52 protein-coding genes (2 of these 52 running past the window's edge) are annotated in these 57,671 nt (G+C 60.1%); 3 read left to right on the top strand and 49 right to left on the bottom strand.

What is annotated here, in order from left to right; genetic code table 11:
* From hflX to pyrR, 42 genes are all read right to left on the bottom strand, one after another.
* On the bottom strand, positions 1–1,164 hold the 5' portion of the coding sequence (hflX, locus tag DW732_RS03610) for a GTPase HflX (RefSeq protein WP_118098793.1). Its footprint begins 126 nt before the window's first position; only the first 1,164 of its 1,290 coding nucleotides appear in the window; the start codon lies at positions 1,162–1,164; its stop codon lies off the left edge, out of view.
* Complete coding sequence (gene miaA, locus DW732_RS03605; RefSeq protein WP_118098791.1) at positions 1,164–2,102, bottom strand: tRNA (adenosine(37)-N6)-dimethylallyltransferase MiaA; 939 nt, start codon at positions 2,100–2,102, stop codon at positions 1,164–1,166. The genes hflX and miaA overlap by 1 nt, the downstream gene beginning before the upstream one ends.
* Positions 2,102–3,472 carry a tRNA (N6-isopentenyl adenosine(37)-C2)-methylthiotransferase MiaB gene (gene miaB / locus DW732_RS03600; protein WP_118098789.1) on the bottom strand — a complete coding sequence of 457 codons (1,371 nt, stop codon included), beginning with the start codon at positions 3,470–3,472 and terminating at the stop codon, positions 2,102–2,104. Before miaB ends, miaA begins: the two co-directional genes overlap by 1 nt.
* Positions 3,473–3,517: 45 nt before the next feature.
* Positions 3,518–3,835: a stage V sporulation protein S gene (locus DW732_RS03595; protein WP_006235982.1), complete on the bottom strand. Its 318-nt coding sequence runs from the start codon at positions 3,833–3,835 to the stop codon at positions 3,518–3,520.
* 74 nt (positions 3,836–3,909) lie between these two features.
* The gene (locus DW732_RS03590) at positions 3,910–4,995 is read right to left on the bottom strand and encodes an ATP-binding protein (protein WP_118098788.1); all 1,086 of its coding nucleotides are present in this window, start codon (positions 4,993–4,995) and stop codon (positions 3,910–3,912) included.
* Between the two features lies 1 nt (position 4,996).
* A complete protein-coding gene (gene rny, locus DW732_RS03585; protein WP_089573375.1) occupies positions 4,997–6,547 on the bottom strand; it encodes a ribonuclease Y in 1,551 nt (516 codons plus the stop codon).
* 278 nt (positions 6,548–6,825) lie between these two features.
* The gene (locus DW732_RS03580; RefSeq protein ID WP_118098786.1) at positions 6,826–7,497 is read right to left on the bottom strand and encodes a regulatory protein RecX; all 672 of its coding nucleotides are present in this window, start codon (positions 7,495–7,497) and stop codon (positions 6,826–6,828) included.
* Between the two features lie 11 nt (positions 7,498–7,508).
* Positions 7,509–8,672, bottom strand: coding sequence for a recombinase RecA (gene recA, locus DW732_RS03575; protein WP_304485477.1), 1,164 nt, complete (start codon positions 8,670–8,672; stop codon positions 7,509–7,511).
* A 257-nt stretch (positions 8,673–8,929) separates the two neighbouring features.
* Positions 8,930–9,460: a CinA family protein gene (locus DW732_RS03570; RefSeq protein ID WP_118098784.1), complete on the bottom strand. Its 531-nt coding sequence runs from the start codon at positions 9,458–9,460 to the stop codon at positions 8,930–8,932.
* A 12-nt stretch (positions 9,461–9,472) separates the two neighbouring features.
* Entirely contained in the window at positions 9,473–10,021 is a 549-nt protein-coding gene (gene pgsA / locus DW732_RS03565) for a CDP-diacylglycerol--glycerol-3-phosphate 3-phosphatidyltransferase (RefSeq protein WP_233505045.1), read from the bottom strand.
* A gap of 99 nt (positions 10,022–10,120) precedes the next feature.
* A complete protein-coding gene (gene rimO, locus DW732_RS03560; protein WP_118098782.1) occupies positions 10,121–11,470 on the bottom strand; it encodes a 30S ribosomal protein S12 methylthiotransferase RimO in 1,350 nt (449 codons plus the stop codon).
* A gap of 27 nt (positions 11,471–11,497) precedes the next feature.
* Entirely contained in the window at positions 11,498–11,995 is a 498-nt protein-coding gene (locus DW732_RS03555) for a YajQ family cyclic di-GMP-binding protein (protein ID WP_118098780.1), read from the bottom strand.
* A gap of 26 nt (positions 11,996–12,021) precedes the next feature.
* Positions 12,022–13,515 (bottom strand): RodZ family helix-turn-helix domain-containing protein, encoded by a 1,494-nt coding sequence (locus DW732_RS03550; RefSeq protein WP_118098778.1) that lies wholly within the window; start codon positions 13,513–13,515, stop codon positions 12,022–12,024.
* Positions 13,515–16,295, bottom strand: coding sequence for a DNA translocase FtsK (locus DW732_RS03545; protein WP_233539348.1), 2,781 nt, complete (start codon positions 16,293–16,295; stop codon positions 13,515–13,517). Before DW732_RS03545 ends, DW732_RS03550 begins: the two co-directional genes overlap by 1 nt.
* A gap of 1 nt (position 16,296) precedes the next feature.
* Positions 16,297–17,967: a ribonuclease J gene (locus DW732_RS03540; RefSeq protein ID WP_089573381.1), complete on the bottom strand. Its 1,671-nt coding sequence runs from the start codon at positions 17,965–17,967 to the stop codon at positions 16,297–16,299.
* A gap of 640 nt (positions 17,968–18,607) precedes the next feature.
* On the bottom strand, positions 18,608–20,854 hold the full coding sequence (locus DW732_RS03535) for a polyribonucleotide nucleotidyltransferase (RefSeq protein WP_117779073.1): 2,247 nt from the start codon (positions 20,852–20,854) through the stop codon (positions 18,608–18,610).
* A 149-nt stretch (positions 20,855–21,003) separates the two neighbouring features.
* Positions 21,004–21,282, bottom strand: coding sequence for a 30S ribosomal protein S15 (gene rpsO, locus DW732_RS03530; protein WP_035138510.1), 279 nt, complete (start codon positions 21,280–21,282; stop codon positions 21,004–21,006).
* Between the two features lie 138 nt (positions 21,283–21,420).
* The gene (gene recO, locus DW732_RS03525; RefSeq protein ID WP_118098776.1) at positions 21,421–22,170 is read right to left on the bottom strand and encodes a DNA repair protein RecO; all 750 of its coding nucleotides are present in this window, start codon (positions 22,168–22,170) and stop codon (positions 21,421–21,423) included.
* 15 nt (positions 22,171–22,185) lie between these two features.
* Entirely contained in the window at positions 22,186–23,253 is a 1,068-nt protein-coding gene (gene era / locus DW732_RS03520) for a GTPase Era (protein WP_199569731.1), read from the bottom strand.
* 12 nt (positions 23,254–23,265) lie between these two features.
* Positions 23,266–23,643: a diacylglycerol kinase family protein gene (locus tag DW732_RS03515; RefSeq protein WP_118098775.1), complete on the bottom strand. Its 378-nt coding sequence runs from the start codon at positions 23,641–23,643 to the stop codon at positions 23,266–23,268.
* A 9-nt stretch (positions 23,644–23,652) separates the two neighbouring features.
* The gene (gene ybeY / locus DW732_RS03510; protein WP_118098773.1) at positions 23,653–24,162 is read right to left on the bottom strand and encodes an rRNA maturation RNase YbeY; all 510 of its coding nucleotides are present in this window, start codon (positions 24,160–24,162) and stop codon (positions 23,653–23,655) included.
* Positions 24,159–25,145 carry a PhoH family protein gene (locus DW732_RS03505; protein WP_118098771.1) on the bottom strand — a complete coding sequence of 329 codons (987 nt, stop codon included), beginning with the start codon at positions 25,143–25,145 and terminating at the stop codon, positions 24,159–24,161. Before DW732_RS03505 ends, ybeY begins: the two co-directional genes overlap by 4 nt.
* Positions 25,126–26,418, bottom strand: coding sequence for a MiaB/RimO family radical SAM methylthiotransferase (locus DW732_RS03500; protein WP_117794438.1), 1,293 nt, complete (start codon positions 26,416–26,418; stop codon positions 25,126–25,128). Before DW732_RS03500 ends, DW732_RS03505 begins: the two co-directional genes overlap by 20 nt.
* Before the next feature lie 9 nt (positions 26,419–26,427).
* Positions 26,428–27,576 (bottom strand): molecular chaperone DnaJ, encoded by a 1,149-nt coding sequence (gene dnaJ / locus DW732_RS03495; protein WP_117735180.1) that lies wholly within the window; start codon positions 27,574–27,576, stop codon positions 26,428–26,430.
* A gap of 81 nt (positions 27,577–27,657) precedes the next feature.
* Entirely contained in the window at positions 27,658–28,761 is a 1,104-nt protein-coding gene (locus tag DW732_RS03490; protein WP_199569728.1) for a DnaJ domain-containing protein, read from the bottom strand.
* A 58-nt stretch (positions 28,762–28,819) separates the two neighbouring features.
* On the bottom strand, positions 28,820–30,052 hold the full coding sequence (gene hemW, locus DW732_RS03485; RefSeq protein WP_118098769.1) for a radical SAM family heme chaperone HemW: 1,233 nt from the start codon (positions 30,050–30,052) through the stop codon (positions 28,820–28,822).
* 2 nt (positions 30,053–30,054) lie between these two features.
* Positions 30,055–31,098 (bottom strand): tRNA dihydrouridine synthase DusB, encoded by a 1,044-nt coding sequence (gene dusB / locus DW732_RS03480; protein ID WP_117735178.1) that lies wholly within the window; start codon positions 31,096–31,098, stop codon positions 30,055–30,057.
* Positions 31,099–31,102: 4 nt separating this feature from the next.
* A complete protein-coding gene (gene lepA, locus DW732_RS03475) occupies positions 31,103–32,914 on the bottom strand; it encodes a translation elongation factor 4 (protein ID WP_117735177.1) in 1,812 nt (603 codons plus the stop codon).
* 96 nt (positions 32,915–33,010) lie between these two features.
* Positions 33,011–33,277 carry a 30S ribosomal protein S20 gene (gene rpsT / locus DW732_RS03470; protein ID WP_022094714.1) on the bottom strand — a complete coding sequence of 89 codons (267 nt, stop codon included), beginning with the start codon at positions 33,275–33,277 and terminating at the stop codon, positions 33,011–33,013.
* A gap of 133 nt (positions 33,278–33,410) precedes the next feature.
* A complete protein-coding gene (holA, locus tag DW732_RS03465) occupies positions 33,411–34,373 on the bottom strand; it encodes a DNA polymerase III subunit delta (RefSeq protein ID WP_117735176.1) in 963 nt (320 codons plus the stop codon).
* A 78-nt stretch (positions 34,374–34,451) separates the two neighbouring features.
* The gene (locus DW732_RS03460) at positions 34,452–36,755 is read right to left on the bottom strand and encodes a DNA internalization-related competence protein ComEC/Rec2 (protein WP_118098768.1); all 2,304 of its coding nucleotides are present in this window, start codon (positions 36,753–36,755) and stop codon (positions 34,452–34,454) included.
* Complete coding sequence (locus DW732_RS03455; RefSeq protein ID WP_117735174.1) at positions 36,752–37,465, bottom strand: helix-hairpin-helix domain-containing protein; 714 nt, start codon at positions 37,463–37,465, stop codon at positions 36,752–36,754. The genes DW732_RS03460 and DW732_RS03455 overlap by 4 nt, the downstream gene beginning before the upstream one ends.
* Positions 37,466–37,678: 213 nt before the next feature.
* Positions 37,679–38,923 (bottom strand): tRNA uracil 4-sulfurtransferase ThiI, encoded by a 1,245-nt coding sequence (gene thiI, locus DW732_RS03450; protein WP_117763008.1) that lies wholly within the window; start codon positions 38,921–38,923, stop codon positions 37,679–37,681.
* Positions 38,924–39,205 (bottom strand): DNA-directed RNA polymerase subunit omega, encoded by a 282-nt coding sequence (locus tag DW732_RS03445; protein ID WP_035138532.1) that lies wholly within the window; start codon positions 39,203–39,205, stop codon positions 38,924–38,926.
* Positions 39,206–39,210: 5 nt separating this feature from the next.
* Positions 39,211–39,780 carry a guanylate kinase gene (gene gmk / locus DW732_RS03440; RefSeq protein WP_117763009.1) on the bottom strand — a complete coding sequence of 190 codons (570 nt, stop codon included), beginning with the start codon at positions 39,778–39,780 and terminating at the stop codon, positions 39,211–39,213.
* Positions 39,781–40,089, bottom strand: coding sequence for an integration host factor, actinobacterial type (gene mihF, locus DW732_RS03435; RefSeq protein WP_006236130.1), 309 nt, complete (start codon positions 40,087–40,089; stop codon positions 39,781–39,783).
* Between the two features lie 240 nt (positions 40,090–40,329).
* Positions 40,330–41,046: an orotidine-5'-phosphate decarboxylase gene (gene pyrF, locus DW732_RS03430; protein ID WP_118098766.1), complete on the bottom strand. Its 717-nt coding sequence runs from the start codon at positions 41,044–41,046 to the stop codon at positions 40,330–40,332.
* A complete protein-coding gene (locus DW732_RS03425; RefSeq protein WP_006236128.1) occupies positions 41,040–41,948 on the bottom strand; it encodes a dihydroorotate dehydrogenase in 909 nt (302 codons plus the stop codon). Before DW732_RS03425 ends, pyrF begins: the two co-directional genes overlap by 7 nt.
* 14 nt (positions 41,949–41,962) lie before the next feature.
* Complete coding sequence (locus DW732_RS03420; RefSeq protein WP_118098764.1) at positions 41,963–42,730, bottom strand: dihydroorotate dehydrogenase electron transfer subunit; 768 nt, start codon at positions 42,728–42,730, stop codon at positions 41,963–41,965.
* 116 nt (positions 42,731–42,846) lie between these two features.
* Complete coding sequence (locus DW732_RS03415; protein WP_118098762.1) at positions 42,847–44,136, bottom strand: dihydroorotase; 1,290 nt, start codon at positions 44,134–44,136, stop codon at positions 42,847–42,849.
* A complete protein-coding gene (locus tag DW732_RS03410) occupies positions 44,120–45,064 on the bottom strand; it encodes an aspartate carbamoyltransferase catalytic subunit (RefSeq protein ID WP_118098760.1) in 945 nt (314 codons plus the stop codon). The genes DW732_RS03415 and DW732_RS03410 overlap by 17 nt, the downstream gene beginning before the upstream one ends.
* Positions 45,065–45,068: 4 nt before the next feature.
* The gene (gene pyrR / locus DW732_RS03405) at positions 45,069–45,653 is read right to left on the bottom strand and encodes a bifunctional pyr operon transcriptional regulator/uracil phosphoribosyltransferase PyrR (RefSeq protein WP_117742736.1); all 585 of its coding nucleotides are present in this window, start codon (positions 45,651–45,653) and stop codon (positions 45,069–45,071) included.
* Between the two features lie 452 nt (positions 45,654–46,105).
* Here pyrR and rpmB point away from each other — a divergent pair, with 452 nt between their 5' ends.
* Complete coding sequence (rpmB, locus tag DW732_RS03400; RefSeq protein WP_022094725.1) at positions 46,106–46,294, top strand: 50S ribosomal protein L28; 189 nt, start codon at positions 46,106–46,108, stop codon at positions 46,292–46,294.
* A gap of 226 nt (positions 46,295–46,520) precedes the next feature.
* Here rpmB and DW732_RS03395 read toward each other — a convergent pair whose 3' ends face one another.
* On the bottom strand, positions 46,521–47,297 hold the full coding sequence (locus DW732_RS03395; RefSeq protein WP_118098758.1) for a transposase: 777 nt from the start codon (positions 47,295–47,297) through the stop codon (positions 46,521–46,523).
* Between the two features lie 332 nt (positions 47,298–47,629).
* Between DW732_RS03395 and adhE the strand changes: the two genes are divergently transcribed.
* Positions 47,630–50,278, top strand: a complete 2,649-nt coding sequence (gene adhE, locus DW732_RS03390; RefSeq protein ID WP_118098756.1) for a bifunctional acetaldehyde-CoA/alcohol dehydrogenase — start codon at positions 47,630–47,632, stop codon at positions 50,276–50,278.
* An 88-nt stretch (positions 50,279–50,366) separates the two neighbouring features.
* Positions 50,367–51,131 carry an aminoglycoside phosphotransferase family protein gene (locus tag DW732_RS03385; RefSeq protein ID WP_117735165.1) on the top strand — a complete coding sequence of 255 codons (765 nt, stop codon included), beginning with the start codon at positions 50,367–50,369 and terminating at the stop codon, positions 51,129–51,131.
* Positions 51,132–51,311: 180 nt separating this feature from the next.
* Here DW732_RS03385 and DW732_RS03380 read toward each other — a convergent pair whose 3' ends face one another.
* The 6 genes in view from DW732_RS03380 to DW732_RS03355 are tightly spaced (at most 25 nt apart) and all read right to left on the bottom strand, a layout consistent with a single transcriptional unit that may run on beyond the window.
* The gene (locus DW732_RS03380; protein WP_233505239.1) at positions 51,312–53,033 is read right to left on the bottom strand and encodes a proline--tRNA ligase; all 1,722 of its coding nucleotides are present in this window, start codon (positions 53,031–53,033) and stop codon (positions 51,312–51,314) included.
* Positions 53,034–54,116 carry a flavodoxin-dependent (E)-4-hydroxy-3-methylbut-2-enyl-diphosphate synthase gene (gene ispG / locus DW732_RS03375; protein ID WP_117799090.1) on the bottom strand — a complete coding sequence of 361 codons (1,083 nt, stop codon included), beginning with the start codon at positions 54,114–54,116 and terminating at the stop codon, positions 53,034–53,036. It lies immediately after the preceding gene.
* 13 nt (positions 54,117–54,129) lie between these two features.
* Positions 54,130–55,491, bottom strand: a complete 1,362-nt coding sequence (locus DW732_RS03370; RefSeq protein ID WP_118098754.1) for an RIP metalloprotease — start codon at positions 55,489–55,491, stop codon at positions 54,130–54,132.
* A 25-nt stretch (positions 55,492–55,516) separates the two neighbouring features.
* Positions 55,517–56,704, bottom strand: coding sequence for a 1-deoxy-D-xylulose-5-phosphate reductoisomerase (gene dxr, locus DW732_RS03365; protein WP_118098752.1), 1,188 nt, complete (start codon positions 56,702–56,704; stop codon positions 55,517–55,519).
* The gene (locus DW732_RS03360; protein ID WP_233539347.1) at positions 56,704–57,603 is read right to left on the bottom strand and encodes a phosphatidate cytidylyltransferase; all 900 of its coding nucleotides are present in this window, start codon (positions 57,601–57,603) and stop codon (positions 56,704–56,706) included. The genes dxr and DW732_RS03360 overlap by 1 nt, the downstream gene beginning before the upstream one ends.
* A 2-nt stretch (positions 57,604–57,605) precedes the next feature.
* Positions 57,606–57,671 carry the end of an isoprenyl transferase gene (locus DW732_RS03355; RefSeq protein WP_117803152.1) on the bottom strand. 729 nt of this gene lie beyond the right edge of the window, so only the last 66 of its 795 coding nucleotides appear in the window; its start codon lies beyond the right edge, outside the window; its stop codon occupies positions 57,606–57,608.

Here is a 57,671-nt window from a genome sequence, read left to right as displayed (position 1 = left end):
GGCGCCCTCGCGATACGGGATATCAGCGGAAAGCAGCACATCGGTGGCTGCCGCCTCGCGGGCAATGCGATCGACGAGATCGTCGAGCCCCTCGCCCGTTTGAGCCGAAAACAGAACGGCCTCGGGATAACGACGACGGAAACTCAATCGATCAACGCTGTCGAGAAGATCGATTTTATTGAATACGGTCAACGTTAAACGCTCTCCGGCGCCGATCTCATCAAGCACGCGGTCGACAGCCTCAAGCTGCCGCTCATAGTCCTCGTCAGACGCATCTACGACTTTGAGAATTAGATCGGCACCCAATACCTCGGACAGCGTCGATTTAAAGGCATCGACCAGACCATGCGGCAGCTTTTGAATAAAACCGACGGTATCGGTGATCGTCATGCCGCGACCGCCGGGCAGACGATACGAACGCGTCGTCGGGTCGAGCGTAGCAAACAGCTTGTCCTGCGAAAGTACCGTAGAGCCGGTCAGACGATTGAGTAACGTCGATTTACCGGCATTGGTATAACCGGCTAACGCGACGCGAAACGCCGGGGACTCAATGCGACTCTTGGATTGAACATCGCGACGCTGTTCAACCTGCTTGAGCTCACGACGAAGCGCAGCGATCTTATTACGAATGAGGCGACGGTCGACCTCGAGCTGACTTTCGCCCTGACCAAAACGTGAGCCGATGCCGCCGCGCGTCTGCTCCTTAGCGAGATGGCTCCACATGCCACGCAGGCGAGGCAACAAATATTGAAGCTGTGCCAGCTGTACCTGCAGGCGTCCCTCACGCGTCTGAGCATGCAGGCCAAAGATATCCAGGATCAGTGCAGTACGATCGATAATCTTTACCGGCTCGCCCACGGCTTTCTCCAAATAGGATTGCTGCGAGGGGGTCAGGTCGTCGTCAAAAATAACGACATCGGCATCCATGCGATGCACCAGGCCGCACAGCTCTTCAACCTTACCGGAACCGATAAACGATTTAGGATACGGCTTTACCAAACGCTGCGACAAGCGTGCCACGCACTGGGCACCAGCTGTGTGGGCAAGACGCTCCAGCTCATCAAGCGAGCGATTGAGCGGCCATGCATTGTCGCGCCACTCAACACCAACTAAAATGGCACGCTCGGGCTCGGGTGCCGTGGGAACAAGGGGGAAACGGGGCATTAGGCAGCCTCAATACGATGCAAGATATCCTCAACGACCTCATCGATCGTACATTCATCCATATCAAACCACACGATACGGTCATCGCGCTTAAACCACGAAAGCTGACGCTTGGCATAACGACGCGAACGCATCTTAATGAGTTCGCGAGCCTCATCCATGCTCATCACGCCATTGAAAGCATCAATGATCTCTTTATAGCCAATTGCCTGCATCGACGTCAGGGCATCTCCCAGCCCCTGGCCCATAAGACCACGGACCTCATCGACAAGACCCTGCTCAAACATCAGATCGACGCGCTGGTTAATGCGCTCGTAGAGCACCTCGCGATTACGCGTCAGACCAAACCATAGGGCATGATAATGCTCGTGCGGAACACTAAACTGCGACTTTTGCTGCGCATAGGAGACGCCATCATCATGCATCTCGAGCGCACGAATCACACGGCGCACGTTATGGGGATGAATAACAGCAGCCGATTCTGGATCGCGCTCGGCAAGCAAGGCATGCAGTTCTTCCTCGCCAATACGCTCGGCAAGCTCCTGATAGCCCGCACGACGATCGTCCTCAAGTTCACCCGAGGGAAAGTCCATCTCATCGAGGGCGGCCTTGAGATACAGCCCCGTACCTCCGCAAAAAACCGGCAGGCAACCCGAACCAAGGAGACGTTCAACATGCGCGCGAGCGTCGGCCTGATAAAGCGCAGCAGAATATGCCACACCCGGCTCTACAATGTCGACGAGACGCAGCGGCGCCGTGCACTCATCGGGCACCATCTTTGCGGTACCGATGTCCATGCCGCGATAGATTTGCATCGCATCGCACGACAGCACTTCGGACGAAAGACGGGCTGCCAAACGGTCGGCAACATCACTCTTACCAACCGCCGTCGGACCGACGATCGCAACGGCGGAAAGACCTGCCCCGGGAGCAACCATTAGCGCGGCTCGCCCACAACGGAGCCGGACAAATACCAGGTCTTGGCAACGTCAACGTCAACATCAACGATCTTACCAACAAGCTGATCGATGCTGTAACCCTCGGGGATAGGCGCATGCACGGTCTGATTCTTGGGACTCTTGCCCAGCAGGACCGCGTCGTTCTTTTTACTCGTTCCCTCAATGAGCGCCGGAACCACAGTATGAAGCTCACCCTGGTTATACTCGTGTGCCGTGGTCTCGATAACCTTAACCAGACGGTTGAAACGCTCGAGAATAACCTCATGCGGCGTAGGATCGTCAATCTCGGCGGCCGGGGTACCGGCGCGCTTGGAATAGATGAAGGTATAGGCCTGAGCATAGCGGACCGTCTCGGCAAGTGAGAGCGTCTGCTCAAAGTCTTCTTCAGTCTCACCCGGGAAGCCAACGATAATGTCGGTCGAGAGCGCGATATCGGGCATGCGGTTGCGAATGCGATCGACAAGGCCCAGATAGTCCTCGCGTGTATAACGGCGATTCATCTCTTTGAGGATCCGCGTCGAACCTGACTGGACGGCCAAGTGCAGCTGCGGCATAACGGCAGGCGTCTCGGCCATGGCGTCGATGGTCTCGGGCAGCAGGTCCTTGGGATGTGAAGACGTAAAGAAGATGCGCTCCACACCCGAATCGCCCACGGCACGCAGCAGATCGGCAAAACGCGGCTTACCAAACAGATCGCGACCATATGAGTTAACGTTTTGGCCCAGCAGCGTAATCTCACGCACGCCTTGGCGTACCAAACCGGTCACCTCGTCGACAATCTCCTCGAAGGGGCGGCTCTTTTCGCGACCGCGCACGTACGGCACGATACAATAGGTGCAGAAATTATTGCAGCCCGTCATGATGGGCACCCAGGCGTGATACTGGGTCTCGCGATGCCACGGCATGCTCATGGCATCCGTATCCTCATGCTCATTGGTGCGGATATGACGCTTGCCGTCAAGGAACGCCTCGGCAATGAGCTCGGCCACATGAGCGATGGAATGTGTACCGAAGATGACGTTGACGTTATCGACGTTGGTAAGCAGACCCTCGCCATCGCGCTGTGCGATGCAACCACCAACGGCAACAACACGTTTGCCCGAAGGCGAAGGCGGCAGGCTTTTGCAAGAGTTGCACTGGCCGTACAGGCGAGTATCGGCGGCCTCGCGCACGCAGCATGTCATGAAGACAACGATATCGGCATGCGCAGGATCGAGCGCCATGAGGCAGCCATATGAATCAAGCAGACCGCTCACACGCTCGGAGTCGTGCTGATTCATCTGGCAGCCAAAGGTGCGGATAAAGTAGGTTTTACCGGCAAGAATATCGCGTTCGGAACGCTGGTCCATGTGCATAAGTCCTAACGATGGGAAGCTAAACAAGGCAATCAGAAGCTATGCCACAGGCTTAACATCATCCATGACGACGTTATCCATAGCAGCTCGATTGATCTGGTGAACGTAGATAGAAAGGCGGATGGCCGTGCGCGACTCACCGTTAATGAGGATGTCGGAGAACACGGGCGCGCAGGAAATATCAAAACCGGTTGGGATCAAAAAACCGCGCGCGATAGCCACTGCCTTAATGGCCTGGTTGACCGCACCGGCGCCGACACACTGAATGTTGACGGGTACACCATCCTTGACCATGCCGGCGATGGCGCCGGCAACGGACGCGGGCGATGATTTGCTTGATACCTTCAGGCAATCCATGAAGAAACTCCTGCGTTTAAAAGTACGTTTTAACTGCAATAACTGTATCGTACCGAGTGGACTCGGTAAAGGCACTATTCCTCTTTGGCAAGATCGAAGGTCACAGTGATTCGATCACGCGAAACGCGAATCTTTGGATCGCCGCAAAGGTTGAGATAGTACCGGGCGGCAAGGCCATTAAAGTCGCGCTCCACAGCACGCGAAAACTGTGCCATATCATCCTTGGCAATACGTAGCCCGCGACGATCCTTTGCGAGATCGACAGGAGCCGGCGCATGCGAGGACGAATCACGCTCGCGCAGCAGACGCGCGGTCACACCGCGAACGGGCTTAATCTGCCCTGCCAAAATGCGATGAGCCGTGCGCTCGGACATCTCAAGACCCAAACCCGCACAGATACGGATAAAGTCCTCGGCATCAGAAGCAAGGCCTAAACGATCGATAACCGGAAGCTCGCTCTCGTCATCAATGAACAAGAGACGAGACGTATCAAGCCGACCTGACGCCTGAGCATAAAGGGTCGCGGCAATCTCAGACGGAGAGCCCAGATAGACATCGCAACCACGCAACTCCTCGAGCGCAAACTCACAAGCAGCGCGAATAATATTATGCGGACCGCGAGCACAGACGTAACGCCCGTCCTCATCCTTGACGGCCTGGGGCCAGCTGGACTGATCGGCACGCTCACTGAGGCGGTCGGCAGCAACGCTCACCTTGAAGGCTGAACCAAGATCGACGCCGGACGTGACCACACGGGCCTCGTCGGTGTTCTGCTTGATCGAAAACAATGCCATGCCACGACCGTGAACGCCCCAACGGTCCATCTTCATGCTCTCGAGCTTGGAGGTAACGCGGGCATCGAAGATTCGCTCTTGCATATCCTGCGGAACGCCCGAACCGTTATCCAGAAAGACAAGCGTGCGGACGCCATCTTCCTTGGTAGTGGCGAGATAGACCTTGTCGGCGCCGGCATCGCGAGCATTGCGGAGCATTTCTATGACGATATCCTCGACATGCTGAATGTCGTGCTTTGCCTGGCGCCGCTCAGCCTCCGAAACGCGGAGGCGGACATACCCCTCGCCAAGGTTCTCCTCGACGCGAAGGTTGCCCTCCCCCGACATCGACGCGATAAATGAGATGAGCTCGTTCGCGTCGCTCATGTTATTTAGCGATATCGACAGCGCGGCTCTCGCGAATCACGACGACGCGCACCTGACCGGGATACTCCATCTCTTCCTCGATCTGATGGGCGATATCGTGAGCCAGAACCGTGGACTGGGCATCGGAGATCTTGTCCGGCTGAACCATGACGTGGACCTCACGACCAGCCTGCATGGCATAGGTACGCTCGACGCCGTCATGGGAGTTGGCGATCTCCTCGAGCTTCTCAAGACGCTTGATGTAGTTCTCGGCAGACTCGCGACGGGCACCGGGGCGAGAGGCAGAGACGGCATCGGCGGCCTGTACCAGGACATCGAGCACCGTGTTGGGGTCGACATCGGCATGGTGAGCCTCGATAGCGTGGACGATAACGGGCTTCTCGCCATAACGGCGAGCAAGCTCGGCGCCGATGACGGCATGCGGGCCCTCGACGTCGTGGTCGATTGCCTTGCCCAGGTCATGCAGCAGGCCGGCGCGCTTAGCGGTCACAACGTCCAGGCCAAGCTCGGAAGCCATCACGCCGCACAGATCAGAGACCTCGAGGGAGTGCTGAAGCACGTTCTGACCAAACGAGGTACGGTAACGCAGGGCACCAAGGGTCTTGACGATTTCAGGGTGTAGGTCGTGGATGCCGGTATCGAAGGCAGCCTGCTCGCCAGCCTCACGCACGCGCTGCTGAACCAGGTCGGCAGCCTTGTGATACATCTCCTCGATGCGAGCGGGGTGAATGCGGCCGTCGGCGATGAGGTTCTCGAGGGCGACACGGGCGGTCTCACGACGGACCGGGTCGAAGCTCGAAAGAACGACGGTCTCGGGCGTGTCGTCGATCACGAGGTTGACGCCGGAAACCTGCTCAAAGGTCCGGATGTTGCGACCCTCGCGACCAATGATGCGGCCCTTGAGGTCATCAGAGGGAATATGCACGGAGGTAACGGTAACCTCGGCAGTGTGGTCGGCAGCGCAGCGCTGAATCGCCAGGGACAAGATCTCCTGGGCAGTCTTGTGGCACTCGGCGCGAACCTGCTGCTCGGACTCGCGAATGATCGTGGCGGCCTCGTGGGTGACCTCGCCGCGAACCTTATCGAGAAGCTCCTTGTGGGCGTCCTCGCGGGTAAGGTCGGCGATTCGCTCGAGCTCGGAGGTCTGCTTTGCGCAGAGCTCCTCGAGCTCACGGGAGCGTTTCTCGACCTGACCGGCCTGGCTGGACAGCTGATGCTCGCGCTTGTCGAGAGCGTCGTTGCGGCGGTCGAGGGATTCCTCGCGCTGCATCACGCGGTTCTCGAGCGTACGAATCTCGTTCTTACGCTGCTTGTCCTCGGCCTCGGCAGCTTGCTTGTTCTTGATGATCTCTTCCTTGGCCTCAAGCAGAGCCTCTTTTTTGAGGGTCTCGGCCTGACGCTTTGCATCACCGATCAAGGATTCAGCCTGTGCATGTGCCGACTGGATCTTTTCGTCGGCCTCGTGAAGACTACCCTGCTTGGCGGTGCGCATGTAGGCAATGGCGGCGATGGCACCCAAAACGATGCCAACGAGCGCTGCGATGATAGGCATGCTCACTCCTTTGTATGGATTCGTTACACAACAAAGCGAACCGTCCTTACGAACGGCTCGCGACATTTGAGTAATATGGGCGCAGCTTATGCGGGTCGGATACAGATAAACATATAAACAAACTCATCACAGATGAGCACATATCACAAAGCAAATGACAGTGTTTATCGTACGTTGAACCACAACAACTGTCAAATATATGGCCCCAGTACGGCGGCTAAAACGAGGTGAACGGCAGGGCTATAAAACGCATACGTCTAAAGCGCACATTCCTCGCATTAAGCATCGAGGCGCGCCTTAACGGCATCGGCGGCGATGTGATACGAGAAGCCCTTGCCCATCAAAAACCGAACCAGTTTTTCGAATCCGCGCGTCTCTGGAACACGCCGCTTGGCGAGCAGGGCTGACGCACGCGCCAAATCGTCTTCGACGGCAAAATAATCCTCGGGATAACCGGGAATGTCATCGAGCACAACATGACGGCGCTTGAGCTCGGTCTCGATTTTGCGCTGTCCCCAACCGCGCCGCTTGCGTTCCTCGATAAAGTACGAGCAAAAGCGGTTCTCGTCTAAAAAGCGATACTCGGTGGCGCGCTCGACGGCGAAATCGATCGCGGGATGGCGAAAGCCGTAGCAAGCCAACTTGTCACGGACCTCACCCGTCGTATGGTCGCGTCGCGACAACATCTCGGTCACCATGGTGAGAGCACATTTACGCTCGATGAGCTGAACCGCCTCACGAAAGTTATCCCAATCACAGGGAAAATCGGGGCGGTTTTTGACATACAGGCGCGCGACCCGCACGGGAATCCAAATGGACCGCTTAAAACCGCCCTCAAGCTCACAATCGATATGTGCGCAAGGCTTTTTGGACGCATATCCGCTCGAGAACGAGGTGGCCGCCTTCTTATCGGGAAAGACGACCGTGGCCTCGGTCACCGTATACGACATGAGCGCATCCGCTACTCGTCGTCATCATCGAGCATGGCGGACCCATCGATGGCGTAAAGCTCGTCGAACTCCTCGCCGGAAGGCTGATCCGCAGCCGGCTGATCGGTCAGCTCGACCTCGGACGGAGCATCGTCATCAAACTCAAGCCCGCAGGCAAGGCGAACCTTATGCTCAATCTCGTCGGCGCAATCGGGGTGTTCGCGCAGGAACGCCTTGGCGGCCTCGCGACCGTTGCCGAGCTTGTCCTCGCCATAGGCAAACCAGGAGCCCATCTTCTTGCAAATGCCGCACTCGACAGCCATGTCCAAGATCGAGCCCTCCTTAGAGATGCCTGTGCCGTACATGATGTCGAACTCAGCAGAACGGAACGGAGCTGCCACCTTGTTCTTAACGACCTTGGCGCGCACGCGGTTACCGATAACCTCGTCCTTAAGCTTAATGCTGTCGATGCGGCGAATGTCGATACGCACCGAGGAGAAGAACTTAAGGGCGCGGCCGCCCGTCGTGGTCTCGGGGTTGCCGAACATGACGCCGATCTTCTCACGCAGCTGGTTAATGAAGATGCACGTCGTGTTGGACTTGGACAGCGAGCCGGCGAGCTTTCGGAGCGCCTGGCTCATCAGGCGAGCTTGCAAGCCGACCGTGGTATCGCCGATCTCTCCCTCGATCTCGGCACGCGGAGTCAGCGCGGCGACAGAGTCGACGACGATGGCATCGATGGCGCCGGAACGCACGAGCATGTCAACAATCTCGAGCGCCTGCTCACCCGTATCGGGCTGGGAAATGAGCACCTCGTCGATATCCACGCCAATGCGCGCGGCATACGTGGGATCGAGCGCGTGCTCGGCATCGATAAATGCCACAACGCCACCCATTGCCTGGGCCTCGGCCAGGATCTCGAGCGAAAGCGTCGTCTTACCGGAGGACTCGGGACCGTAGATCTCGACGATACGACCGCGCGGCACACCGCCGATACCCAGAGCGGCGTCAAGTGCCAGAGCGCCCGTGGGAATGGCCTCGACCTCGAGCTCGGGGCCGCCGTCACCATACCTCATGATGGAACCTTGACCGAACTTCTTCTCGATCTCGGCCTTGGTGGTGGCGATCATCTCTTCGCGCTCTTTACCCGTCGTGGGTGCATGGACGGTACGTACGGGACCTGAATTCTTGGCCATGAATAGCCCTCCTCTTAACAACCTGCATCGATAATAAACGAACGGCTGTTCGTGGTCAACCGTTCAGACCAATCATATGCAGACAGTCTTTCCAAAACCCAACCAAACGCCGACCAAACACTGGCCAAATGCTTGACCACATAGGGCCAAATAAAAACAAGGAAGGAGAAAATACGCCTATGACCAGCACAAACGCCAAATGAGCCTAAGGTCCCTATCTCCACAATTAAGGGGCCCGAAGGCCCCTTAAAACACGTCTATTCCATAGAGTTAAGCACAAGGGCAATGCGTCCCAATGCCTCCGCGACCGCATGGGCACGAACACACGAACGGTCGCCCTCATGGTGGCAGCGCACAGAGTCCACGAACGGCACTTCCCCATCAGCCGCGCGATACGTCCAGCCAATATAGAAAGTGCCAGCCGGATCGTCCTCAGTGCCGCCGCCGGGGCCGGCATAACCCGTTGCGCTCACTGCAATATCGCTCTGGTACAGCTCCAGCGAACCAGCCGCCATCTCGCGCGCGGTCTGATGCGACACCGCGGTATAGCGGTCGAGCGTCTCCTGCTCAACATCCAGAACGCGATGCTTGATCTCATCGCAGTAGGTCACCGCACCGCCACGCAGCACCGCCGAGGCACCCGGGATATCGGCGATCGTCGAGGAGATCATACCTGCCGTCAGCGACTCAGCCGTCGAAACCGTCACGCCCCGAGCGCTCGCGCGCTCGACAATATCGCGCGCCAGCTCCTCGTTATGAGCGGAAATCTGCTCAAAAGAGTCCGTCATACCCACCAGGACCTAGACCGAAAAGACGATCTTGCGGCAGTTCCAGAAGTACTGGGCACCCGAGATAACGGTCAGGACAACGGCAACGGCGTACAGGAAGCGCGATAAAGAGTAGATGCCGAGCGTCAGCGCCACCGGGCCAAGGTGCAAGCCGGCCATCGCAAAGACGCACAGGTAACCGCAGATGGAGACCATCGTGGTCGCCGTCTTGTACTTGCCGAGCTTATCGGCGGCAACGACCACACCGGCCGCACTCGCGACCATGCGCAGGGCGCTCACCAGCAGCTCGCGGAACAGGATGATGAACACCGACCACACGGTTACGGCACCAAAGTCCAAGAACAGCAGCAGGGCCGAGAACACGAGCAGCTTATCGGCGATGGGATCCAAGAACTTACCGAAGTCGGTAATCTCGTTGCGCGAACGAGCCAAGTAGCCATCAACCTTATCGGTGCACGACAGGATGACGTACAGAATAAAGGCGGCGGCGGCGAGCGGGCCGTCGAAGGTGCTCCAATCCGTACCGGCAACGCTCGTGTGAGACAGCGCCGACACGATCATGAACACCGGGATAAAGACGATGCGCACGCACGTCACGATATTGGCGGGCGTCCAGACACTCGTCAGTTCCTTATTGCTCTCGTTAGCCACAACGCGCTCCTACTCCACAACATGACCGATAAGCTCATAGCAGAAGCTATCGGTAAACTCGACGGTCAGAATATCGCCCACAGATGCCTCGCTGGCATCCAGATGCACCGCGCCATCGGAATCGGGCGCCTGGAACCAAGCATGGCCAATCAGCTCGGCACCGTCCTCGGTCTCTTCGATACCGTCGACGATCACCTGGGCGCGCTCGCCCACATGTGCGGCGGTGGCGGCAAAACCGAGCGACTCGGCCAGGTCCATGGCCTCCTGGGCGCGCTCGAGCTTGACCTCTTCGTCGAGCTGACCCTCCATCTTGGCGGCCAGGCTGCCCTCCTCACGCGAGTAGGCAAAGACGCTCGTGTAGTCAAAGCCGACGGTGTCCATAAAGTCGATAAGGTCGCGGAACTCGTCGTCAGTCTCAGTCGGGAAGCCGACCATGGCCGTGGAACGGATCACGATGCCGGGGATGCGCTCACGCAGATCGCGGAACAGGTCCTCGAGCTCCTGGCGCGAACCGGAGCGACGCATGGCCTTGAGTATGCGAGCATCGCAGTGCTGCACGGGGATATCAATATAGGGCAACACCTCGGGCGTATCGCGAATGGTCTCAATGAGCTCATCGGTCATGCCCTCGGGCTGCAGGTAGAGCACACGGACCCAGACGTTCTGCGGGCGCACGGCCTCGGCGACTGCGCGCAGCAGCTGCGCCAGATTGCGCGGCGAACCCTCGACGACGTCCTCGTCGGCAAAGTCGGTGCCCCAGATGCCCGTGTCCTGACCGATCAGCACGATCTCTCGCACACCGCCGGCAACCAAGTCGCGCACCTCGGAAATAATGCTCTCGGCATTGCGCGAGTGATAACGACCGCGGATATATGGGATCATGCAGAAGCTACAGAAACGGTTGCAGCCATCGGAAATCTTGACGTAGGCGACAGCGCCCTCGACAGTGCGCTTGACCTGCGGAATATAGGCGGCGGTCTCACGCTCGACACCCAGCACGCCATCGATGACCGCCACGATGCCGTCCTCCTCGTCAGCCTTCACAAAGGCAGCGACCTCGGGCAGCTCGTCAGGCAGGTCGTCGCCATAGCGCGACGGCACGCAACCGCACATGACGATGGAACAGGAGCGAACGCCGTCCTGCACCTCGTTGGCGAGCTCGAGCGTGGTCTCGATGCTCTCAGACGTTGCGGAGGCGAGGAACGAGCATGTATTGACAATGGCGATATCGGCTTCCTGCGGGTCGAATGCCTCCTCGTAGCCTGCGGCGGTCAAAAGAGAACGCATGCGGTCGGTGTCAACCTCGTTCTTAGCGCACCCGAGGGTGATGTAGAGCACGGAGCCCAACGGTGTATCCATGTTGGAGAGCGGTCCTTTCGAATGATATTAGCGGTAGTTGGTGAACTGCAGCGGCTGGCCGTAGTCCTGGTCGCGCAGGAACTGAATCACGGTCTGCAACGCGTCCTTCGAAGCAGAGGAAACACGCAGCTTGTCGGCCTCGATGGTCACCTTGACCTTGAGCTTTTGGTCCTTGATGTCCTTGTTGATCTTCTTGGCGGTCACCTGGTCGATACCCTCGACGATATGGCCGAGCACGCGCACGGTGCCGCCCGATGCCGCCTGCGGAGCATCCCACGAGACAGCCTTGAGGTCGATGCCGCGCTTGATGAGCTTGGAGCTCAGCACGTCGATAATCTGCTTGGAGACAAAGTCGGCCGGGGCGTTGATCGTAAAGAGCTTGTCGCCCTTCGAAAGCTCGATCGTGGCGCCAGAATCCTTCAGGTCATAGCGCTGGGAAATCTCGCGCGTGGTCTGCTGGAAGGCGTTGTCGACCTCTTGCATGTTGACCTCGGACACGACGTCGAAGCTGGAATCTTTAGCCATAATGTTTCCTTTCGCGTACGAGCGGCTTAGTAGCTATCGTACGAATAGTCGGTAGAATCGGTGGGCGTCTGACCGTCAGTTGCGGTATCGGCGCCATCCGTGGACTGGGCATCGATGCCGTCGGTGGTGTCGGCACCATCAGAACTTTCACCATTCTCGGAATCAGTCGTCTCCTTCTTGGGAACGGTGATCGTCACACGCGCCACGCCCGAAGTCTTGGTATCGTAACGGACCTTTTCGCCGTTCTTGGTAACGGTGACATCGGAAGGCTTGGACGTGGTGATCTCGATCGAGGACTCGGGCGTGTACTCCTGCTCAAAGGGGCCAGTCGCCTGGGCGCCATAGACCGACTTTCCATCGACCTTGACCTCAATCCACGCGGTCTTTCCCTTGGCAACGGAGACCTTGACCTTCGTTACCTCGTTCTCTTCCTTTTTAGCCGTCGTCTTGGTGGCGTCCGAATCGGTCGACTCATCCGTCGCCTCATCGGTGTCTTCGTCCTCGTCGACCGTTTCGGTCTTCTTAGAAGACTTCTTGGTCGTCGTCTTGGTAGCAGTGGGCGTCTCGGGCGTGGTCTCGGGCGTCGAAGATGCGCAGCCGCGCAGAAGTACCACGATGAGCACGATCAGCAGCAGCGTCACGGCACCGATGCCAGCGTAGACGATACGCGGATCGAGCCCGTTGTTTTGAGGAGTACGAGATCCGCCGCGTCCACGACTGGAACTGCTGCGGCCGCCTCCCTGAGGCATACGACCACGATTGCTATCGGAACGACCACGATAGCCACCCTGGCCCTGAAGGCCGCGCTGACCCGAGCGGGGCGCAAGTTCACCGCGGCCTTGATAGCCACGCTGGCCCGAACGCGGAGCCGAAGGGCGCTGGCCACACGGCTGAGACTGAGAGCGAAGGCGCGGCGTCACCTGCGTGGTATCGGCATCCGCATAGCCAACGCGAGAGCGTCCGGTGGAGACACCACGGTAACCGCGATCGGAATAGCCGCCGTCGCCGTAGCCGGCACGAGGGTCGCGCGCCACGCCGCGGGCAGCGGGGAGTGCACGGTCCTCGGGCATCGGCGCACTGCGGAACCGGTCACGCTGTGAGCGAATCTCCTCGCCCGAACCCGTCTCGGTAATATAACCGGCCTGCTGAGGACGCTGTCCATAGCGAGTCGAACGACCGCCCTGAACCATCAGAAAGCGCCCGTTATCAACCGAGGAACGCGAATTGACGTAGCCGGCGGCGTCCTGAAAACGACCGCCCTGCTGCGACGTCTCGCGTTCGTATGCCATCAGGTCGTCAAAGTAGGCATTGACGACCTCGCGCGGATTGAGGCCCAAAAAGCGAGCATAGCTCGAAATCATGCCCTGCGCATAGCCGCGCGGCGGCATCGAAGCAAAGTTACCGGTCTCGAAAAACTCGATGATCTGCGGCCTGATTTTGATGGTGTTGGCGACTTGCTGAATGGAAAGGCCCATTCGGCGACGCTGCTCGAGCAGCATGTCACCAAAGCGTGCAGCCATCAGAATCCTCCAAACTCACGATCTTCACGTGCCATCTCGGCGTCGACAGATTCCAGTGCGGCAAGCCCCTCCTCGTCCAACAGGACCTCGCGCGGCTTAGAACCGTCGGGCGGGCCGACGACACCCTTTTCTTCCAGCATGTCCATAATACGCCCGGCGCGCGCATAGCCAACCTTCAGACGACGCTGCAGGCCAGATGTGGAGCCAAGCTGCGAATCCACCACAATATGGGCGGCTTCCCAGATGAGCGGATCATCGTCTTGCGGCTCGGCGACTCCGGTGCGGACAATGCCGCCGCCACCCGCCATGGACATGGAAGCGGGCGCCACGGCAGACAGGATCTCCTCGTGGTAGTCGGGCTCGCTCTGCGACTTGACGAACTCGACAATCTCGTTGATTTCGTCGTCCGAAACAAAGCAGCCCTGGATACGGCGAGGCTTGCCCCAGTCGACCTTGGAGAACAGCATGTCGCCCAAACCGGTGAGCTTTTCGGCACCCATCTGGTCGATGATGACGCGCGAGTCGATGCCCGTGGCGACGTTAAAGGCGATGCGGTTGGTGATGTTGGCCTTGATGAGACCTGTCACCACGTTGGAGCTGGGGCGCTGCGTGGCCACGATAAGATGAATACCGGCGGCACGGCCCAGCTGAGCGATACGAACGATCGACGCCTCGACATCCTTGCCGGCGACCATCATCAGGTCCGAAAGCTCGTCGATGATGATGACCAAGTAGGGCATCTTTTGCGGCGGGTTGTCGTAATGTTCAAACTCGCCGGCGGCCTGCTTTTCGTTGTAGTTCGAGATCTTACGCACGTTGAGACGCTCGAAGACCTTCAGGCGACGCTCCATCTCGGACACGGCCCATTGCAGAGCGCTCGCGGCTTGCTTGGGCTCGGTCACCACGGGCACATAGAGATGCGGCAGACCGTTATAGCCCGCAAGCTCGACGCGCTTGGGGTCGACCATGATCAGGCGAACGTCCTCGGGAAGCGCACGCATGAGCAGGGTCGTGATGATGGAGTTGATCATGACCGACTTACCGGAGCCCGTGGTACCGGCAATCAGCAGGTGGGGCATCTTGGCGAGGTCGGCGACGACCGGCGTGCCCTCGGCGTCGCGGCCGATGGCGAGCTCGAGCGGACCGCCCTTCACATAGGGCAGCACGTCGCCCAGGTTGACGTTCTGTCGCTTACGGTTGGGAATCTCGATGCCCACGAGCGAGGTGCCGGGAATCGGGGCAAAGATACGCACCGACTGGGCAGCGAGCGAAAGCGCGATATCGTCCTCGAGGCTCGAAATCTTGCTCACGCGCTCGCCCTCGCCAGGTTGCAGCTTAAAGGTCGTAACCGTAGGGCCGGCGATCCAGCCGACCACGCGGGCACTGCGGCCAAACTCAAGCAACGTGGACTGCAGCGACTCGGCAGTCTGTTCAAGCTCCTTGTCCGAAGACGTGGCGGAAGCCGACTGCGGGTTGGCATGCAGGATCTCGAGCGGCGGAAGCTTGAGGCCATCCCCTTCTTCGCCCTCGTTATCTGCAGCGTCGTCGTCCACTCCCCCATCACGAGCCGCAGCCGATTCGACAGCACTCGAGGCAGCGCTATCGGCAACCTTGGGATGCTTCAAGAAGTCGGGAATCTGAGGTGCGGCCGAGACAGGATTCACGGCAAACGGCGGCTCGGACTCGTCAATCTTATCGGGGTCGTCTTCCATCGAAAGCTGACCGGTTACCTGGTCGCGCTTTACATGGCGACGCGGCAGCAAAGTTGTCTTTGCGGTCTCAATCGGAGCCTCGTCGTCCTCGTTATCGCCCTCGGTGAGCTCAATCTCACTCTCGGACCAAGACGGATCGGGCTCACTCGTATTGAGCTTGGGCGCAGCCTTGCCCTTCTTGGCATGACGGCGCGGCAACAGCGTTGTCTTGGCCCGCTCGGCCTCCACGGCCTCAGACACGTCGACAAACGGATCTTCGTCCACGTCGTCATCGTCCAAAACCGGGTCCGCATCGTTGCCCATGACCGTGGTCATGGCGGCATCAGAGCCCTTTTGACGAAGAATGCTCAGATGCGGACGGGCGACACCAGGCACCGACAGGGCCTCATCGTCACCCCACGGGCTCGCGTTAACATCGGCACGACGGCGTTCGGCAAAATCTGCCGCACGATCGCGGGCAGAGCGCAGCACGCCGCCCACCGAAAAGCCAATGATAACCAAGCCCACGACGACAAGGCCCAGCAGGACTACCATCGCAATAGGCTTACCCAGGGCATTCTGCAGCGCACTCGCAATAAACGCACCGATGTAGCCACCCGAGGCGGACAGATTTTGCGGCGTAAACATGAGGTCACACGAGTCGCTCGTACCCGGCACCATCAGCGAAAGAATGGAGACGACGGCGATAAAGACCACAGCGCCGCCCGCAACAGAGCGCACGTTGAGCGGCGAGTCCTCGCCTAAAAAGAGCGTGGCGGCAAACAGCAAGATGACGATCGGCAACACGTAGGCGCCCAGACCAAAGCCTAAGTGGTAGAAACCGGCAACCGCAGCTGTAACGGGTGCAGTCGCCGGCGAAATCACGGCAATAAAGGACGCAATCGCCAAAACGGCAATGACCACGCCGGCGATATCGCGATTGGCCGAAGGCTCGACCAAGGGCTCAAAATCGTCGAAGTCTGCCTCGTGGCCCTTATTGGCACGCAGATGGGAACCGGCACCCTTAGCAGATGCCGGTTGGTTATTGGCCTTATTGCCTTTGGCGTTTTGTGCAGATCCGCGCGCCAAACTAAACCTCCATGACGACCGGGATGATCATCGGACGGGTGCGCGTACGACTCCAAATAAAGTTGGAGAGCGAATCGCGCACGGCCTTGCGAATGGCATCGGAGCCGCTGCTCGTAAAGCTAAACTTGCCCTTCTCGATCGTCTTCATGATGGACGCGGAGGCATCCTCGGAGAACTGGTCGTCGATGGCAAACGAAACACCGCGGCCCGAGAACTCGATGGCCTCGATCTTCTTGTGCTTGAGCGAGACGATGGCAACAGCGGTAACCATACCGTCGTTGGCGAGCTTCTGGCGATCGCGCAAGACGATGGGGTCGGTATCGCCGATACGCAGGCCGTCGACGTAGACGACGCCGGACTCGACGGGCGTACCGCGCTTGACGATACCGCCGCGCATCTCGAGCGTGTCACCGTTATCGAGGATAAAGATATGGTCGTCCTTGAGACCCATCTTGCGGGCCAGCTGGGCGTGTGCCCGCAGGTGCACGGCCTCACCGTGAACAGGCATAAAGTACGTGGGCTTGGCCATGGCCATCAGGAGCTTGAGCTCCTCCTGGCTGCCGTGACCCGAGACGTGGACGAGAGCGCGGTTCTTATCCCACACGTCGCAGCCGAGCTTGGCCAGGCTGTTGACGACCTGCTGGACGGCCTTCTCGTTGCCGGGAACAGGAGTTGCCGAAAGGATAACGGTATCGCCCTCGTGGATGGAGAGCGTCTTGTGCTCGCCATTGGCCATGCGGGACAGGGCCGACAGCGGCTCACCCTGCGAACCGGTGCACATGACGACAATCTTGTCGTCGGGCAGGTTATCAATGTCGAAGGCATCGATGATATCAGCGTCGTCGATGTTGAGGTAACCCAGCTCACGCGCCACGCGGGTGTTCGTGAGCATGGAGCGACCGGTCACAACGACCTTACGGCCGCACTTGCGGGCGGCATCGCAGATCTGCTGCAGACGATGGATGTGGCTCGAGAACGACGCGACGAACACGCGACCCGGCGCATTCTTGATGGCGTGCAGCAGGTTGGGACCAACCTCGGCCTCGGACTTGGTAAAGCCGGGAACCGTGGCATTGGTAGAGTCGGAAAGCAGCAGGTCGATGCCCTGCTTGGCAAAGCGGCTGATAGCGGCATAGTCGGGCGTAACGCCGTCGATGGGCGTCTGGTCGAGCTTAAAGTCACCCGTGTGCATAACGGTGCCCTGATTGGTGCGGATGAACACGCCCAGAGCGCCGGGGATGGAGTGTGTCATCGAGAAGAAGTCGAGCGAGATGCCGCCGAGGTTGACATGGCTACCGCCCTTGACCTCGCGGAACTTGGGTGCGCGGATGCGGAACTCGGAAAGCTTTCCCTCGATGAAGCCGAGCGTCAGCTTGCTCGAGAAGATGGGCACCTTGTTGTTGAGGTCCTGCAGCAGGTACGGAAGCGAACCGGTGTGGTCCTCGTGACCGTGAGTGACGATGATACCGCGCAGCTTCTCCTCGTTCTCCAGGACATAGGTGTAGTCGGGAAGCACCAGGTCGATACCGGGCTGGGAGTCGTCGGGGAACATGAGGCCGGCGTCGACGAGCACCATATCGTCGCCGCACTCGAAGACCGTCATGTTCTTGCCGATGCCGTCAAGGCCGCCGAGCGGAATGATCTTCAAGGGAGATGATTTTTTAGCTGCCATAGGTAAGTGTGGTTTCCTTTCTTCGAAACGGGTCTGGAACAACCGACGGGGCGCTTCTGGCAAACCGACCGCCGGGAACGTACAAACATGCATCACAGAGTCGATGCAATAACCAAAATATGATACCCATTTGCACGAGCACAGACCACCCATGCATCAAAGCCCCATCCAAACCGGTCTATCCCGCCGGTTTCCCGTGGGGCGGGCACTGATGAAGTTTCCTGCTCTACAGTCCTGCTCACGACGGAGGCCACATTAAGTGGCCTCCTGTTCGTGCGGAACTCGCGATAAACTTCATCAGTGCCCGCCCCACGGGAAACCTACCAAAAAAGGACAGGTTTGTTTTGGTCGGTTTTATCTGGGAAGATGCTGCTGCGGCTATCTACAGATCTGAAATCTGACTACTAAATAGACTGTCTAACTGAATAGCGAGCGGCACTAACCAGCCCTTTTGCTTGCGACCGGGAGGGGCGCATATGAAGTTTATCGCGAGTTCCGCACGCAAAGGAAAGCACTTAATGTGCTTTCCGTCTTGCGCAGGACTGTAGAGCAGGAAACTTCATATGCGGCCCTCCCGGGCGCAAGCAAAAGGGCGACCCCTGTCCGGAGTCGCCCTTGGTGAGCTGATTGTGTGTAGCTGTTACTCGGCATCGTGGTGACGGCGGGGCTTGCGGCCTCCGTTATCGCCGGGACGGCGCGGACGGTCGCTGCGCTCGGAGCGCTCGCGACGCGGACGCTCACGGCGCTGGAAATGCTCGCCGTCGCCCTCGGAGGCACCCTCGGCGCGAGCCGGGGCCTCGGGCTTGTCAAGACGATCGAGCGAGATCTTGCCGCGATCGTCGACCTCGATGACGACGACCTTGACCTCGTCGCCAACGTTGAGGACGTCCTCAACCTTCTCGACGCGGCCCTTGGCAACGCGGGAAATGTGCAGCAGGCCGTCCTTACCGGGCAGCAGGTTGACAAAGGCGCCGAAGGGCTGGATGGAGACCACACGACCGGTGTACTCCTCGCCCGGCTCGGGAACCTTGATGATGAGCTTGATGCGCTCGACGGCCTGGTCCACGGACTCGCCGGTGCCGCCGACAAAGACGGTGCCGTCCTCCTGGATGTCAACCGAAGCGCCGGTCTCGTCCTGGATGCCGCGGATGACCTTACCGCCGGAACCGATGACGTCGCGGATCTTATCGGTCGGAACTTGGATGGAGACGATGCGCGGAGCGGTGCTGCGCGTGGTATGACGCGGCTCGGGGATCACATCGAGCATCTTCTGCAGGATGTACGCACGACCCTCCTTGGCCTGCTGCAGGGCGCGGGCCAGGATGTCGAAGGTAAGGCCGGTGGCCTTGTTGTCCATCTGCAGGGCGGTAATGCCCTCGGTGGTGCCGGTGACCTTAAAGTCCATGTCGCCCAGGAAGTCCTCGAGACCCTGGATATCCGACAGGACCACGGTCTTGCCCTCCTCTTGGATCAGGCCCATGGCGATACCGGAGACCGGGCGCTTAATGGGCACGCCGCCGTCCATAAGGGCGAGCGTGGAACCGCAGGTCGAAGCCATCGAAGAGGAGCCGTTGGACTCCATGACCTCAGAGACCACGCGGATGGCGTAGGGAAACTCGTTTTCGTCGGGGAGCACCGGGAGCAGGGCGCGCTCGGCAAGGTTGCCGTGACCGATCTCGCGGCGCTTGGGACTGCCCATACGACCGGTCTCACCGGTGCAGAACGGCGGGAAGTTGTAGTGGTGCATGTAGCGCTTGCCCTCGGTGGGCTCGATGGTATCCAGACGCTGGCCCTCGTTAAGCATGCCGAGTGACAAGACAGAGAGCACCTGGGTCTGACCGCGCTGGAACAGGCCGGAGCCGTGAACGAGCGGCAGGTAGTTGTCCTTCACCATGATGGGACGGATCTCGTCGGCGGCACGTCCGTCAACGCGCTCGCCGGTCTCGACGACCATGGTGCGCATGGCCTTCTTCTCGAGCTTCTTCAGCGCCACGGGAATCTCGCGCTCCCAAGCGGCCTGCTCCTCCTCGGTGAACTCGGCGCGGATGGACTCCTTCAGAGCCTCGACTTTGCCGATACGGGAGAGCTTGTCGGCGTCGCGCAGGGCGGCTGCCATCTCGTCGTAGTGGGCGAAGATGCGCTCCTGGACCTCCTCGACGGGCTGATCGAGCGGGTACTCCTTCTTGACGATGGCACCGTTGACCTGCTCCCACTCGGCGACGAACTCGTCTTGAGCCTGGCAGAAGGCGGCAAGGGCCTCCTGGCCAAACTTCATGGCGGCGAGCATGTCGTCCTCGGAGATCTCCTCGGCGCCGGCCTCGACCATCGAGATGAAGTCGGCAGAGCCGCCCAGCTCCAGGTCCAGATCGGAGTTCTCGCGCTCCTCGTAGGTGGGGTTGACGATAAATTCGCCGGTCTCCACGTTACGACCGATGCGCACGCAGGCAAGCGGGCCCTCGAAGGGCACGCCGCCGAGCGTCATGGCCAGAGAGGCACCCATAACGTTGATGACGTCGAAGGGGTTGACCTGGTCGGCGACGAGCGAGGTGGCGACGATGTGCACCTCGTTGCGGAAGCCGTCCGGGAAGCTCGGGCGAATCGGGCGGTCGATCATGCGCGCGGTGAGCGTGGCCTTCTCGCTGGGACGGCCCTCACGCTTAAGGTAGCCACCCGGGATGCGGCCAGCGGCGTACATCTTCTCGTTGAAGTCGACGGTCAGCGGGAAGAAGTCGTAGTTCTTGCGCTCCTTGGAGACGACCACGGTGTCGAGCATCGTGGTGTCGCCCTGCTTGACCAGGCAGGCGCCGGTTGCCTGCTTGGCAAGCTCGCCGGACTCGAAGGTGTAGGTCTTGCCGTACAGCTCAAAGGTCTTGGATACGAGTGTCATTGTTCTCCTTTACCCCACAGGCCCCTTGCCTGCGGGCTTCTCATGTGACGCGGGCCCCCTGCCCCCGCCACGCTTCAGAGCGTGATTGTTCACGCCCTTACACAAAAAGAGCGCCCCGCTGCGCAGGACGCTCTTAGCATGTACAAATCCTACTGGATGTTGTCGCGGATGCCCAGAGCCTTGATGAGCTCACGGTACTCGACGATGTCGTTCTTCTTGATGTAGGAGAGAAGACGACGACGGCGGCCGACGAGCATGAGCAGGCCACGACGGGTGTGGAAGTCCTTCTGGTGGGACTTCATGTGCTCGGTCAGCTCCTTGATGCGCTCGGACAGGATGGCGACCTGAACCTTGGGGTTGCCGGTGTCGACCGGGGTGTTACCGAACTGGGCAGTCAGCTCCGCCTTGCGCTCTTTGGAAACAGTCATTGTTTCACCTTTCGTTTCTTGTCGCCCGCGGGCGACACTATTCGCCTCGGACTGAGAAGCCGCCGGTGGAGCGAGCATCCAAGGTCGAGGTACCAACAGGTCGGTATGTTACCACAAGCAGCCCGCGCCTGCGCATCATCACCGACCCAACATGAATTCCATCGCACGGAGGCGCTGATCGGTGTGCGTCGCAGCCCACACATGCGAAAGCCCGAGCAAGAACGCCGCCGTATGCGGGTCGATTCGCTCGACCATGAGTGCATCGAAGGTCATGGACATGAGGGCGCGCAGCCACGCGACCTCACCGGTCGACACCAGCTCGGCACCCGGAACGCTCGACGCGCATGAGCCGCACATGAGGCCGCCCGCCTGGGGCGAAAAATACGACAGCATCGGGTCTCCGCACAGCACGCAGGCCGAAAAATCGGGTCGATAGCCAACGTGCGACAGCAGCTTAAAGACGTATGCCGTCACGAGCAGGTCCATATGTGCCGCGTCGAGCCCGCTGCCGACAAGTGTGAGCGCCCGCTGCGTGATGGCAAAGGTAAACGGATCCTCGGCGTCCTCGAACGAGCACACGCGCGCGACCTCGGCGATCGCGCTTGCGGCGCAGGTCGTCTCGTAATCGGGCGCGGCGCCGAGCGGCGCCTCCACAAGCTCGGCCTGGGAAACCACGTCGAGCGACCGTCCATGTGCGAGCAACATATCAACGGTACAGAACAGCTCGCAGCGCGCAGCTAGGCGTCCACCGGGTTTACGGGCGCCCTTTGCCACGGCGCGCACCTGCCGACCCCGCTCGTCAAGCATCGTCAGAATCAGATCGGTCTCTTTGAGTTTGGTCTTATCGAGAACGAGCACCTTCGTGCGATATGTCCGGGAGCCTGCCATGCGCGCCGCGCGTCCTTAATCTTCGGCGTTATAGCCAAAGCGGCGGATCTGCGCCTCGTCATCGCGCCAGCCGGCCTTGACCTTCACGTCGAGCTCCAAAAAGACCTGAGTGCCAAAGATACGCTCAAGGTCACGACGGGCATCGATGCCGATATGCTTAATCATCTCGCCGCCCTTGCCGATGATGATGCCCTTCTGCCCCTCGCGCTCGACGTAAATCGTGGCGTGCACGCGCAGCACCTTCTTGGTCTGCTCGAGCGCATCGCAAATCACGCCGACGGAATGCGGGATCTCGTCACGGGTGCGGCGCAAGACCTTCTCGCGCACGAACTCGGCAACGAGCGTCTCGTCGGAAGCATCGGTACCCATATCCTCGGGAAACCAACGCGGGCCTTCGGGCAAAAAGTGCGCAACGGTCTCGATGAAGGCATCGACGTTGAAGTTCTTGACCGACGACGTTACGATCTCGTCGTCATACTCCATCAGCTCGTGGGCGGCCTTGAGCTGCTCCATGACCTGTGCGGAGTCGGCCTCATCGGCCTTGGTAAGCACCAGGACCTTCTTGCAACGGGCGCATCTGACGCGCTCGGCAACCCAGGCGTCTCCCCTGCCGATCGGCTTGGTGGCATCAATCAAAAACGCGACGACATCGACATCGTTCAGCTCGAACAACGCGCTCTTGTTGAGCTCGGAACCCAGCCCGTCTTTGGGCTTGTGGATACCCGGGGTATCGACAAAGACCAGCTGGTAGCCGGGGCGATTGACGACGGCGCGCATACGGCGGCGGGTCGTCTGGGCAACCGGTGAGGTGATGGCGACCTTTTTGCCATAGCAGGCGTTGAGCAGCGTGGACTTACCGGCGTTGGGGCGGCCGACCAGGGCCACAAAGCCGCTGCGGAACCCGGGCTCAACGTCGCCAAAGCCCATGGGGGCGTCATCCTCGTCGCACAGGGCGTCGAGCTCCTCGTCGCTCATGCCCTCAAACGGGTCGAATTCCTCGACTTCCTCGAACCCATCAGTGTCCACCGCGCCCAGGGACTCGTCGTCCAGAGTTTCATCAGTAGGCTGCATATTGTCGGACATGGGAATCCCTTTCTAAATAAAGCCGAGCGCGTGGGCAAATACCAGCAAGCCCACAATCGCTGAGGTGATTGAAAGAACGTATACAGAAGCGGCGGCGATGTCCTTCGCACGCTTGGCCAGCGGATGGAGCTCCTGAGTCGCCAGGTCGACGATGGCCTCCATGGCGGTGTTACACAGCTCGCCATGAATCACCAAGCCACAGCAGATGATAATCGTGGCCCACTCGGCAATGTCGAGCCCCACGATGCAGCCGGCAATGACGGTGCACACGCCTGCCACGAGCATGACCTTAATGTTGCGCTCGGTCTTGACGGCGGTGACGAAGCCCTCCATGGCGTATGAGAACGACTTTAAAAAGGACGGATGGTCCTTGTTCGATCCAGGAATCATAAACGGCTCCTAGTCGTGGGCATGATTGGTGATGGGGCCGACGTGAACGAGTTTGGGGTTCTCGCCGCGCTCGAGCGCCAGATCGCGCAGGATAGCGTCCTCGCGGGCCTCCATGACCTCGGCCTCATCGTCCTCGATATGGTCATACCCCAGCAGGTGTAGCATGCCATGCACGAGCATCAGGCGGCACTCGTCGGCGGGGGTATTGCCAAAGCCGGGGGCCTGGTGGGCAATAACCTGCGGGGCCAAGATAATATCGCCGAGCTCGAGCGTCTCGTCAGCGGGAATATCCTCGTCAAAGGCCGAGTCGCATTCAAACGAGAGGACATCGGTGGTACGGTCGATACCGCGCCACTCGTGGTTGAGCTCGTGCATCTCGTCCTCATCGACATACGAAAGAGAAATCTCGACTTCACGCTCAACGCCCTCGGCGGCAAGCACAACCTCGCAGATATGCTCTACCTCCTGCGAGTCGAGCAGCGTATCGAGCTCGGCATCGTTGCTGATCAATACACTCAACGGGACTCCTTTCGGTCGCGCGAGCGCTGCTCGCGCACATCATCATAAGCATCGTATGCCTCGACGATACGACCCACCAGGGCATGGCGCACCACGTCGGCATGCTCCAGGTGTGCAAACGCCACATCGTCGACACGGCCTAAAATCCGCTCAACATCGGCAAGGCCGCCACGGCGACCCACCAGGTCGCGCTGACTCAGGTCGCCGGTAATCACAAACTTGGAGTTAAAGCCCAAGCGCGTCAGGAACATCTTCATCTGCTCGGGCGTGGTATTTTGTGCCTCGTCGAGTACCACGAAGGCATCGCTCAGCGTACGGCCGCGCATGTAGGCGAGCGGGGCAATCTCGATCACACCGTGTTCCATAAGCTCATCGGTGCGCTCGCGATCCATCATGTCAAAAAGGGCGTCGTAGAGCGGACGCATATACGGGTCGATCTTTTCCTCGAGGGTGCCGGGCAAAAAGCCCAGGTTCTCCCCCGCCTCGACAACCGGGCGCGTCAAGATTAGGCGACCCACCTCGTGACGCTTAAGCGCGGCGACGGCGAGCGCCATGGCCAGATAGGTCTTACCGGTACCGGCAGGACCCAAGCCAAAGGTGATGGTATGCGAGCGGATAGCATCCACATAGCGCTTTTGCCCGAGCGTCTTGGGGCGAATGACGCGGCCGCGATACGAAAGCAGCATGTCATCGCGAAGCGACGTAGCCTCGTGCTCACCGTCGCGCAAGACGGCTAGGCAACGCGAGACATCGTCGGCAGAAAGGGTACGGCCGGCCGCCGCCTCGCGAAAAGCATGTTCGAAAAAACGCACCACGAGCTCGACCTCGTCCGGGTCGCCGCTCACGGAGATGCTATCGCCACGGGCGACCACGTGGGCGCGAACCAAGCTCTCGAGCGCACGAAGGACGCCGTCGCCGGCGCCCAAAACGCGCGAGGGGTCAATTCCCTCGGGAACGGTAAGTCTAATCTTCGAGGCTTCCATGAACCTCCCTGCGTGCATGGACCAAGCCGGAATCATCGACTCCGATGATAGCAACATCGAGCAGGCACGGAGCTGTAAGTCCACGGGTATCGTCAAGACGGGCATGATGGAACGAGCCGAGTGTCAGGTTGTCACCATACTCGAGCACGGCGCGCTCAACGGTTCCCACGCGACGACGAGCGTCGGCAATGGCGAGCTCCTGAGCAGCCGCGCGCATGCGGCGGCTGCGCTCGGCCATGACCTCAGGTGGTACCTGGTCGGGCATGTCAGCGGCGAGGGTGCCGGGGCGCTTGCTATAGCGGAACACGTGCATGCGCGAAAAGCCCACGCGACGGCATAGCGCCAGCGACTCCTCGAACTCCTCATCCGTCTCACCGGGAAAACCGACGATAACGTCGCACGAAAGAGACGCCTGCGGCAGGTTGGCGCGAATCATACGCACCGTGTCCTCAAAGGCCTCGGCGCTATAGGGACGGCCCATGCGATGCAGGGTCGCCGTGCAGCCAGACTGCACGGGCAGGTGCAAAAACGGGGCGATACGCTGCGGATAGCGAGCCATAACCTTAAGCAGGCGCTCAGAGATATCCATGGGCTCGACTGAGGAAATGCGCACATGCGGAATAGACGTGCGCTCCATAATGGCCTCGAGCAGCTCATCGATTTCGACATGTTCATCGGTCGCGCTCTTGCCATCGTAGGCACCCAGATTCACACCGGTCAGCACCACCTCGGGCACGCCGGCCTCCTGGGCCTCGCGAACTTGCTCGAGCACGGACTCGACGGGCACGGAGCGCTCGGGGCCGCGTGCCTTCCACACAATGCAATAGGTGCAGCGATGGTTGCAGCCGTCCTGAATCTTCACGCCCAGGCGAGAGCGACCGAGTGCATCGACCACCTCGCCATCACTGCAGGCTGGAACACTATCGGACTCAACGCCCAGCACCTCGCAGACACGTTCGGCGACATCCATCTTGGACGGCTCGGCGATCACGCGATCCGAAAGCTCCAGCAGTTCCTCGGGATGCAAATTGACCACGCATCCGGTCACGACCACATAGGGGTCGTTTGGATGGGCCAGCGCATGACGGACGGCCTTACGGGTCTTGGCCTCGGCCTCGCCCGTAACGGCACAGGTGTTAATGACGATCAGATCGGCATCCTGGGGCTCCACCATGGCAAAGCCCAGGCGCATAAGATCGGCAGTGATACGGTCAGACTCAACCCGGTTGACACGACATCCGAGGTTGACGACGGAAATATGGGGTGCGAGCACGCGGGCTCCTTAATCGAGGATATCGTCGAGGGCACTCTTGATACGGTCGGTCACCGACTTCTTACCGGAAGCGACGTCATCGCCCATCTCATCGGCAAAAGCACGGAGCAGCTCGCGCTGCTTATTGGAAAGATTGGTGGGAACGACCACGCGCAGTTGCACGATCAGGCGGCCACGCGAACCGCCACCGCCAATGCGCGGCATGCCGTAATTATTGACGCTCACGGTGTCGCCGTACTGGGCACCGGCGGGAACCGTCACCTTAACGACCTCGTCGGGCATAATGCCCTCGACCTCGATCTCGCAGCCGAGCGCAGCCTGTGCAATCGAAATATCGCTCACGAGGTACAGGTCGTCACCGTTGCGCTTAAAGCGCTCGTGGTCGGCGACGCGCACGTTGACAATCAAGTCGCCCGAAGGCTCGCCGCGAAGGCCGGCCTCGCCAAAGCCGCTCACACGCAGCTGGCGACCGGTCGAAACGCCGGCGGGAATATCGATGTCGATCTTTTCATGCGAAGGCGTGCGGCCCTGACCGTCGCAGGTCTCGCAGGGATGGTCGATAACCGTGCCCTCGCCATGGCAGTCGGGGCAAGGCGAGGAGGACTGAACCTGGCCCAGGAACGAACGCTGGACCGTCGTGACATAGCCCGTACCGTGGCAGCGGCCGCACTGCTTTTCCTGTGCACCCTCGGCCCTACCGGTGCCATTGCAATCCTCACAGGGAGCAAGGCGGTCATAACTAATCGTCTTTTTGCAACCGAGCGCCGCCTCCTCAAGGGTCACCGAAAGAGAGATGGCCATATCGCGGCCGCGACGACGCTCACGACGGCTGCGGGCGCCACCGCCGGCACCGCCGCCAAAAAACGACGAGAACAAGTCGTCCATGCCCATGCCACCAAAGATATCGTTGATATCGACGTAGCCCGAACCACCAGGGCCGTCGACAGTGCCATAACGGTCGTAGTTAGCACGCTTCTGCTCATCGGAAAGAACGGAATAGGCCTCGTTGAGCTCCTTGAACTTGGCCTCAGCATCGGGGTCGTCCGAAACGTCCGGGTGTACGGTACGGGCCTTCTTTAGAAACGCGCGCTTAATCGTCCGCGCGTCGGCATCCTTGTCAACGCCAAGTACCTCGTAGTAATCCCTATTTTCCGACACGACCGAATCCTTCCAACTTTCATTATTGTCACAGTGCGTCCTATACCCAAGCTGGGCCGACCGCAAACAGAGGGTTTGATGTTATTGCATTTGATACGGCGAAAGCATGGCCCGTTGCGAGCAGCTCGCAAACCAAACAGACACGAGCGCGAACATGAAGCCGTTGGCAAAACCGTTGGCAAACTGCATCGCACCACGCTTCCACCACAGCAGGCTGCGATGAAGCACACCGTCCGAAAGCACCATGAACAGGCCCATGGTAAACGGAATAAAGCACATCACGGCAAAGGCCGAGAACACGCCCGAGATGGCCGACAGCACCAAAAACGGCGCCACAATGCCCATCAGGTAAAAACCGGTACGAGCTTTGCCTTCCAAGCGCTCGGCCTCAACATGGGCGCGGCCGACCAGGTCGCCGCCCGCGGCACCGTTGGTGCCAGCATGACCCATGCCGCTAATGCGGACCTCGTCGCTATCGTGCGTGCCGGCAGGAAACTCAATCGTCTGCTCGGAGGTTACGCGAGTACGACCGCTGCCACCGCAATCGGGGCAGGGGTCGGCCACGACCTTACCGGAACCGCCGCACTCGGGGCAGACCGACTGGAACGTGCCCGCACCAAACAGGAAGGACAGGTCAACGTCGATGTGGCCGCGGCCGCCGCAGCTCGGGCAGGTATGGGCATGCTCAGACGAAACGGAGCCCGAGCCGCCACAGTGGCCACAGGTGTCGAAGCGCGTGTAGCGGACGGTCTTGCGGGCACCGCCCTTGGCCTCCTTGGCGTCGAGTTTGATATCGACGACCACGTTGGCGCCGCTCTCGGGATTGTAGGCAGCCTGCCCACGACGCTGCTGGCCCCAGGCACCACCAAAGGGAAAACCGCCCTCAAAAGGATTGCCATAACCCGTGCTGCCGGCATAGCCGCCACCATAGGGCGAAGCCGTAGGAGCACCGGCAAAGGGATTGCCAGAACGCATGGCGTCGTAGCGCGCACGTTTTTGCTCATCCGAAAGCACGGCGTAGGCCTCGGAAACCTCTTTAAACTTTTCCTCGGCATCCGGCTCTTTGTTGACGTCCGGATGGAGCTTGCGGGCCTTTTGCTGAAAGGCCTTTTGAATATCACGCGAGGTGGCGTCCTTGGAGACGCCCAGGATCTCGTAGTAATCTTTTTCGTTCATCGTCGCCATGCGCGGCAACCTCCTGCTCACAGCAGCGTATATATTCCGGTAATTCTACCCGAGCGGCTTAAGCTAGATCCCAAAACAGCTCGAACAGAACATTTCCATCGAGCCAGCCCAGGTGGGTCGGCGCCAGACGAGCGCGAACGCGGCCCGAGACGACATCTGCCGAAGTAAAGGGTCCCTCATGGACCCCGAGCGCCTCGGGCAACCAAGTGGCAAGACCCAATTCGAGCGCGCGATCGCAGGCAGCTGCCAGCTCGCCCGTTGGGATGACGCAAGCTGCACGAACCAACAGGTCGGACGCAACACCGCGCGTCATGCGACAAGCGAGCATCAGGTCTTCGGCCGCAGCCTCGCGCTGCGACAGATATTCGGCCTCGAACGCCGTCGCGTCATCGTCGCGCTGAACCAAGCGCACACGGTACGCATCGCCTCGAGAAGGCGCGCCAGGGAACAACATAGCCAGGTGATCGAAATCCTCGGCATCGAGCATACCCGCGGCAGAGCGTCCTAGACCCAAATAGCCCTGTCCAGTCCAATAGGCAATGTTATGGGCGCACTCATGGCCGTCGAGCGCGTAGCTCGCCACCTCATACGGGTGATAGCCGGCGGCACCCAGGAGCTCGTGTGCCACGTCCATGCATGCGGCCTGAAAATCCTCATCAGGCTCGAGCGACTCGTCACGGCACGCCATGCGATAAAGGGGCGTCCCCTCCTCGAGCGTGAGCGGGTAGACCGACACATGATGCGGAGCCGCCGCCAGCACGCCATCGAGTGTGCACTGCCAACTCGCCGCCGTCTGCCCGGGAAGGCCACACATAAGGTCGCACGACACATCGAGACCAGCGTCCTTCACCGTCGCGATAGCCGCAAGTGCCCGATTAGCATCGTGAATGCGGCCAATAGCAGCCAGCTCGATATTGTCGAGGGTTTGCACGCCCAGAGAAATGCGCGTGAAACCCGCCTCGGCAAGCGCCGGGGCGAGCTCAGCGGTCAACGACTCAGGATTTGCCTCGCAGGTAAATTCAACGGGCTTGCACCACATGGAGATACGACGGGCAAGTTCTACCAGGCGCTCCCCTGCCAGCGACGGCGTGCCGCCGCCTACGTAGACTGTGCGGATCTGCCTGAGTGCCCCAGCGTTGCCAAAGGCATCGAGCCGCGCATACAGCTGCTCAAAATAGGCATCGAGCGCAGCGTCCAGGTCGCACGGGGCAAAGCTGCGCGAGTCAAAGTCGCAATAGCGGCATTTTTGAGCGCAAAACGGCACGTGCACATACAGCGCGGTAACGGACACCTTTAGGCCTCCAGCGGATGAGCGGGCACCGACTCGCCGGCGGCAAGCGCGGCCTCGCAGGCCACCACATCGCGCTCGATATCATCGACCAGCCCCATAAACTCCTCGTATGTGGAACAGCGCACCACCTGGGCGCGCCAAGCGGCTGCATGGGGCATACCCTTTAAGTACCAGCTTGCATACGTACGGGCGCGCGACATAAGCGGCAAAAGCTCGTGCGTCAGCGTCAGGTGTTCGCGCAGGGCGCCCAGGCGCTCGACCGAGGAGCGAGAAGGAACCGGCGTGCCATCGAGTGCAAGGGCTCGGGCATCGCCGAACACCCACGGATTGCCGTAGATGCCGCGCGCGATAAATACCGCGCTGGCACCCGAATTGCGCAGATGCTCCGCGGCATCCTCGGCAGTGAACACGTCACCCGAACCAATCACGGGAATCTCGACAGCGTCGGCAACCTCATCGACGACCGACCAATCGGCCTGGCCCGTATAGAGCTGCGTGGCACAGCGACCATGCACCGCCACCGCTGCGGCCCCCGCCCCCTCGAGCATTTGGGCAAACGTCGCGGCATTACAGTCCTCGGCATAAAAGCCCTTGCGGATCTTCACGGTCACGGGAACGTGTGCCACGCCCACTGCCGCCTGGACGATTTTCTCGGCCAGGTCGGGCGTGCGCATGAGCGCCGAGCCCTCGCCCTTGGTGACGACCTTGCGAGCCGGGCAGGCCATGTTGATATCGATCAGCGACAGGCGATCGCCCACGCGTTCCTCGACGGCAGCGACAGCGCTCGCAAATTGATCGGGCTTGGAGCCAAAGAGCTGCACGCAAATCTGCTGCTCCTCGTCGGCCGGCAGCACCAGACGCCACGTCTTATTGCTGGCATAGGCAAGGCCCGCCACGCTCACCATCTCGCTATAGGCAAGATTGGCACCGCGGCGGCGGCACATAATGCGATACGCGGGATCGGTCACGCCCGCCATGGGAGCCATAAGGAACGGCTGCTCGGCATAGGCGCCCAGCAGCCGCGTACTGTATTCAGAAAGCGCCATGGTCCTACTCGTCCACCTTGAGGATCGCCATAAAGGCCTCCTGCGGGACCTCGACCGAACCAATAGCCTTCATGCGCTTCTTGCCCTCTTTTTGCTTTTCGAGCAGCTTGCGCTTACGCGAGATATCGCCGCCATAGCACTTGGCCAGAACGTCCTTGCGGCGCGCCTTGACGGTGGAGCGGGCGATGATCTTGTTGCCGATGGCGCCCTGAATAGGTACCTCGAACAGCTGACGCGGGATGATCTCCTTGAGCTTGTCGCACAGGCCGCGGGCCAGGCCATAGGCCTTGTCCTTGTGCACGATAAACGAAAGCGCGTCGACCTCGTCGCCCGAAAGCAGGATGTCGAGCTTCACAAGCTCGGAGGGACGATATTCGTTGAACTCGTAGTCGAGCGACGCATAGCCCTTGGTGCGGCTCTTGAGCTGGTCAAAGAAGTCCAGGATGAGCTCGGCAAGCGGCATGTCAAAGCGCATCTCGACCGATTTGCTCGTGAGGTGGATCATATCGGTGGTAACGCCGCGGTGCTCGATAGCGAGCTGCATGACAGCACCCGTATACTCGGGCGGGCAGATGATCTTGGCCTTGAGGTAGGGCTCCTCGATACGCTCGATGCGCGTGGCCTCGGGCAGGTCCTGCGGGCTGCGGACATCGATCATCTCGCCGTCGGTCTTGTAGACGTGATAGTCCACCGAAGGGCTCGTGGCGATAAGGTCCAGGTTGAACTCGCGCTCCAGACGCTCCTTGACGACCTCCATATGCAGCAGGCCCAGAAAGCCCACGCGGAAGCCAAAGCCGAGCGCCACCGAGGTCTCGGGCTCCCACACCAACGACGGGTCGTTGACATGCAGCTTATCGAGCGCGTCACGCAGGTTCTCGTAGTCCTTGTTATCGATCGGGAACAGGCCCGTATAGACCATGGGCTTGGCCTCGCGGTAGCCCGGAAGCGGCTCGGGGCAGGGATTCGATGCCCACGTGAGGGTGTCGCCCACACGCACGGCCTCGGGGTCCTTCAGGCCCGTGACCACGTAGCCCACCTCGCCGACCGTCAGCGCGTCGACCGGCGTCTCGGCGGGACGCTTGACGCCCACGCCGTCGACCAAAAAGTCGCCCTCGGCCTGCATCATGCGCAGGGTATCGCCCTTTTTGATGGAGCCGTCAAAAACACGGACCGTGGCAACCACGCCGCGGTATTCATCAAAATAAGAATCCAAGATGAGTGCTTTGAGCGGCGCATTCGCATCGCCCTTGGGCGGCGAGATCAAGAAGACGATGGACTCCAGCAGGTCGTGGATACCCTCGCCAGTCTTGCCCGACACGCATACGGCATCGTCGGCAGGGATCGCGAGGTCGTCCTCGATCTCGGTCTTGACCTCGTCGGGGTGTGCCGACGGCAGGTCGATCTTGTTGATCGCGGGCACAATATCCAGGTTGGCGTTCATGGCGAGCGTCGCGTTGGAGACGGTCTGCGCCTCGACGCCCTGCGTGGCGTCGACAACGAGCACCGCGCCCTCGCAGGCGGCCAGCGAACGCGAGACCTCATAGGTAAAGTCCACGTGGCCCGGCGTATCGATCAGGTTGAACTGATACGTCTCGCCGTCGTCGGCGTCATAGGACACGCGGACGGCATTGGACTTAATCGTAATGCCGCGCTCGCGCTCGATATCCATGGTGTCGAGCAGCTGCGACTCCATGTCGCGCTCGTCGACGGTATGGGTGAGCTCGAGGATGCGGTCACTGATCGTGGACTTGCCATGGTCGATGTGCGCAACAATCGAGAAGTTACGGATGTGGGAAATGTCAATTGAAGTATTCATGCGGACTATCTTACCCGAGGGGCACAAAAAATGGAGCCTGTTCCATAAAACAGGCTCCATTTATGCGCGTAATCTGTGTGGTGTGAAATTTACAACTTAGGCGTTGATGCTGTTCACGAGCTTGGCAAGACCGGACTTGCGGTTGGAAGCCTGGTTCTTGTGGATAACATGCTTGGCAGCAGCCATGTCGAGACGCTTGGTGACGGTCTTGAGGGCAGCCTGGGCCTTCTCGGCGTCGCCCTCGGCGACAGCGGACTGGACGTGCTTGGTCAGCGTCTTGAGCTCGGACTTGACAGCCTTGTTACGCATGCGAGCTGCCTCATTGGTGCGGATACGCTTCTTCTGAGACTTGATGTTTGCCACTTCTGGAGTTCCTTTCGAGTTCCTTGCAAAAAATGTATGACACCTCTGAGACACGGTGAGGTCATGCAAGCGCCTACTATAGCACGCTCCCCCTCAAAGGGATAGAACGAATTTGTCAAATAGGCAGGTATCATCACGATTTTCTCAAGATGTTCGTAATCCAGAGCAAAAGCGCGGTCTCAGAATCGGCCGAACCCTTGAGCGCGAGCTCCACATCAACGGCGCCCTCGAGCGCTGCGACGAGCTCGGTCATCGAAAAACGACGTGCCCAGGTCAGGTGATTTTTGACCTGCCAGGGCTGAAGCTTGAGCGTCGCGGCGAGTTCACGCCCCTGCCCACGAGAGTCGAGCGCCTTGGCGACGATCAGCTCACGAATGCGACCGCATAGCAGCGTGTAGGTCCACACGTAGCTCTTGGAGGGCAGAAGCTTAAAGAGCTCGAGCGAACGCCGCATATCGCGAGCCGAGACGGCGTTGAGGAAGTCCCAGGGCTGAACCTCGGCCGTACGCACGATCCAACGCTCCACGTCGGCGAGCTCAATCTGGGGCGCCTCGACCATCTGGGAGAGCTTTGCCAGGTCGTTATCGAGCATGCGCGTGTTTTCGCCCGAGCGCGAAACGAGCTCCTCGGCGGCCGCCGTCGAGATCGACTTGCCGTGCTGCGTCGCCATCTGCTGCACGCGGCGCGGTAGCTCCCAGCGCTTGGTACCCGAGCAATCGACGATAGCCTTCTTGTCGATTTTGGCGATCGCCTTATACAGGCGCGTGTTCTTGGCAAGCGAGTCGGCGATGATGAGACAGACCGTTGTGGGGCTGGGACTCGCCAGATACTCGACGAGCGGCTCCGAAACCGCCTTGGCAAGCTTTGAGCAGCCATCAAGGATTACCAGGCGAAACTCGTTGCCCATGGGAAAGGTATTGAGCGATCCGATAATGGACTCGATATCGGAGTCTTTGGTCATGTCGCGCTCGTCGAGGTTGAACTCGACCATTCCCGACTTTTCCAGACGCGCTTTCATACGCGAGACGGCGTGATCGCGCTTGACGCCGTCGGTACCGACGATCAGGTATGCCGGCAGCAGACCGGTTTCGGACATTGCGCTCCCCTCCCGCAGGCCTTCGTATTCATTCCGTGCCATTCTAGCCCAGGGGCCCACCACACGCCAACGATGTCGTCACGGTCGCTGGCATCGCATCGCAAAACCATTCGCAGTCGGCGCGACGGTAATGTCGCCGTGTTCGATAGTGCACGCGAACACACCGCCCGCTTCCTTCACGGAATCGATGCAGGCATCGGACGGATGGCCGTATCGATTCCCCTCGCCCGCGCTCGCGAGGGAAAGCTCGGGCTTCAGGACGTCCAGCAACTCACCATCGACTGAAACCTTGGAGCCGTGATGCCCAAGTTTAAGTACATCGATATCCCCCACCTCCTGCACGAATTCCCGTTCTTGGTCGAGTTCGGCATCACCGGTGAGGAGCATGCGCAGGCCCATGCCTTCCTGAACATAAGAGAGCAGCAGGACAAGCGAGTCCTCATTTCCCTCGCCATCCACGGACTCGAATGGCCACATCACGCGGGCGCAAAATGAGCCGATGTCGACCATATCCCCACGGCGCACCTGTCGATACTCCACGCCAGGTCGGTTCAATACCTCGACAGGAGCATCCTCCAGCGCTTCGGCCGCCACGGCAATCGTTCCAACCGAAAACTGTTCGAGCACGGCAGGCAGACCACCCCAGTGATCCTCATCCCAATGCGTCACAAAGACGGCATCGATATGGTGCACGTTATTGCGAACCAACGCCGCTACCACGCGCTCGTCGACCCCGCAGTCGACGAGCGCTACTGCGCCGCCCTGGCGGATAAGAATCGCATCGGCCTGGCCCACATCGAGCACCGTCACCGAAGGCGGAGCGAATCGATCCCAGTAGACGTACGGAATCGCAGCCAAGAGCACCAGACATGCAAACCCCACCGCCATAGGCCGTGCCTGAGGGCGCGGCCACCAGACCAGGAGAACCGCCAGCAAACACGGCGCTAGGTAAATCCACATGCTATCCGGCGGCACACTCACGGATGCACCCGGCACGGCGGCAAACAGCTGCTCGAAGAACAGCGTGCAACGGGCGGTAATCATGGGCACAACGAGCGCCCAAGTGCGCAACGGCGCCACGAGCGAAAAGGGAACCAGCACGATCGACACAGCAAGCAGCAGACTCACCACCGGACCGATGACCGCATTTGCCAGCGGAGCAATGAGCGAGAACGTACCGAAGGCAGGAATGGTAATGGGAAGAGTCGCCAGCTGCGAGCACAGCGTGACGGAAAGCATGCTGGCAATGCCCGATGGCACACCCAGCTCACCCATAGCGTAGGTCGCATAGGGGCAAAAGCACAGGATGGCTAAGACGCTGGCGCATGAAAGCTGAAAGCCCATCTCGAACAGCACCGTCGGCCGCAGTAGCACAAAGATGGACATGGTTACGAAGAGTGCCGATGCGCCGTGCCGGCGACGGCCCGCGCCGTTTACGACAAGCGTCGCGAACACCATGCAGCACGCACGCACGGCCGAGGGAGACGCGCCCGTAAAGGCAGCGTAGCCTACAAGCGTTATCGCCAATATCGCCCGCTGAAGGCCACGTGAGCACCGAGTCTTTTGCAATACGCCCTCGATTACAAACCCCACGATAGCCAAATGGCTGCCCGAGACGGCGATAAGATGCGCCGTTCCCGTCACCGAAAACCAGTCGCCCGCCGGCTGGGCGCGCAGCTCGGCCGAACGACCGCAGACGACACCGGCTATGAGCGCACGCGCCGGGTCGGTCGCAGGCGCGATGGAAGCAAGCAGCCCATTTCGCAGCCGAGGCAGCGGCCCCGGAGAGCCCTCATCGACCGACACAATCCGAACGGCTTTAACCTTGCGCACCTCGCCTCGGAGCATGCGCGATCGTCCATGCGCATCGTTCTCAAAACGTGAAACGCGACCGATAACACGCACGTGCGCCCCGACCTTGAGCTCGCGGCCACACGATAGGCGAACCGTTGCCAAGCTCTTGCCGTCCGCGCGTGCCTCGCAAGTATAGGAATACACGTCGTCGTTTATGGATGGATCACCCTGCACGACAAACTCGAGGCTGCTTGCCGCTCGACCATCGAGCGCCTTCGAGGCGCTGAGCGCGCCCACAGCCCACCACGCCGAGACGACCGCTCCCGCCACGAGACCGACGGACGCGGCATACAGCCACCGCTTAAAAGGGGCAAACCGCGCACAAGATTGAGCCAGCGCAACGAATACCGCCGCCGCAACGGGAATAGCCCATAGCGGCCCGAACGCTGGCGCCTGCTCCCCCAGTAGCGCATCAGCGGCCACGTTGAGCACCAAGGCGCAGCTCACGCACATGCCGGCACACAGGGCCATCGTCCACGGAATCAGGGGCCGCGGAGGCATCACATGCTCGCGCTCGGTCGCACTCATACGCAGATGCAATCTTTGATTTTGGCAAGCTTCTTCTCGCCGATTCCCGACACACGCATCAGATCGTCAACCGAGGCAAAGGCACCGTTCTTTGTCCGCTCATCGATAATCGACTGAGCCATGGAGGGACCGATGCCCGAAAGCGTCTGCAGCTCTGCCGCGCTTGCCGTATTGATGTTTACTAGGCCTTTTGCGCCACTCACGCCCGATGATGCTGAAGCCCCACCATCGACACCGGCTTCCGCAATGGACGCCCGCTGTTCCCCTACCGTTGGAACGTGAATCTTCTGTCCATCGATGACCTTAGATGCCCGATTGAGCCCCGTAACGTCTGCCTCGGGCGCCAGCCCGCCGGCGGCATCAATCGCCTGAGCCACCCGCGCGCCGTCCTTGAGGCGATATACACCGGGCGACACAACGGCGCCATCGACATCGACATAGACCTCTGCCGCGGCAGAAGCCTTAGTCGAAGATCCTTCGGATGTCTTTCCGCTCGAAGCATCGCCGGATCCCGGCTCCACTAACGAGCCCGAACCATCAGTGCGCTCAAACGACACACCGCCGGCACCGCCGCCAAGGTTCGCCATCGCCAAGCCGCTCGCCATCGCAATGACGCCCAGCATCGCCACCACCACTGCCTTATGACCGAGCAGCTTGCCCGCCCAGCGGTCCATCTTTTTGACCCGTTCGTGTTGTTCGCGCTGCGCCATAGCAAAACCTCCCAACAACATCGTGTCAGGAAAAGAGCCCTGCAACAGCCATGCTTCAAAACCGGTTATCGCGGTCAAACCAAAAGCCGACCAAAACCTTGCACAAATCTGTCCATTTATTCAGGCACACGTCAGCAAATGAACACTTAGTCGCAAAATGCCCAGATGGCAAAAAAACGACGATGCAGGCGCATCGTCGGTCTATGCACAAATTTACTCGTGATCTTGGTAAATCTCACGCGGAGCAAGCTCCGAATGTTTGCGTTTTAAGGTCTTAGGCGCCTTATACGTGTTGCTATCGAAGTCGATGTACTCGGTCTGCTTGAGCAGACGCTCGATCATCTCCTCGTGATCGAACAACTCCCAGGCCTCATGCACGGCATCGAGTTTAGCATGCGTCTCGGGACGGCGCGGCATAAACAGCGTGCAGCAGTCGGGAGCGGCCTCAGTCGAGATATCGAACGTACCGATCTCCTCGGCGCGCGCGATGATCTCCTGCTTGTCCGAACCGATGAGCGGACGGAACACAGGGATCTTCACGGCCTCGTTGACGGCCATGATGTTCTCGAGCGTTTGGGAGGCAACCTGCCCAAGTGATTCGCCCGTAACGATGGCCTTGGCACCCTCGATGTGTGCAATGCGCTCGGCAACCGAATACATAATCCGGCGATACATGATCACACGCAAGTTGCTGGGGCAGGTGACCGAAATCTCACGCTGGCAGTCGCCAAACGGGACTACGTACAAGCGGCCGATCTGGACACCCGGTGCAAGCGCACGGATGATGTCCTGCACCAAATACTCGCTCGTATCGGGCGTCTGCGGACGACCGGAGAAATGCACCGGCACGCACACCGCACCGCGACGCTCGAGCATCCAGGTCGCCACCGGAGAATCGATACCCGACGACAGCAGCGTCACGACCTTACCGGCAGAACCCACCGGCAGGCCACCCACGCCGCGCTCGGAACGCGCATACACATAAACGCTGCCCTGGACCACCAACACATGCACCATCGCATCGGGGTCGTGCATTTGAACCTTTTTATCGGGGAAGGCCTCACACAGCACCTCGCCCACCTGACGATTGATATCAATCGAGGTGAGCTCATAGTCGGTGTTGGAGCGCTTGGCGTGCACCTTAAACGAATCGAAGGAACCAAACTCGCGCAGCGCCTTCACGGCGGCGGCGCAGTACTCCTGCGGGTCGCGGTTGGTGTGATACGCCAAAGACACACGAGCAACGCCGGGAACGGTGCGAATGACACGCGCCGCCTCGTCGGCCTGATGCTGGTTAAAGGTCACGAGGATATAACCGGAAATTCGAGACACGGCATTCACGGAAAAGGCGGCCAAGGCCGCCTTGATGTTATCCATGAGGATATGCTCAAAATGTGCGCGGTTCTTGCCCTTCAGTCCAACCTCGTGATAGTGGACCAGGCAGACGCGAGCTGCCATTTAGGCTTCAGCAACCTTGTGGCCGAGCGCCTTCTCGTAACGAGCCTCATCGTAAGAGATGTCGCCATCGACAATCTCGTCCATAGCCATCGAGATAGTATCGGCACCGGAAAGCCCGATGGTGATGTCATCGACATCCTGGACGGCAAGCACGCGATTGTGCTGGCCACGCAGCATGCTATTGATGTCGCAGGCGCGCTTGGAGGCAAGCGAAGCGAGCAGGAAGCGGTTGTGATCGGTCTTCTCCAGAAGATCGTCAATGCAAGGCTTTACAACGGACACGGACCTCAGATCCTTTCATGCATATCGAGAACGCGAACGAGCTCATCGGTCGCGCGGTCGAGATCGTCATTAACCACGACGTCGTCGTAGCGGTCGGCAAGGGCAAGCTCATCGGCGGCGTTTGCCATGCGCAGCTCAATCGTCTCGGGCGTCTCGGTACCGCGACCGACTAGACGCTCGCGGAGCACCTCAAGCGAAGGCGGCTTGATAAAAATCAGCACGGCCTCGGGGAAACGCTCCTTCACCTGCAGGGCGCCCTGGACATCGATCTCCAAAATCAGTGACGCGCCCGAGGCGAGCTTGGATGTGACCTCGCTCACCAACGTGCCGTAGCAGTTACCGTGGACCTCGGCCCATTCAACAAACTCACCGTTTGCCACGCGGCGGTCGAACTCCTCGCGCGTCAGAAAAAAGTAGTTGACGCCGTCGACCTCACCTTTGCGTGGTGCTCGCGTGGTAGCCGAAACCGTCAGGCCCAGGTTCGAGCGGAGCTCGCGCACACGAGTGACGAGCGTGCCCTTGCCTGCGCCTGACGGTCCAGAAATCACAAAGAGCTTGGAATCCTGAACGCTCACTTATTTGGTCAGCTGCTCGAGGAGCTGCTCGCGCTGACGGACGCCGAGGCCCTGGACGCGACGGGTAGCGGAGATACCGAGCTCCTCCATGATCTTGGCGGCCTTGGCCTTGCCATAACCAGGGAGAGACTCGATGAGGGTGGAAACCTTCATGCGGGAAGCGATGGGATCATCGGAGTTGAGCACGGACTCGAGGGACTTCTCGCCCTTCTTGATCTGCTCGCGAAGCTCAGCGCGGGCGTGACGTGCGGCAGCAGCCTTCTCAAGTGCCTGCTTGCGCTGCTCGTCGGTAAGCTGAGGGAGTGCCATTCGAACCTCCAAATAGTTGGGTTATATCTGATGCAGTAATTGGCATTTTAGCACGTCAAACGCACTAAATGCCCAATCGACGGCTCCATAGATTAGACGATACCTACGAAAAGTGCAATATGCGGAGGTCAAAGTTAAGCCCCTGACCTGCGATTCCACACAAAGGGTAGGAAAGTTTTCGCAGGTACAAGGGCAAATTTGTGCTAATGATACCCAAAAGTGGTGACTTGAGGGAATCTTTTAGGCGACGTTTTCGACCAGCTCGGCAACAATAGCGTCAAATGCGGCAACCGGATCGTCGGCACCAGTAATGGGACGGCCCACCACAATGTGGCTTGCGCCACGCTCGATAGCCTGGGAAGGCGTCGCCACGCGAGACTGGTCACCAAGAGGGGCACCCATCGGACGCACACCCGGAGTAACGATCAGGGCATCGGGACCCAGCAGCTCACGCATGTCGTGAGCCTCCATCGGCGAGCACACGATGCCATCGATGCCGTTGGCCTGAGCGAGCTTTGCCAGGCGGACGGCCTCCTCGGCCACAGGCGACTCGACGCCGATCTCGCTCAAGGCATCCTGATTCATGCTCGTGAGCACGGTGATGGCGACGAGCTTGGCGCGGTCCTCGCGTGCCTCCTCGGCACCCTCACGGCAGGCGGCGAGCATAGCACCCGAACCCAAGCCGTGAACCGAAAGCAGGTCGGCACCGGCAAGCGAGGCCGAGCGGGCGGCACCGCGAACCTGATGCGGAATATCATGGAACTTAAGGTCAAGGAAGACCTTAAAACCCAGGTCCTTGAACGTCTTGACGATCTCGGGACCCTCGGCGTAATAGAGCGTCATGCCCACCTTGAGCCAGGCGGCATGGCCCGAAAGCTCATGGGCGAGCTCGAGCGCACGCTCACGGTCGCAGTCGAGGGCGACGATAACACGGTCGCGGGCATCGGTCTCTAGCATTCGAAAGCACCTACCAGCTCGTTGATGTCCTTCACGCCCTGGGACTCAGCCCAAGCCTCGAGCTCATGCGCGATCTTGAGCGAAGCACACGGATCGACAAAGTTGGCCATGCCGACCGACACGCAGGTGGCACCGGCCAGGATAAACTCAGCCGCATCCTCGCCGGTCATGACACCGCCGACACCGTTGATGGGGATATCGACGGCCTGGGCAACCTCCCAGACCATGCGCACGGCGATGTGGTGGCACAGCGGGCCCGAAAGGCCGCCCTTGGGCTTGGCCACGCGGGACTTACGGGTATGGACGTCGATGGCCATACCCTGAATGGAGTTGATGACCGAAAGGCCGTCGGCGCCGGCAGCCTCGAGGGCCTTGGCGATCTCGGCGACGTTGACCGGCGCCATCTTCACGAACAGCGGCTTATCGGTCACCTTGCGGCAGGCAGCCATAACGGAAGAGGCGCCCTCGGGCGTGGAGCCCATGGCGGCACCGCCGGCGGCGATATTAGGGCAGCTCACGTTGATCTCGTAGCCGGCAGCCCAGGGGCACAGCTCGACATACATCTCGAGTGCGCGGACAAACTCGTCAACAGAGTGACCGGCAACCTGGCAGATGACCTGGCAGCCGTCCTTGGAAAGCTGCTCCAGCCAAGGGCCGGACTCACGGGCAAAGGCGGCAACGCCGGGGTTCTGAAGGCCCACCGAGTTGATCATACCGCCGGGGATCTCGGCCATACGGGGTGCGGGGTTGCCGGGCCAGGGCTCGGCAGCGCAGCCCTTAGTGGTGATGGCGCCCAGCTGGGAAACATCAAAGAAGTTCTGGAACTGCCAGCCGTAACCAAAAGTGCCGGCTGCGGTGTTGATGGGGTTTTGCATCTTGACGCCGCCGAAATCGACGGCCATGTTCACGGTACCCACTAGAAGACCACCACCTTGGAAGCATCGAACACGGGGCCGCACATGCAGGCGCCCTTCATACCGTCAACCGTCTCGACGTTACAGGTGTTGCAGGCGCCAAAGCCGCAGCTCATCATGCGCTCAAGCGACACCTCGCAGTACACACCCGCCTCGGCGGCAGCGGCGGCGACCTTCTTCATCATGACGGCGGGACCGCAGCTGGCGACATAGTCGTAGCCACCCTCGCCAAGCAGCTCGGCGGCCGGATCAGAGCAAAAACCATGCGTGCCAAGCGAGCCGTCGTCGGTGCATACATTGACCGTGGCGCCCAACGCGCGGAACTCATCGATACCCACGGCCTTGGACGCGGTGCCAAAGCCCAGGCACACGTCGACGGCCACACCCTGCTCGGCAAGCATGCCCGCCAGGCAGAGCACGGGCGGGACACCGATGCCGCCCGCCACGAGCAGCGCCTTCCTGGTGCGCTCGGGCACAAGCCAGCCGTGGCCGCCAGGGCCCAGCAGATTAGAGGTGGAACCGGGGGCCATCTGCGACAGACGACGGGTGTCGACGCCCACGACGGCGTACCACAGCTCGACGGTACCGGCCTGGGCGTCGGCGCGATAGAAGCTCAGGGGCACGCGAAGCAGCGAGGACGCATCGCCGGGCACGGCAATGTTCACAAACTGACCGGGCTTGAGCGCACTTGCAAGCTTGGGGGCCGAAATAACGAGCGAGAAGATGCCGTCGGCGATCTCCTGGTTCGATACGACCTCAAAGTCGTGCATGCGTGCAGTGGAAGGTGTGGGCATAGACGCTCCAATCCCCCATGCGGTTGCATGGTTCAGGCGAACAGAAAGCGCGGCACCGCAAGGGCACCGCGCACAAAATCGATAAGGCTATGCTAGCAGATGCAGCCGTCGGCGAGCGTCTGCTTGCCGCCAACAAACACATCGGTGGCACGACCGGTGAGCGTGCGGCCGGCAAAACCGGAGTTCTCGGCACGCGACTCGTAACCGTCCTCGCCGACCGTCCAGGTTGCGGTGGGATCGAACACGGTCAGGTCGGCGACAGAGCCCGCCTTGACCTGAACCTGATCGAGGCCCAGAATCTCACGCGGCTTGATGGCCATGAGCTCGACCATGCGGCTCACGCTCATCTTGCCCGTATTGACCAGCTCAGTGAGCACGAGCGACAGCGAAGTCTCGAGGCCAATCATTCCAAAGGGCGCGAGCTCGAACTCGCGGGCCTTCTCCCACGGGGTGTGGGGAGCGTGGTCGGTAACGATAGCGTCGACGGTACCGTCGATGACACCCTGACGGATGGCCTCGGCATCCTCGTCGGTACGCAGCGGCGGATTGACCTTGAGCGAGGTGTTGTAGGTCTCGTCCAGGTCGTTCTCGGTCAGGAACATGTGGTGCGGGGTGGCCTCGCAGGTCACCTGGACACCGGCAGCCTTACCGGCACGCACGAGCTCCAGGCCATGAGCGGTGGAGATGTGCTGGATGTGCAGCTTGGCACCGGTCAGCTTGGCAATCTCGATGTCGCGGGCAATCTGAAGCTCCTCGCCGGCGGCCGGCCAACCCTCGAGGGCCAGACGGGTCGAGACCTTGCCCTCGTTGATCTGGCCGTGGCCGACCAGATCCTCGTCCTGGCAGTGGCTCATAAAGACCTTGCCGAACATCTTGCCGTAGTCCATGCAGCGACGGAGCATGCCCGCGCCCTGCACGCCGCGACCATCGTCAGTGAAGGCGACGGCACCGTGGGCGACCATATCGCCCATCTCGGACATGGCCTCGCCCTTAAGACCGCGGGTCATGGCGCCCGACGGATAGACGCGGCAGTGGCCGACCTCGGCAGCGCGGGACTTGACGAACTCCACGACGGTGCCGTTATCGGTGACGGGATCGGTGTTGGGCATGGCGCACACGCCGGTGAAGCCGCCCTTGGCAGCAGCGCGGGTGCCGCTCTCGATGTCCTCTTTGACCTCGTAGCCAGGCTCGCGCAGATGCACGTGCATATCCACCAGGCCGGGGACGAGATACTTGCCGGAAAGGTCGCGGACCTCGGCTCCCTCGGCGGCGAGGTTCTCGCCGACCTCGGCGATCTTGTCGCCGTCAATCAGGACGTCAACGACACCGTCAAGCTCGACAGACGGGTCGACGACGTGGGCATTCTTAAGAAGCAAGGCCATTATCGGCACCTCCAAGCAGCAGATACAGGATAGCCATACGCACGCAGATACCGGCGTAGACCTGCTCCAGGATGACGGAGCGTTGCGGGTGGTCGGCCATATAGGAGTCGAACTCGACGCCGCGGTTGATGGGGCCCGGGTGGCAGATGATCGCATCGGGCTTCATGAGCTTCTCGCGATCCTTGGTCAGGCCGAAGAGCTTGTGGTACTCGCGAATGGTCGGGAACGGGGCGCCCTCGAGGCGCTCCTGCTGCACGCGCAGCATGTAGACGACGTCCAGCTCGGGCAGGACGGAATCGAGGTCACTCGTCACGTGGTCGCAGCCCAGGACCTCGGGCGCCGGCGGCAGCAGCGTGCCGGGAGCGACGGCGTAGGTCTCGCAGCCCATGATCTTAAGGGCGGGAATCAGCGAGCCGCAGACGCGGGAGTGCGCGATATCGCCGACGACGGCGACCTTCAGACCGTGGAAGTCGCCCTTATGCTCCCAGATGGTGTACAGGTCGAGCAAGGCCTGCGTGGGATGGTTGTGCTTGCCGTCGCCGGCGCAGATGACGCTCGCAGGCGAGTTCTGCGTGACGATATAGGGAGCGCCGGCGTGCTTGTCGCGCACGACGATGCAGTCGATCTTGTAGGCGTTGAGGGTCTCGACGGTGTCGATGAGGCTCTCGCCCTTGACCGTAGAGGTCGAGGAGCCGCCGAAGTTGAGGCTGTCGGCCGAAAGACGCTTCTCGGCAAGCTCGAAGGAGCTACGGGTGCGCGTCGAGGGCTCGTTGAACATGTTGACGATGGTCTTGCCCTTGAGCGTGGGGACCTTCTTGATCGCACGCTCGTTGACCTCGGAGAACGCCTTGGCGGTCTCGAGGATAAGCTTGATGTCCTCTTCGGAGTACTCGGTAATGTCGATCAGGTGCTTATGATTGAACGCCACGGTACTACTCACCTCCCAGCGGCGCGGAGCCCACGCGGGAACCCGGCGCGACGTCGTTGATCTCGACGGCGGTGTGGCCGTCGACTTCTTTCATATATAGGTGCACGTTCTCTTCATGCGACGAGGGAACGTTCTTGCCGACAAAGTCCGGCGAGATGGGGAGCTCGCGGTGGCCGCGGTCGACGAGGACCGCCAGCTCGATGCGGCTCGGACGACCCAGGTCCATGACGGCGTCGAGAGCGGCGCGGATGGTACGACCCGTATACAGGATGTCGTCCACCAGCACGACGCGTTTGCCGTCGACGCTAAAGGGAATGTTGGTGGCGTGGATCGCGGGAGCGAAATTGGTAGCGTAGTCATCGCGGTAGAAGCTGATGTCGAGGCTGCCGAGAGGAACGTCAACGCCCTCGATCTCCTTGATCTCCTCGACGAGCTTCTTTGCCAGAAGGTCGCCGCGCGTGACGATGCCGACCAGAGCGAGGTCTTCACAGCCCTCGTTGCGCTCGAGAATCTCGTGCGCGATGCGGGTCATAGCTCGATTGACGGCGGTCTCGTCCATGATGACCGCCTTGGGGGAAGTCGTGCCCATCGATCTCCTTCCTCACATGTCTTGACTGCTGACACAGTCAAAAAAAATAGATGCCCGACCGCTTAAAGCGGACCAGACACCCACAGGAAGGGCTGCTCTTTGGCAGCTATGTAATTCCATGTGGGTATCTCGTACCCCTTTAATGGTCAAGGTATAGTGTAGCCAACCTCGAGCGTAATTGCGAGCATAAATACAAAGCAATCCATAAACGGGCGCAGGCGCTCCATAAACCTATATATATTTGTGGGACGAACTTGAAAACCTCGGTTCGAGCTGGCATAATCCCCTCTGCTGCACGCAAATCGGATCTACGTCCAGGGCCGTGGCGTGCGCACTATCGCCAAAAGAGGAATATCTCTGTGTAGATTGCGCACAGGGAGCGACTTCTGTGCTATAGTTCAGGCTTGTTTGTTAACGCGACATGTTCGTTTGTCGCCCAAGGAGGGTCAGTTATGTCCAAAGTTTGCGAAGTTTGCGGTAAGCACCCCGTTGCCGGTCGCTCCATCAGCCACTCTCACCGCGTCACCAACCGTAAGTTCCGCCCCAACATCCAGCGCGTCTACGTCGTCGTCGATGGTCACCGTCGCAAGATGAACGTTTGCTCCACCTGCCTCAAGTCCGGCAAGGTTGCGCGCTCCTAAATAAGGTCTTACCAACAAGTACCTCGGACTCTCCGGGTCAAAGACCTCGCGTTCACATAGAACTTACCAAGGGCGTCCTCCCCTACGGAGGGCGCCCTTTTGCACTCATTGGGGACAGACTTACATGAGTGTTTTCACGCATTGGGGACAGACTTAGATGAGCGCTTTCCTAAGCTCGCAGCGCATCGATGAACTCACGGCGTTTCGATCGGCCCCAATCCATACCTCACGCCGCCTCGTTCCAGCCTGTGGTGGCCTTGGTTACGCTCGTAGCGCCGATACCGGTGATACGGGCAATTTGCTTGACCGTGAGATGCGCCCGCCTGAGCCTCAGCAGACACGCATCACGTTCGGGACGAGGCAGGGCCTTGAGCAGCGCAGGATCTATGCTCGGCAACACTTCGTGCGCGACGGCAAGGGCATCCTCATCGGGGATCCGCCGGCGTGGAAGAACCCCCACTGACCAGATGCGCCCAGCAACTTCCTTGAGATGCTCGCAATAGCAACGGGAGCCTCCGACAATATCGAGCATGGGGGCCGCATCGCAGATATCAAAGGGATCATAGCCCAGCTGATATGCCTTGTAGCTTGACCAGCGGTATGCCTCGAGTGAGTCGAGCGCACCTTTCACGGGATTGAGGTGAATATAGTCGAGCAGCTGCACCGCCTGCATGTCCGTCTCAACAGCGACCCGCGAATAGCGATTGTCAAACAGATGGCCCGTTCTTCCCGTTTTCCCATTGAAATACTTAGCATACGCCGTCAGTGCGCACTGCATTGCCTTTGAAAGGTTGTCATATGGGTCATCAACCATCAAATGGAAGTGGTTGTCCATAAGGCACCAAGCCAACACCGCCACTTTATGACGCGCAAACCTGTCCGAGATGTCCGATAAGAAACGATAACGGTCGGAATCATCTTCAAAAATAATCTGTTTGGAGTTGCCACGGTCAAAGACGTGGTAATAGCCGGTGAGCGAAACGGCGCGGGCACATCGGGGCATAGCCTCTCCTTTCAAAACTGTACAGGCAACACCTAAAAGGAGAGACGCAACGCGAAATGCTGAGCCTGTAACCTATTTATATCCAATGAGCGGCAATAACAGGCCCAGAACGGCAAAATGGCAAAACGATGTCTGTCCCAAATGAGTGAAAGCACTCATGTAAGCCTGTCCCCAATGAGCGGGGCGATGCAGCAGAAAGATTGTTTTAGTTGAAACGTTTCATTTTGTTGAAGCGTTTTAGTGTGCCTTTTACAGGAATCTTGCCACTCACCGAATTATTTATTGCTATCATGCAAGGCGTAGGGTAAATCTCCGATCGCAAGGAGACACAAATGGTGAAAAAGTCACCGGAAAACACTACTCCCGCAATTGTGGACAATGTAGAGGCGCTTGAGGCTAAGCTCGCTCAGATGCGAGAGGCCCAGGCGCTTTTTGCTACGTACACGCAGGAGCAGGTCGACAAGATCTTCTACGAGGCCGCCATGGCCGCCAACAAGGCTCGTATCCCGTTGGCGAAGATGGCCATCGAGGAGACCGGCCGCGGCGTTCTTGAGGACAAGGTCATCAAGAACCACTACGCCGCAGAGTACATCTACAACGCTTACAAGAACACCAAGACCTGTGGTGTCCTGGAGCGCGACGAGGCCTACGGCATCACCAAGATTGCCGAGCCCATCGGCATCGTGGGCGCCGTCATCCCGACGACCAACCCCACCTCCACCGCGATCTTCAAGACGCTGATCAGCCTGAAGACCCGCAACGCCATCATCATCTCCCCGCACCCGGCTGCCGCCAAGTGCACCATCGCCGCCGCCAAGCTCGTGCTTGACGCCGCCGTCAAGGCCGGCGCCCCCGAGGGCATCATCGGCTGGGTCGATGTCCCCTCCATCGAGCTAACCAACATGGTCATGCGCGACGTCGACATCATCCTCGCCACCGGTGGCCCGGGCATGGTCAAGGCTGCCTACTCCTCGGGCAAGCCCGCCCTAGGCGTTGGCGCCGGTAACACCCCGGTCATCATCGACGACACCGCCGACGTGCTGCTCGCCGTCAACTCCATCATCCACTCCAAGACCTTCGACAACGGCATGATCTGCGCTTCCGAGCAGTCCGTGACCGTCATCGACAGCATCTATGACCAGGTTAAGGCCGAGTTCCAGAAGCGCGGCTGCTACTTCGTCAAGCAGGGTGCCGAGATGGAGGCCCTGCGTGGCGCCATGTTCAAGAACGGCGCTCTCGATCACCGCATCCCCGGCATGGCTGCCGCCAAGATCGCCGAGCTCGCCGGCATCGAGGTTCCCGCTAAGACCAAGATCCTGATCGCCGAGGTCACCTCCACCGATCCGGCCAAGGAGGAGTTCTCCCACGAGAAGCTCTCCCCGGTCCTGGCCATGTATCACGCCAAGGACTTCCAGGAGGCCGTCGACAAGGCCGAGCACCTGGTGCTCGCCGGTGGCCCGGGCCACACCGCCTCTCTGTACGTGCACCCCGCCCAGGCCGAGAAGATCAGCCTGTTCGAGCACGTCATGAAGGCCTGCCGTATCGTCATCAACACCCCGTCTTCGCATGGCGGCATCGGTGACCTGTACAACTTTGGCATGAAGCCGTCTCTGACCCTGGGCTGCGGCTCCTGGGGCGGCAACTCCGTCTCCGAGAACGTTGGGGTGAAGCACTTGATCAACGTTAAGACTGTGGCCGAGCGCCGTGAGAACATGCTGTGGTTCCGCGCTCCCGAGAAGGTCTACTTCAAGAAGGGTTCCACGCCCGTCGCTCTCGACGAGCTCGGCACCGTCATGGGCAAGAAGCGCGCCTTCATCGTCACCGACCAGTTCCTCTTCAAGAATGGCAACACCCGCGCCATCGAGGCCAAGCTCGACGAGATGGGCATCGCCCACGACTGCTTCTACGACGTCGAGCCCGATCCGTCGCTGCAGTGCGCACGTCGCGGCGCCAAGCAGATGGCTCTCTTTGAGCCGGACGTCATCATCGCCGTCGGCGGTGGCTCCGCTATGGACGCCGGCAAGATCATGTGGATGATGTACGAGCACCCCGAGTGCAAGTTTGAGGACATGGCCATGGACTTCATGGACATCCGCAAGCGTATCTTCACCTTCCCCGAGATGGGCAAGAAGGCCTACTTCGTCGCCGTCCCGACCTCTTCGGGTACCGGCTCCGAGTGCACGCCGTTCGCCATCATCACCGACAAGGAGACCGGCATCAAGTGGCCGCTTGCCGACTACGCGCTGCTCCCCAACATGGCTATCGTCGACGCCGACAACTGCATGACCGCCCCGCGCGGCCTGACCGCTGCCTCCGGCATCGACGTCATGACCCACGCCATCGAGTCCTATGTCTCCATCATGGCTTCCGACTACACCAAGGGCCTCTCCGAGCGCGCTGCCAAGCTCGTTTTCGAGAACCTGCCCTCCAGCTTCGAGAACGGCGCCAAGGACCCGCACGCCCGCGAGGAGATGCACAACGCCTCATGCATGGCCGGTATGGCCTTCGCCAACGCCTTCCTGGGCCTCAACCACTCCATGGCCCACAAGCTCGGCGCCTTCCATCACCTGCCCCACGGCATCGCCAACGCCATCATCCTGACGCGCGTCATGCGCTACAACGCCGCCGAGGCTCCCGTCAAGATGGGCACGTTCTCCCAGTATCCTTACCCCAACGCGCTGCACAACTACGCCGAGATGGCCAAGTACTGCGGCATCGAGGGCAGGGACGACAAGGAGGTCTTCGAGAACTTCATCACGAAGCTCGAGGAGCTCAAGGACTTCATCGGCGTCAAGAAGACCATCGCCGACTACGGTGTTGACGAGCAGTACTTCCTCGACACCCTCGACGAGATGACCGAGCAGGCATTCAACGACCAGTGCACCGGCGCTAACCCGCGCTACCCGCTCATGAGCGAGATCAAGGAGCTCTACCTGGACGCCTACTATGGCCGCGAGCCCCAGGACTACGCCGTCTGCTAGTCTTTAGCACGGTTATTTGCGGCGGGGGTGCACGGGTGTACGCACGCCCCCGCCGTTGCTTCTATCGCATCGTTGAAAGGATGCAATCATGCTGCTTCCCGATTCCAAGACCGAGCTCGTCCGTCGTGGCAACAAGGTCGTTTACGACCTGGGCGACAAGATTGTCAAGGTCTTTAACGAGACCAAGCCCGTCTCCGACGTGTTCAACGAGGCTTTGAATCTTGCCCGCATCAATGAGTGCGGCATCCGCAGCCCCAAGGCGCTCGAGGTTTCTCAGCTCGAGAACGCCAACGGCTGGGCGCTTGTGACCGAGAAGGTTGCTGGCACCACCCTCGCCGACAAGATGACTGCCGAGCCCCAACGCTTTGGTGAGTACCTCGAGATGTTCGTCGACCTCCAGATCGAGATCCACGGCTACACCTCCCCGCTGCTCAACCGTCAGCGCGACAAGTTCGCCCGCATGATCGACAGCCTTGATCAGCTCAATGCCACCACGCGCTACAACCTTCAGGAGCGTCTGGACGGCATGACCAAGGAGTTCAAGGTCTGCCACGGCGACTTCAACCCCTCCAACGTCATCGTTGGCGACGACGGTCAGCTGTACGTCTGCGACTGGGCACATGCCACCCAGGGCTCCCCTGCTGCCGACGTTGCCACCACCTACCTGCTCTTTGCCCTCAGCAGCAAGGACCAGGCCGAGGCCTACCTGGAGCTCTACTGCGACCGCGCCGACATGCCTATGCAGGTCGTGCGTCAGTGGACGAGCATCGTCGCCGCTTCCGAGCTCGCTCGTAAGCGCAACGTGAACGATGAGTTCCTTAAGAACTGGATCGACGTCGTCGATTATCAGTAATATCTGAGCGATTTATTTCGCATCGGAGGCACAAAAGGGAAACCCCGCAGCTCGCATGGGCCGTGGGGTTTTCCTTTTAGATATCGAGGATGCCACAAGATAAAAGGACGGCCCCACATCTCCCCGATCTGGAGAAATGCGGGGCCGTCCCGTATATCGAACTACAAGCGAAATCGCCGATTAGCGGCGGGCAGCCTTAACAAGCTCGGCAACCTTGGCGACGATCTCGTCAATCGCCACGTCCTCGCGATCGCCCGTGGCACGGTCCTTGAGCTCAACGGTGCCATTCTTAAGACCGCGCTTGCCCAAAACCACCTGATACGGGAAGCCCATGAGGTCGTTATCGGCAAACTTAAAGCCGGGACGCTCATCGCGGTCGTCGACGACGACCTCGATACCCTCGGCGCACAGACCGTCGACGATCTGCTCACAAACGGTAGCGCACTCCTCCTTCTTGGGATCGAGCGGAATCACCGCGACCTCGTACGGGGCAACGGAGACCGGCCAGACGATACCGTGCTCATCGTTGTGCTGCTCCACGACGGCAGCGAGCGAGCGGGACACACCCACGCCGTAGCAACCCATGATAAGCGGCTTCTCCTTGCCGTCCTCGTCCATAAAGGTGGCACCCATGGCCTCGGAATACTTGGTGCCCAGCTGGAACACCTGGGAGACCTCGATACCGCGAGCAGCGGAGAGCGGCTTGCCGCAGTGCGGGCAGGGATCGCCGGCGACGACGGTGACCAGGTCGGCCCACTCATCGACGGTAAAGTCGCGCTCGGGGCAGGCACCGGTAAAGTGGTAGTCGACCTCGTTGGCGCCACAGGCCCACTGCTTAGACTCACGCAGGCTCTCGTCGCACACCAGACGGATGCCCTCGGGCAGGTTAACCGGTCCGATAAAGCCCTTATGCAGACCGTAGGTCTGGAGTTCCTCGTCGGTCATCATGCGATAGCCCTTGCCAAAGACGTGCTCGGCCTTGCAGTCGTTGAGCTCATGATCGCCCGGGACAATGGCCACGACAGGCTTGCCCTCAGCGTCGATGAGTGCCAGCGACTTGCGCGTGCCGTTCTCGGGGAAGCCGAAGAACTTTGCAACTGCCTCGATGGTGCCCATGCCCGGGGTCTCGACCTTGGTGAGCGTACCGTCGCCGGGGCCCTCGGTCACGACAACCTTGGTGCTTGCCGCCTCGTCGTCAGCAGCAAAGCCACAATCGTCGCAGTAAACCAACGAAGCCTCGCCGGCGTCAGCAAGAGCCATGTACTCGACGGAGGTGTCGCCACCGATCTCACCGGAATCGGCGACAACGGGCAGAGCCTTGATGTAGCAGCGCTCGCAGATATTGGCGTACGCCTGCTTCATCTTGTCGTACTCCTCCTGCAGGCTCTCCTGCGTAGCGGAGAAGCTGTAGGCGTCCTTCATGATGAACTCGCGACCGCGCATTAGGCCAAAGCGGGGACGGAACTCGTCGCGGAACTTATCCTGGATGTGATAGAGATTCACCGGCAGCTGCTTGTAGGAACGCAGTTCATTTCGTACCAGGGCGGTCACGGTCTCCTCGTGCGTGGGGCCCAGCACAAACTCACGACCGTGACGGTCATCAAAGCGCACGAGCTCCTTGCCATAGGCATCGATGCGGCCGGACTCACGCCACAGCTCGGCATCGACCATAATGGGCATCATGAGCTCCTGGGCACCGGCAGCGTCCATCTCGTCACGCACGATATTCTCGATCTTGCGGATCGAGCGCCATGCGAGCGGCAGATAGGAATAGAGACCGGCGGCCTCCTTGCGAATCATGCCAGCACGGAGCAGCAAGCGGTGGCTGGCGAGCTCAGCGTCGGCCGGATCCTCTTTGAGCGTCGGAGCATACAGCTTAGACATATACATTGCTCGAGTCATTTATTTCTCCTCAATTAGCTTGTCGACCTCGGCCATCAGCGCGTCGACAATTTGATCCTCAGCTACTTTACCAATGATCTGGCCGTGCGAAAAGAGCAGGCCCTGACCTCGTCCACAGGCAACCCCCAAGTCGGCATCAGAAGCCTCGCCGGGGCCATTGACCGCACAGCCCATCACAGCGATCGAAAGCGGCGCGGAGTAGTTCTTGAGCCGCTCGGTAACCTCCTCGGCGATTGCGATGAGATTGACCTGGCAGCGCGCACATGTGGGGCACGAGACAATCTCGGGGCCACGACGACGCAGGCCCAGCGACTGCAGAATACCCCAAGCGACCGGCGGCTCCTCAACCGGATCGGCCGTAAGCGAGACGCGCATGGTGTCGCCAATGCCCTCGGAGAGCAGGATGCCCAGTCCCACCGAGCTCTTGATGGTGCCCTGCAGCTTGGTACCGGCCTCAGTCACACCCAGATGAAGTGGAACATGGGGAATCTCGCGCGACAGGGCACGATAGGTATCAAGCGTCGTCTGTACACTATGGGCCTTGGCGGAAAGCACGATGTTGGTAAAGCCGCGGTCCTCAAAGTGCCGCACAAAGCGCTCACTCGACATCACGAGCTTCTCGGGCTGCGTAAGCTCGCCGCGCTCGGCGATATCCTGCTCGAGCGAGCCGGCGTTGACACCGATGCGAATCGCACAGCCCGCAGCGCCGGCGGCGTCGATGACGGCATCGACCTTAGCCCAATCGCCGATATTACCGGGATTGATGCGCAGCTTGGCGGCACCAGCCTCGACGGCGCCGATGGCGAGCTTATGGTTAAAGTGAATATCGGCAACGATTGGCACCGGAGACTCGGCACAGATGGTACGGAAGCCCTCGAGCGCGGCTTCGGTGGGTACACTCACGCGCACGATATCGCAGCCCGCCTGCGCCAAAGCGCGGACCTGCCCAAGCGTTGCCTGAGCATCGGCGGTATCGGTGCAGGTCATAGACTGGACCACGACCGGCGCGCCGCCGCCGATCTGCACCCCGCCCACATGCACGGGGCGCGTCAGCTCGCGCGGCAAAGAATGGGATAGAGACAATCCAAGCACTCCCCTACAGAATAAATCGAAGGATGTCGGAACGAAGCATATAGACAAACAGCAATGCGAAGAGCGCGACGCCCACATAGCTCACGATCGTCTGGACCTTGAGCGGCAGCTCGCGGCCAGCAATCTTTTGAATGATCTCAATTAGCAGCTTGCCGCCGTCGAGCGGGGGGATGGGCAGCAAGTTCATAAAACCCAGCGAGAACGAAATGAGCGCGGCAAACGACAGGAACGTTACGGGGCCGGCAGCAGCCGCCTGCGAGGACATGACGCTGATGCCCACGATCGATGAGGACTGGTCGAGAATCTCCATCGTATGCTGCGGCTGGAGTAGGCGAATAACGCCATCCGCGGTCTGCACAACATAGGAGAATGACAGACGTGCCGAGGTGATGGGGTCCAAACGGACTACCTGCGTAGAGGCATAAACGCCCAGACGTTCATCCTCTTTGAGTGCGACCGAGGTCGAGCACTGCTTGCCATCGCGCTCATACTCAATAGCAATATCGTCCTTACCGGCGGCCTTACCGATGGCATCGTAGACGTCCATCCAAGTGGAACATGAGACACCGTCAACCGAAAGGATCGCATCACCGGACTCGATACCCGCCCTGGCGGCAATAGACCCCTCGTCAACCTGACCGATCACGTTAGTATCGATCGGCACGGTGACACCCGCAATGGAATAGATACTCATAAGGAGCAAAAAGCCCGTCAAAATATTGACAATAATGCCCGCGAGCAGCATAAAGGCACGCTTGAGAAAGCCTTGGCCAAGATAGGTGTGCGAACGTTCTTGCGCAAGGAACTCGGCCTCGCCGCACGGCAGCTCCCACACATCGCCCTCGGCAGTTGAATGTTCGCGATCGAAACGGCGACCGTCAAAGGTGGTATAGCCTGCCGTGTCTCGCGGCAGCGTCTGATACTTGGTGGGATAGTAGCTCGGCGAGGGCTTCTCCCCTTCCTCATACCAGGGTGCGATGGAGCCCCAGCCCAGCAATAGGGCGCATGCCTCGAGCACATCCTCCTCGGAAAGCTCGAGCTCGACAGCAAGGTCGGCCACGGTCACGCGACCGTGACGATAGATAGCCGCGAGCACGCGATCGGCGCACGAAACGTCGGTCGGGTCCATACCGCAGATGGCAGCGTAGCCACCCAGCAGCAGCGGGGTCACGCCAAACTTGGTTCCAATGCGACGCGACGTGTAATGGATGTCAAAGCGGCACGGCAGGCCCAAAAAGAACTCGGTCACACGGACGCCGCAGGCACGAGCCGCCAAAAAGTGGCCGCCCTCGTGCAAAAACACGAGGACGGAAAGCATCAGCAGGCCCCAAAAGACCGATGAGAGAACGCTCAGAACAGTATCCATAAAACGAAAAAGTAATCCTTATGGGTTAGAAACGGGTTGCGGCGAGCACCTGCGCAGCTTTTTCACGCGCCCACGCATCAATGTCGCGAAGCTGCTCAAACGCATCGACCGCCTGCATATCGTGGGCATCCATGCAGGATTCCACAATGCGATCGATATCGGTAAAGCTGCAGCCATCGTGCAGGAAGGCATCGACGGCGACCTCGTTGGCGGCATTGAGCACGCACGGCATGGTGCCACCCGTCTTGCCGGCACGCTCGGCCAGTGCCAGACAGCGGAAGGTATCCATGTCGGCAGCATCAAACGTGAGCTGCCCCAACTCGCGGAAATCGATACGAGGCGCCGGGGTATCCCAACGCTCGGGATACGAGAACGCGAACTGGATGGGAATACGCATGTCGGAAGCACCGAGATGCGCCATCACGGAGCCGTCGGCGAACTCGACCATAGAGTGAATCTTAGACTGACGCTGCACGACCACGTTAATGAAATCGAGGTCGCAGTTAAACAGATGCATGGCCTCAATGCGCTCCAGACCCTTGTTCATGAGGGTAGCGGAGTCAATGGTGATCTTGGCACCCATGGCCCACGTGGGATGTGCGAGGGCATCGGCACGCTTCACGCAATCGAGCTCGTCGCGCGTGCGGCCAAAGAACGGACCGCCCGAGCAGGTGAGCCAAATACAATGAGCCTCGCGCGGGTTCTCCCCCAGATAGCACTGGTAGATGGCGGAGTGCTCAGAGTCGACTGGAATAAGCTGGCCCGGTTGCGCCAACGGCATAAGCAAGTCGCCACCGACGACGAGGGACTCCTTGTTGGCAAGGGCAAGGCGCTTATTTGAGGTCAAGGCCGCATGGCTCGCCTCGAGACCGGCGGCACCAACAATAGCGACGAGCACGCAGTCGACATCGTCGCGACGCGCGAGCTCGCAAACCGCCTGCGCGCCAACGCCGAGCTTCGTTCCCTCGGGCAACTCCTGCAGCACGGCGTCATCGCCATGAGCGACATCGGCCACGGCAACCGCCGGAACCGAAAACTCGCGGGCAGCGGCAACGAGCTCCGAGGTGCTGGAATTAACGGACAGCGCCGTCACCTGTAGACGATCGGCATGCTGGCGGCACACATCGAGCGCCTGGGTGCCGATAGAGCCCGTACAACCCAGGATGGCAACACGGAGGCGTCCATCGGGGCCATACGTCGTCTGGAATGACATTACAGCACGCCTCCGATCATCAAAAGCAGCTGCGCGGTAATGCAGCCAAAGATAAGCGAGTCGCTACGGTCAAGCATACCGCCATGGCCCGGGATAAGATTGCCGGAATCCTTGACGCCCACGCCACGCTTGATGCGTGACTCGATGAGGTCGCCGATAACGCCCAGGACGGACACGACCACGCCGCACAGCAGCGCATAGGGCAGGCTGAGCTTGTAGAAGTGCGTCGCCCACAGGATGAGCCAAATCAAAACCGAGCCCAGGACGCCACCAACAAACCCCTCCCAGCTCTTTTTGGGAGAGATCTTGGGAACCATCTTGTGTTTGCCGATACGGCTACCCACGATGTAGGCAAACGAATCGGAGACCCAAAGGGACGCGCAAACGCCCACCGAAAGCAGAGCGCCGGCAAAACCGGGCACGGAATCGCGCAGCAGCACGATAGCCGACAGCATAAAGCCAGTGTAGATGGGACCCATGAGCGTCACGGCCACATCAGAGATGCGGGTACGCGGCGACCAGACATACCAAATGCCCACCGCGAGCATCAGGGCAAAAAGCAGGGCATTCAACAACATCGAATCGCCCAACGCCGACAGCGGAAAGAGCACGGCGGCAGCGATACCCATGCGCTCGTTCGCCATCTTGCCATCGAGCCTTGTCATACGGAAAAATTCATAGCAGCACAGACCGCTCATGACGGAAACAAAGATGGCCGTGGGCACGATACCCAAAACCAGGCACAGGATAAAGACGACGGCGTAGACGATACCGGCGGCGGCACGGGTAATAAAGCCCGCCAGCCACGAACCGGTGCCGCTCTTCACTGCAGGCGCTCCCGCAGCGGCAGCTTTGCACGCAGGCGTCTTGGGAGCAGATCCCTTGGGACGATCGGACACGATTAAGCCTCCTCGGTCTTGCTCAGTCCACCAAACCTACGGTCACGGCCCTGATAGGCCAAAATGGC

Origin of the sequence: Collinsella sp. AM28-11LB (genome assembly GCF_003469895.1) — a bacterium.
Classification (GTDB): Bacteria; Actinomycetota; Coriobacteriia; order Coriobacteriales; family Coriobacteriaceae; genus Collinsella.
Note: the sequence above shows the minus strand (reverse complement) of the source record. Positions and strands in the feature narration are given on the sequence as shown.

What these genes read in the sequence shown, in the direction of transcription:
- miaA (WP_118098791.1), bottom strand. Translation starts at nt 2,102, where the DNA reads ATGGTTGCTCCCGGGGCAGGTCTTTCCGCCGTTGCGATCGTCGGTCCG.
- miaB (WP_118098789.1), bottom strand. Translation starts at nt 3,472, where the DNA reads ATGGACCAGCGTTCCGAACGCGATATTCTTGCCGGTAAAACCTACTTT.
- DW732_RS03595 (WP_006235982.1), bottom strand. Translation starts at nt 3,835, where the DNA reads ATGGATTGCCTGAAGGTATCAAGCAAATCATCGCCCGCGTCCGTTGCC.
- DW732_RS03590 (WP_118098788.1), bottom strand. Translation starts at nt 4,995, where the DNA reads ATGAGCGACGCGAACGAGCTCATCTCATTTATCGCGTCGATGTCGGGG.
- rny (WP_089573375.1), bottom strand. Translation starts at nt 6,547, where the DNA reads ATGCCTATCATCGCAGCGCTCGTTGGCATCGTTTTGGGTGCCATCGCC.
- DW732_RS03580 (WP_118098786.1), bottom strand. Translation starts at nt 7,497, where the DNA reads ATGTCGTATACGGTGACCGAGGCCACGGTCGTCTTTCCCGATAAGAAG.
- recA (WP_304485477.1), bottom strand. Translation starts at nt 8,672, where the DNA reads ATGGCCAAGAATTCAGGTCCCGTACGTACCGTCCATGCACCCACGACG.
- DW732_RS03570 (WP_118098784.1), bottom strand. Translation starts at nt 9,460, where the DNA reads ATGACGGACTCTTTTGAGCAGATTTCCGCTCATAACGAGGAGCTGGCG.
- pgsA (WP_233505045.1), bottom strand. Translation starts at nt 10,021, where the DNA reads ATGATCGTGTCGGCGCTGTCTCACACGAGCGTTGCCGGTACGGATTGG.
- rimO (WP_118098782.1), bottom strand. Translation starts at nt 11,470, where the DNA reads ATGGATACACCGTTGGGCTCCGTGCTCTACATCACCCTCGGGTGCGCT.
- DW732_RS03555 (WP_118098780.1), bottom strand. Translation starts at nt 11,995, where the DNA reads ATGGCTAAAGATTCCAGCTTCGACGTCGTGTCCGAGGTCAACATGCAA.
- DW732_RS03550 (WP_118098778.1), bottom strand. Translation starts at nt 13,515, where the DNA reads ATGGCTGCACGCTTTGGTGACATGCTGCTCGAGCAGCGTCGCCGAATG.
- DW732_RS03540 (WP_089573381.1), bottom strand. Translation starts at nt 17,967, where the DNA reads ATGGCAGCTAAAAAATCATCTCCCTTGAAGATCATTCCGCTCGGCGGC.
- DW732_RS03535 (WP_117779073.1), bottom strand. Translation starts at nt 20,854, where the DNA reads ATGACACTCGTATCCAAGACCTTTGAGCTGTACGGCAAGACCTACACC.
- rpsO (WP_035138510.1), bottom strand. Translation starts at nt 21,282, where the DNA reads ATGACTGTTTCCAAAGAGCGCAAGGCGGAGCTGACTGCCCAGTTCGGT.
- recO (WP_118098776.1), bottom strand. Translation starts at nt 22,170, where the DNA reads ATGGCAGGCTCCCGGACATATCGCACGAAGGTGCTCGTTCTCGATAAG.
- era (WP_199569731.1), bottom strand. Translation starts at nt 23,253, where the DNA reads ATGTCCGACAATATGCAGCCTACTGATGAAACTCTGGACGACGAGTCC.
- DW732_RS03515 (WP_118098775.1), bottom strand. Translation starts at nt 23,643, where the DNA reads ATGATTCCTGGATCGAACAAGGACCATCCGTCCTTTTTAAAGTCGTTC.
- DW732_RS03505 (WP_118098771.1), bottom strand. Translation starts at nt 25,145, where the DNA reads ATGGAAGCCTCGAAGATTAGACTTACCGTTCCCGAGGGAATTGACCCC.
- DW732_RS03490 (WP_199569728.1), bottom strand. Translation starts at nt 28,761, where the DNA reads ATGGCGACGATGAACGAAAAAGATTACTACGAGATCCTGGGCGTCTCC.
- dusB (WP_117735178.1), bottom strand. Translation starts at nt 31,098, where the DNA reads ATGGCGCTTTCTGAATACAGTACGCGGCTGCTGGGCGCCTATGCCGAG.
- lepA (WP_117735177.1), bottom strand. Translation starts at nt 32,914, where the DNA reads ATGAATACTTCAATTGACATTTCCCACATCCGTAACTTCTCGATTGTT.
- holA (WP_117735176.1), bottom strand. Translation starts at nt 34,373, where the DNA reads ATGTCCGAAACCGGTCTGCTGCCGGCATACCTGATCGTCGGTACCGAC.
- DW732_RS03460 (WP_118098768.1), bottom strand. Translation starts at nt 36,755, where the DNA reads ATGAGTGCGACCGAGCGCGAGCATGTGATGCCTCCGCGGCCCCTGATT.
- DW732_RS03455 (WP_117735174.1), bottom strand. Translation starts at nt 37,465, where the DNA reads ATGGCGCAGCGCGAACAACACGAACGGGTCAAAAAGATGGACCGCTGG.
- thiI (WP_117763008.1), bottom strand. Translation starts at nt 38,923, where the DNA reads ATGGCAGCTCGCGTCTGCCTGGTCCACTATCACGAGGTTGGACTGAAG.
- mihF (WP_006236130.1), bottom strand. Translation starts at nt 40,089, where the DNA reads ATGGCACTCCCTCAGCTTACCGACGAGCAGCGCAAGCAGGCACTTGAG.
- pyrF (WP_118098766.1), bottom strand. Translation starts at nt 41,046, where the DNA reads ATGCTAGAGACCGATGCCCGCGACCGTGTTATCGTCGCCCTCGACTGC.
- DW732_RS03425 (WP_006236128.1), bottom strand. Translation starts at nt 41,948, where the DNA reads ATGGCCGTCGATTTCGGCGGCGTCAAGATGCAAAACCCCATCAACACC.
- DW732_RS03420 (WP_118098764.1), bottom strand. Translation starts at nt 42,730, where the DNA reads ATGCACGACTTTGAGGTCGTATCGAACCAGGAGATCGCCGACGGCATC.
- DW732_RS03415 (WP_118098762.1), bottom strand. Translation starts at nt 44,136, where the DNA reads ATGGCCTTGCTTCTTAAGAATGCCCACGTCGTCGACCCGTCTGTCGAG.
- pyrR (WP_117742736.1), bottom strand. Translation starts at nt 45,653, where the DNA reads ATGGGCACGACTTCCCCCAAGGCGGTCATCATGGACGAGACCGCCGTC.
- rpmB (WP_022094725.1), top strand. Translation starts at nt 46,106, where the DNA reads ATGTCCAAAGTTTGCGAAGTTTGCGGTAAGCACCCCGTTGCCGGTCGC.
- DW732_RS03395 (WP_118098758.1), bottom strand. Translation starts at nt 47,297, where the DNA reads ATGCCCCGATGTGCCCGCGCCGTTTCGCTCACCGGCTATTACCACGTC.
- adhE (WP_118098756.1), top strand. Translation starts at nt 47,630, where the DNA reads ATGGTGAAAAAGTCACCGGAAAACACTACTCCCGCAATTGTGGACAAT.
- DW732_RS03385 (WP_117735165.1), top strand. Translation starts at nt 50,367, where the DNA reads ATGCTGCTTCCCGATTCCAAGACCGAGCTCGTCCGTCGTGGCAACAAG.
- DW732_RS03380 (WP_233505239.1), bottom strand. Translation starts at nt 53,033, where the DNA reads ATGACTCGAGCAATGTATATGTCTAAGCTGTATGCTCCGACGCTCAAA.
- DW732_RS03370 (WP_118098754.1), bottom strand. Translation starts at nt 55,491, where the DNA reads ATGGATACTGTTCTGAGCGTTCTCTCATCGGTCTTTTGGGGCCTGCTG.
- dxr (WP_118098752.1), bottom strand. Translation starts at nt 56,704, where the DNA reads ATGTCATTCCAGACGACGTATGGCCCCGATGGACGCCTCCGTGTTGCC.